Here is a 55066-nt window from a genome sequence, read left to right as displayed (position 1 = left end):
TTGCGGGCGCACATCACCATTGTCGAGGCGCAATTGTCCAGCCGGCAAAAACAAAATCGGCGCGTCACACGATGGTGGCGCGCCGATCAAGTCATTCACGTCGGCTCGGGCAGCGTGGCCCCCGCCCTTGCCGCAATGGGATCAGTTGAAGCGGTAACGCACCGAGGTGCGCAGTTCGTGGACCCAGTTATTGGCAATGCTGTAGGGGGCCGACGCGGCGTTGTTGTCGATCGAATTGATATAGAGCGCCCGGTAGCCGATATCGGCCACAACCGCACCGAAGTCATAGCCGACGCCGACCATGCCGGCAGCGGCGAAGCTCAGATTGGTATCGCGCGTATCGGCAGGACCGGGGCCCGTGGTGATGAAGTCGTTGAGCGCAACGCCGGCACCGGCGCCGACATAGCCGAAGGCACCGCCGCTGGCGCCATAACCGCCATTGCCGAAGCCGAAATCGTAATAGACGTTGGCGAGAGCCACGGTGGAGCGCAGCGACAGCTTGTGCACGCCGGGTTCAACCCCGATGGTTCCGGCCGGAACGGTGGCCTGCAGGTCCTCGTTACCGAGATAGTCGATGGTCGCGTCAACGCGCAATCCGGTGCCAGTCTCATAGCCAAAGCCGGCGCCGACCGAGTAGCCGTAGCCATTGCCATCGATGGCAAAGACATTGGGTGTCGCGGTGGGATGCTGGACTTCCTTGGCCCATAGCGCATTGCCTGCCGCGCTGCCGCGCAGGTAGAACGAGCCCTGCACGCCGTAGTCGACATCGGGAACATCGATGATCGGGGGATATTCGGGGAAGTCGGCGGCAATTGCCGGCCCGCCCACCAGAGTGGCTCCTGCCACCAGAATCGCAGCGGAAAGCTTGCGCATGGAAATTCGTCCTTTGGGTTGCCACGACACCAGTCGATTGGCCCCAATATCGGGCAATTTCCTTAAAGCTCACTTAACCTAAAGCTTTAACCCTAATGGGATGCTAAATAGGTGCGTGCACATATACTTAGCGGCCCGCGACGTTGCTGGAAGCCGTTAAAACAACCTTAATAGATGAGGCTCAGGCGACGTCCCGGATCGCCGCTTCGATCTGGCCGACGACGGTCAGCACCAGGGCCGCATCATCGGCCTCGCCCATGACGCGGATCACCGGCTCGGTGCCGCTTTCGCGGATCACCAGCCGCCCGCCAAGGCCCAGCATGGCCTGACCATCCGCAATGGCCTGGATCACCTGCTTGTGCTGCAGCGGCTTGCCGGACTTGAACTTCACGCTGCGCAAGAGTTGCGGCACCTTGTCGAAGCGCGCGCAGATCTCGGAAATCTCGCGGTCCTGCTGCTTGAGCACTGCCAGCAATTGCAGCGCCGCCACGAGGCCATCGCCTGTCGTGGTGAAATCGGAGAGGATGATGTGGCCGGACTGCTCGCCGCCCACATTGAAGCCCTTGGAGCGCATGGCTTCGAGCACATAGCGATCACCCACCTGGGTGCGCTCCAGCGTCAGCCCGATCGAGCCGAGATAACGCTCGAGGCCCAGATTGGACATGACGGTAGCGACGATCCCGCCGCCCATCAGCATTTCGCGCTCCAGCCAGCTCTGGGCGATTACCGCCATGAACTGGTCGCCATCCACCACATTGCCCTTTTCGTCGATGATGATCACGCGGTCGGCGTCGCCATCCAGCGCAATACCGATATCGGCGCGCACTTCCTTGACCTTGGCGGCCACGGCCTCGGGGGCGGTCGAGCCGACCTTTTCATTGATGTTGAAGCCATCGGGCTTGTCGCCGATGGTGAAGACCTCGGCGCCCAATTCCCATAGCGCCACCGGGGCCACCTTGTAGGCCGCGCCATGGGCGCAATCGAGCACCACGCGCAGGCCCGCCAGATCGATATTGCGTGGCAGCGTGCGCTTGGCATATTCGATATAGCGGGTGCTGGCATCCTCGTCGCGATGGGCGCGGCCGATGTCGCGGCCATGAGCGAGGAACTGGGTCATGTCGCTATCGATCATGGCCTCGATTTCTTCTTCCAGCTCATCGCTGAGCTTGTAGCCATCCGGCCGGAACAGCTTGATGCCGTTGTCGTCATAGGGATTGTGCGAGGCCGAGATCATCACGCCCAGATCGGCGCGCAGCGAACGCGTCAGCATGGCGACGGCGGGCGTGGGCATCGGGCCGAGCTGGTAGACATCCATGCCCACGGCGGTAAAGCCGGCGGTCAGGGCGGTTTCGAGCATATAGCCGGAGCGGCGCGTATCCTTGCCGATCACCACGCGGTTGCGGTGATCGCCGCGCACGAAAGTCTGGCCCGCCGCCATGCCGATCTTGAGCGCCAGTTCGGGAGTGAGCTTGGAGCCGTTGGCCAGCCCGCGAATCCCGTCCGTGCCGAAATACTTCCTGGCCATGTACTGTCTCTTCCCTGCCGTGCGCGCAATATTAAGCGCGTCTGTCCACGCGTCCGATAATACCACTTTTGGGCGGAATAGCGGAGTTTTCCAAAAAGGAAAAGGGCCGCCCGGAGGCGGCCCCTAAAACTAGACCAGACTGATTAGCTGCCCGGCTGCGGCTCAAGACCGCCTTCCGGCGGCGCATCGGGGCGCTTCTTGCCCGATTTGCCGGCCGAGGGCACGCCCGTGGCCTTGGTGGTCGGGCCACTATCATCCGGACGGATCGGCTGGTGGCCCTCCATCAGGGCGCGCAATTCGTCGCCGGTCAGTGTCTCGTATTCGAGCAGGGCCTGCGCAATGGCCTCCCACTGGTCGTGGTAGGTGGTGAGGATTTCCTTGGCCGAAGCCTCGCCATCCTCGATCAGCTTGCGCACTTCCTGGTCGATGAGCTTTGCGGTGTCGTCCGACATATTGTTGGACTGGGTCATCGAGTGACCGATGAACACTTCCTGCTCGCTCGACTTGTAACGGACGCGACCGAGCTTTTCGCTCATGCCCCATTCCATCACCATCGAGCGGGCGAGAGAGGTCGCCATCTGGATATCGCCCGAAGCCCCGCTCGTCACCTTTTCAGGGCCGAACTTGATCATCTCGGCTTCGCGCCCACCGAACAGCATGGTGAGACGGGCAAGCGCCTTCTCACGGCTGAACGAATAGCTGTCGCTTTCGGGCAGGGTCATCACCATGCCGAGGGCACGGCCACGCGGAATGATGGTCGCCTTGTGGATCGGATCGATACCGGCAACCTTGAGCGCGATGATGGCATGGCCAGCTTCGTGATAGGCGGTCAGCTTCTTTTCGTCCTGCGACATGGCCATGGTGCGGCGCTCGGCGCCCATCATGATCTTGTCCTTGGCGTCTTCGAACTCGGCATGAGTGACGAAGCGCTTGTTGCGCCGCGCCGCGAGCAATGCCGCTTCGTTGACGAGGTTCATCAGGTCGGCGCCCGAGAAACCCGGAGTACCACGAGCCAGGGTCTTGAGATCCACATCGGGAGCCAGCGGCACCTTGCGGACGTGAACCTTGAGCACCTTTTCGCGGCCCGATACGTCGGGGTTTGGCACCACGACCTGACGGTCGAAGCGACCCGGACGCAGCAAAGCCGGATCGAGAACGTCGGGACGGTTGGTCGCGGCGATCAGGATGATGCCTTCATTGGCCTCGAACCCGTCCATCTCCACGAGGAGCTGGTTGAGGGTCTGTTCACGCTCGTCGTTACCGCCACCGAGACCGGCGCCACGCTGGCGACCGACGGCGTCGATTTCGTCGATGAAGATAATGCAGGGCGCATTCTTCTTGGCTTGCTCGAACATGTCGCGGACGCGGGACGCGCCGACACCGACGAACATTTCAACGAAGTCCGAACCCGAAATAGTGAAGAACGGCACATTGGCTTCGCCGGCAACCGACCGGGCCAGCAGCGTCTTACCGGTACCCGGAGGGCCGACAAGCAGCACGCCGCGCGGAATACGGCCACCCAGGCGCTGGAACTTGCCCGGATCGCGCAGGAATTCGACGATTTCCTCAAGGTCCTGCTTGGCCTCGTCCACGCCGGCAACGTCCTCGAACGTCACCTTGCCATGGGTTTCGGTGAGCAGCTTGGCGCGCGACTTGCCAAAGCCCATCGCGCCGCCACGGCCACCGCCCTGCATCTGGCGTATGAAGAAGAACCAAACGCCGATGATGACGATGAAGGGCAGCCAGGACGACAGCAGGATCGACCAGAACGGGCTCGATTCCGGCTCGCGCGCGGTGATCGAGACGCCCTTGTCTTCGAGGCGCGTGATGATATCGGCGCCGGCCGGGAGCGTGGTTTCGAAGCGCGAACTGTCGGTCATCGTGCCGGTGACGACGTCATTGGTGATGACGACGCTGGTGACCTTGCCCGCATTCACGTCGGTGACGAACTGGCTATAGCTCTTGTCGGAGACGGAAGCAGTGTGGGTCGAAGACTGGAAGACCTGGAACAGGCCCATCAGCATAAAAAGTATCACCAGCCAGATGGCGAAGTTGCGGAAATTTCCGTTCATCAATCCTGTCCCGGGAGGGTCGGCGCAAATCGCCGGTTTTGGTGTGCCGAATGTATGTCCCCCATTGGGGCGTTACAAGGGCAAGCCCTGCGGCCCTTTGGGCGTGGCGTCCAGTCATTTTGTCGCGAATGGGTTAATACGCATTGGGGAGGGGATGGTTCCCCATAGGGAGAGGGTGGAGGGGGAACGAGAGCGGGGTCTTGGCAGAGGGGGGTAAGCATGGGGTTTACCCACGCTCCTCACACACTCAGCGCACACTCTCACCTCTCACCACACACTCCACCGCCATACAATACAGGCCCTCACCACCCACTCTCACCAAGCACTCGATCTTCCCGCGGGCTTGACCCGCGGGCCTCTCGTCGCAGGCACTGAATGCGGTGGGGTGGAGAGTGGCCCGCGGGTCAAGCCCGCGGGAAGGCCAGTGGGTGGGGTGGGGTGAGCTGGATGGGATGGGCGCTATCCCTGCTTCGATCCGCCAGACCGTGATCAGCGATCCGTCAGACCTTGATCAGCGCGGAGGCTCTCCCCTTGAGGGTTGGGGTGGGTCGTTCAAATAGCCACAAAGCGACCCCCTCCCTCGGTCCTCCCCCCAAGGAGGAGGAAAGGACCGGAGCCGATGGATTGGAGCAACGACGCCCCTCAATCGATCAGCAGCGTCACCTTGATCCGCTCATCAAACGACCAGCCGCCCAGCGACAAGACTCCGCCGGCCTCATCGCGCACGATGGGCGCCGTGCGGATGGCCTCGGCGGGCGCCGTAACCTTGAAGCCCAAAAATTCCTCCAGCCGGTGGCGCGGCAGGTAATCGGCGACGCTGGCGGTCAGCCCCGCCTCGCCCGAGCCGTTGACGATGAGGAAGCGCTGGTCCCACACCAGTTCGGAATGCGGCAATAGCATCGCGTCGGGCGGCAGCGCCCTGCCCGGCTCGCGAGCTACCAGGATCGCCCCGCCGCTGGTGCGCACCACGCAGCCGTGCGCCGTCGCGGCCTTGGCGAGGTCGCCAGTCGCCAGCGTGTTTTGCAGCCGTTCGACCAGACCCAGCGCCCGCGGCTTCTGTCGGCCACCGACGATGTTCAGCACCCGGGCCAACAGGCGCACCCCGATGGCCGGGCTCAGGGCGGCATAATCGGCATGGCCGATCCGCGCGGCGCCAAAGCCGTCGAGCGTCACCAGAGCCTCGAAATAGCCATCGGCCATCTGGGCGATCGCCGCATCGGCTTCGCCCATGCGCTGGGCGAAGCGCGCCAGCGTCGGCGCGTCCAGCCCCAGCTCGGCCAGGGCCGGCATGGCATTGCGCCAGCGCACTCGCTCATAATGCGGATCGGTATTGGAGGGGTCTTGGGCCGGCGTCAGCCCGGCTTCGGCGACTACCGTTTGCAACGCCACGGGGTCGAGATCGAGCAAAGGCCGGTGCACACGCACGCCCTCGACCGTGGTCATGCTTGCCATGCCCCGGAGCCCCTCGACGCCGCTGCCATGAGCCAGCCGCATCAGCACGGTCTCAGCCTGATCCTGGCGGTGATGAGCCGTCAGCAGCACCGGCACATCGTCGGCCACCATCGCGGCGCCCATCAACCGGTAGCGCGCAATACGCGCCGCCTCCTGAACACCTGTCCGGGGCTTCGCATCACTCCAACGCAGGCCCGTTGCCGGGATGCCAAGGCTTTGGGCCACGGACAACACCATGGCAACTTCCTCGGCCGCCTCCGGCCTCAGGCCATGGTCAACCGAATAGACCTGCAGGCGCGGCGACCGTGCGCGGCCACTGGCCCAGCGCTGGGTCAAAACCATCAGCGCCAGGCTGTCGGCACCGCCCGACACCGCCAGCCCGATGGCGGGCAGGTCGGCGACGGAAGCGAAGATCGCCTCCAGCGCCGTTGCGTCATCGAGCCTTACGCCGGCGGACATTCGGCCTTGGTCTTTTCCGCGGTGAGGCGCGTCAGGAAGGCAGGCGTCAGGTTGGTGTAGCGCTTGTCGATTTCGGCGAAGGTGCGACACGCCGTTTCGCGCTCCTTGGCGCCCGACAGCGACACGCCCAGCTTGAGCAGCAGGTCCGGGGCGCGCGGATTGTCCGGCGCCTTCTGGAAGGCATTGAGCAGCACTTCGGCCGCCTGGTCATAGGCGGCGCGCTGGATCAGTGCTTCGCCCAGCCAGTTGGATGCGTCGGTGGCCTTGGCATTGTCGGGATAAAGATCGAGGAACTGCGTGAACTGCGTTTCGGCGAAGGCGTAGTCGCCGCGCGTCATCGCCTCGTAGCCGGCATTGAACTGCGCGTCGGCATCGGCATCGCCCGTATTGGCGGCGGGTGCCTTGGGATCAAAGCTCAGATCGAGCGGCGGAGCCTCGCCCACCGGCACGGCGGCGCCGGTGCCCAGCGGAATGGCCTGATCGCCATTGCCGGTGCCCACCAGCGGATCGCCGGAATTGCCCAGCGTGTCCGCCGGCGTGCTGCCATCGGTGAAGCTCGGATCGATTTCTTCTTCGCCCGGCAGCGGCTTGATGCCCTGCTGGGGAATGTCAGTCATCGGCACGGCATTGGGGTCCTGCGGCAACGCCTCGGACGGCTTGGCGCCATCAGTTTGGGTTGCCGCCTGGGGTTTTCCCGGCGCGCCGCCTTCCAGCGCGGTCAGGCGCTGCTCATTGTCCTGGCTCATGCGTTCAACCAGGGTCTGCATCTGGGTGAGCTGGAACGTCAGCCCGTCGATCTGCCCGTTGAGCACCCGCATTTGCTCTTCGAGCTGCTGGATGCGCACCGACAACTGGGCCGCCTCCTGGCTCTGCGCTACATGAATGCGCGCCGGCTGAGCATCGCTCATCACCACGCCGCCGATATCAGCGGGGGGCAAGGGCGAAACGCCGAACGCCAGCGAGGGGGCGGCGGCGCCGAGCATCAGCACTGACGCAAGCGCCAGCGTTCGTCCTCGGGATCGAAAGGGGTGAGCGGTCAACGGAAGGCCTCCAAAGGGTCGCCAGGGGGGAGGCGACAGCATGGTCTGTAGCGGCCACGCAATAAAGTCGAAATTTGGTCAAAAGAAAGCGCCGGGGCCAATTAAGGGCACCCGGCGCTCTTGCCTCCAGTTTGCACTGGATGGGTTGGGCTTTCCCCTTGCGGGGAAAGCCGGATTTTTATTGCACGACAGTGACCGCGCGGCGGTTCTGGCTCCAGCACGAGATGTCGTTGCAGATCGCCACCGGACGTTCCTTGCCGAACGACTTGGACGTGATGCGCTGGGCATTGACGCCACGCGACACCAGGTAGTTCACGACGATCGAGGCGCGGCGAGCGCCCAGCGCGATATTGTATTCACGGGTGCCGCGTTCGTCGGCATGGCCTTCGATCATGATGCGGTAGTTGGCATACTGGTTGAGCCAGCTAGCCTGCTTGTCGAGGGTCGCGGTAGCGGTCGAGGTCAGCGAGGACGAGTCGGTCTCAAAGAACACGCGATCGCCGACCGACACCAGGAATTCCTGCTGGCTGCCCGGAGCGCCGCCACCGGGCCCGAGATTGCCGACACCGGTCAGGCCAGCATTGCTATTGGGCGAACGCGAACAGGCCGCGATCGCGACGACGAAAAGCAGCATGGCGGCAGCGCGCAATGCGGTCTTGATGGGTGCGTTGATGTGCACGGGGAAGCTCCTGAAAGGCGATAATCTTAAGGACGCCATTTACCGCGCTTAATCTTAAGACCGGGTTTGCCAGTATAGTTAATTGTTGCCCTTCACGGCTGGAATGTGGCGGGAATCCGGGCTTTTTCGAGATGGTGCAGATTAGCCACAGGTGCTGGTGTGGTCACGTTAAGGTTAAGTGGGGCGCAGCTTTGCGCCACCGCGGGCTCAGAATCTACCGGGGTGCGGACGCACGGCCGCACCCCGGGGAGACTAGCGGTGGATTGGTTCCTTGCGGTGCCAGTTGTCCAGTTTGCGCGCGCCCGTATGCGGGCGCATGGCCCATTCAATGCCGTTGCCGATGACTTTTTGCACCAGCGGATTGTGGTAGATCGGGAAGGTTTCGTGTCCGGGCGAGAAGTAGAAGATACGCCCGAGCCCGCGATAGAAGGTCAGGCCGCTGCGAAACACTTCGCCGCCTTTGTACCAGCTCATGAAGACGATCTCGTCGGCGGCCGGAACATCGAAGGGCTCGCCATACATTTCCGACTGCGGAATCTCGAAGAATGGCGGAATGCCATCGGCGATCGGATGGGCCGGATTGGTCACCCACACGCGCTCCAGATCGCCCTCGGGCAGTTCGCGCCAGCTCAGGTTGCAATTGGTGCCCATCATGCGGCGGAACATCTTGGAGTGGTGGCCGGAGTGGAGAACCACCAAGCCCATGCCGGCCAGCACCCGCTGCTGCACGCGGTCGATATATTTGTCCTCGACCTCGTCATGGGCGACATGGCCCCACCAGGTCAGAACGTCGGTGCGGTCGAGTAATTCCTGGGTCAGGCCCTGCTCGGCGTCATCAATGGTGCGGCGCTCGATGGTGAAGTCGCGATCGGTCAGGCCCGCGGCCAGAGCGCCATCCATCCCGTCAGGATAAATCTTGGCAACCGGCGCATCGTTCTTTTCGTGGCGGCCTTCGTTCCACATGGTCAGGCGAATAGTCACGTTTAGTCTCCGTAAATAGCGGGTGGATCAGGCCACGATAGCGTTGTTGGACTGATCGAACAGGTGAAAGGCTGTGTGGTTCATGGCGAGCTGCACCGACTCGCCTGACTTCATGGCGAGATCGCCCTGGGCGCGCACCAGCAAGGTGTCGTCGCCATTGCGAACATTGAGGTAGGTCTCGGCGCCAAGGCGCTCGACAATGGCGATGCTGGCCTCGAAATCGGCCTCGCCGGCGCTGGTGACCGGGCGGATGTCTTCCGGCCGCACCCCGAGCGTCACTTGTTGCCCCACGACGCCGCCCAGTGAGCGACCATCCATGCTGACCGTCCAGCCGGCATTAGCCTTGAAGCTCTGCGTTGCGCCATTGGCGACAATGGTGCCGGCGACGAGGTTCATCCGTGGCGAGCCGATGAAGCCGGCGACGAAGGTGTTGACCGGGTGGTTATAGAGCTCGATCGGCGTATCCCACTGCTCGACCTTGCCCTTGTTCAGCACCACGATCCGCGTCGCCATGGTCATGGCCTCGACCTGATCGTGGGTCACATAGACGATGGTGGGGCGCAATTCCTGATGCAGCTTCTGCAACTCCGCGCGCATCTGCACGCGCAGCGCCGCGTCGAGATTGGACAGCGGCTCATCGAACAGGATGACGCGCGGCCGCTTGATGATGGCGCGACCGATAGCGACGCGCTGGCGCTGACCGCCCGATAGTTCTGCCGGGCGGCGACCGAGCAGATCCGAAAGCTGCAGCAATTCCGAAACCCGGCCGACCTCCTTGGCGATTTCGGCCTTGGGTACTTTCTTGAGATCCAGCGAGAAGCCGATATTCTGCGCCACCGTCATATGCGGATACAGCGCGTAGGACTGGAACACCATGGCAATGCCACGCTGGTCGGGCGGCACGTCGTTGATGCGCTGGCCGTTGAGGATCAGATCGCCGCCATCGATGGATTCGAGCCCTGCGATCATGCGCAGCAAGGTCGACTTGCCGCAGCCGCTGGGGCCAACGAAGACGGAAAACTCACCGTCTTCGACCTCGATATCGACGCCTTGGATAACCCCGACTGCGCCGAAACTTTTACGCACGCCGGAGAGCTGAATCATGGGAGTGGTCATGGCTTAACCTTTGACGCCGCCGGAAAAAGTCTGGACCAGGAACCGCCGCGCGAAACTGAAGGCGATGACGGCCGGGATGAGATAAATGGTGGCAATGGCCGCGAGCAGGCCATAGTCGATTTCGTTGACGCGCAGGAACGCCCGGAACAGCCCGATCGGCAGCGTCTGCAATTCGGGCGACGACAGCAGGATCAGCGGCAGCAGGAAATCGCCCCAGGCCGACATGAAGGCGAACAGCCCCGCCGCCGCCAACCCCGGCAGCGCCAGCGGGATCAGCACGCGGCGAATACGCTGCACCAGCGTCGCACCATCGAGGATCGCGGCCTCCTCGTAGTCCTTCGGCACGCCGTCGAAAAACACCTTCATGATCCACAGCGCCAGCGGCAACTGCCCGGTGGCCAGCACGATGATCAGCCCCAGATAGCCGTCGATGAAGCCGAAGATCTGCATCACCGAGCGGTAGTGCTCGCCGGCCAGCGGACGGACCAGCGCGCCCATGCCGTTATTTGCGGTCAGCAGGATCTTGTAGAGCGGCACCAGCAGCGCCGTGGACGGCAAGACCCGGATCAGGAGGATGCCGTAAAGAAAGGGCTGCTTCCACCAGGCCTTGGATCGCGACAGCGCATAGCCGCCGAGCCCCGAAATGATCACCACGATGATCGTGGCAGTTAGCACGGTGAACAGCGAATTGGCGAACCAGCGGAAGCCGTTTTCATCGGCAAACACCCGGATGTAATTGTCGAAGGTCCAGCTATCGGGCCATTTGAGAAACAGCTGCGCGTTGCTGTCCACCGAAGCCAGCGCCATCCACACGAACGGCAGCAGGCAAAAGATCGAGATGACGATCAGCGTGACGTAGGCCAGGGCCGTATAGGCGCCTTGGCGCGGGGAATTGACGCCGGCCATCAGACTTCCACCTTCAAGGATCGGACATAGGCGATGCCCAGGGCCAGCGACACGACCAGCGCCACCACCGCCCCGGCCGCGCCATAGCCGAGCTGGAAGTTGGTGAAGGACTGGTTGTAGATGTAGACGCTGATCACCTCGGTTTTGCCGCCGGGACCGCCGCGGGTCAGCGCATAGACCAGCCCGAACACCGAAATGGTCGAAACCGTCGAAATCAGCATGTAGAGAAAAATCGTCGGCGCCATCAGCGGCAGGGTGATGCGCATGAACATCTGGCGCGGATTGGCACCGTCCATGCGCGCTGCCTCATAGACTTCGCTGGGCACGGCGCTCAACCCGGCCGTCAGCAGGATCATGGAGGTGCCGATGCCACGCCAGGTATTGACCATGGTGACCATGAACAGCGGGAAGGTCTGCAGCCAGTCAGCCCAGGGCAGGCCCAGCGAAATCAGGATCTTGCTCAGCGTGGCGTGATCGCCGCCCGCCAGCATGGAAATCCACATGAAGCCGGCCACCACTTCGGGCGCGGCATTGGGCAACAGGATAGCGGCGCCGAACACCGAGCCGCCGACGATCTTGCGCCGCAGTGCCAGCGCCGAAATGAAGCCGATGACGAACTGGCCGATAATGGCCGAGCCGACGACGAACACGAAGGTGACGAACAGCGAGTTCCAGAACCGCGCGTCGGAGAACAGGCGGAAGTAATTGGCGGCGCCGACAAAGCGGGGTTTTGCGGCAGCAAGGCCGGTCAGCGCCTCATTGGTCATGCTCAAATAGACCGAATAGAGCGCCGGATAGATGATCAGGAGAGCGAGGGGGATCAGCGCGGGCAATAGCAGCTTTAGGAGCTGCCGCTCTCTACGCTTCTGAAACGCGTCAAAGGCCATCTCTTGCCGCCTGTCGCTATGTCGGGGTTGAGGGATAGCGACGCCACAAGGCGCCACGCTTTTGAGGAGAGACGCGGCCAGTGGCCGCGTCTCGGGGCATCGGGGGGAGGAGAGCCGATGCCTATTTCACCGCGTCGTCGCCGAGCGTCTGCTTGACGTAATCGACCAGGATCGCCTGGGCGCCGGCGGCATCGGTTTCCTTGCGCAGCAGCGCTTCGGTGGCGCGAGCCACGCCTTCGGACACGGCGGACATGCCCGTCGCCTGCTTGAGATAGGTGCCGTGGTTCGCCGCAGCCTGGATCGGAACCAGTTCCGTCAACGCCTGGAAGCGCGGATCGGCCTGCACCGCATTGCTCGACGGAATATTGCCGATACGAGCAGCCGTTTCGATCTGGTTGTCGACCGAGCCCGTCTCGAGCAGCGCTTTCTTGGCCATATCGAGATTGGCGGTCTTGGCATTGACGGCCCAGGCGGCGCCGAGGCCGGCCAGAACGAATTCACCGCTCTCCTGGCCAGGATCGGCCCAGGTGCCGACGACGGTGGTCACGTCGGGGATCGGGTTCTTGCTCTCGCGGCCCCAATCGAAAATGTAGCACCAGGAGCCGCAGGTGGTCGCAGCCAGTTCGCCCTTGGGGAACATTTCATACTTCGGGATCACCCAGGGCTCAGGCCCCAGCAGCGGATCGACCGGCATCAGATCGTTGTCGATCAGGTCCTTGTAGAACTGGAAGACGTCTTTGACGCCCTGGCTGGTCAGGTCGAACTTGCCGTCGTCGGTGACCAATTGAGGCGTCGAGGAGCCGATAATCAGGTGGGAAAAGCCTTCGTCGAAGGCGCCGCCGCCCCAGCTCGTGCCAGCCGGAAACAGCAGGCCATACGCGCCGGTCTTGGCCTTGATTTCCTTGGCGCGGTCGAGCAGGTCCGCCCAGTTCTTGGGCTGCTCGGTGGAAATACCGGCCTTTTCAAGCAGGTCGCGACGGAAGTAAATCTGCTGGATACCCAGGATATAGGGCATCACATAGGTCTCGCCATCCGGGCTGACAGCAAGCTGCTTGGCCACGTCGACAAAGTCCTTATACCCCGGCCAGGCCGCGAGTTCCGCGCCGACCGGCGCCAGATAGCCGGCAGCCACCATGTCGGCGACATCGGCTGCGCTCGGGATCGAGAACAGGTCCGGCGCGTTGCCGGCGGCCAGCTCGGTCAGGAGCTTGGTCATGTAATCCTTGTCGGGCGCTGGATACTCGACGATCTCGACGGTGACGCCGAGTTCCTTTTCGATCCGCGCGGCCGTGGGGGTAAAGGCATCGATACCAGCCTGGCCATGCAGCGCGACGCGCAGGGTTTCGGCGTTGGCCGTGCCGGCAAGCAAGCTCATGGCGATGGCCGCAAGGCCACCTGCGATCAATCTATTCATGTTTCCTCCCTGTGCAGCCCGTTTTGCTGCTGGCGTCTGTCTGACACTCCAACAATGTACACGCTTACATTTCGACGGCAAGAGAAAATCGAACGTCTCTTCCATTTTGTGGCTCGTTCGCATTTTTCGGTCATTTTGTCGTTTACGAGGCTTTGTCGGGTGATGTACACGTGTCCGCAAATGGGAGGATTGGCAACATGGTTTTGCGTTTGGGTGTCATCGGGGCCGGCCTCAAGGCGGCCGATTATGCGCGCGGCTGGGCGGCGATGAGCGATGTCGAGATCGTCGCCACGGCGGAGGTGAGCATCCTGTCGCGTCAACGCTTTGGCGATGTCGTGGAGGCGGCTGGCGGGCCCCGCCCGCTCGAATATCCCGATGCCGAGGCCATGCTCAAAGCCCAAGCCGGCAAGATGGACGCCGTCTATGTGTCCACCCCCCACGTCTTCCACGGCGCCAATGCGCTGGCGGTGATCGAAGCCGGCTATGACCTGCTGCTGGAAAAGCCGATGGTCACCACCGTCGATGAAGCCCTGGCGCTGGTCGAGGCCGAAAAGCGCACCGGCAAGACCGTGGTCATCGCCTTTCAGGGCGGCCTCTCCCCCCTCGTCCATGACACCAAGGACCGTGCCCGCCGCGGCGATTTCGGCGACCTCGTGAGCGTCAATGCCTCGATCTGGGAAGGCTGGGCCAAGAACTATGCCGGCCAGTGGAAGCAGAACCCGGCCATTTCCGGCGGCGGCTTCATGTTCGATACCGGCGCCCACATGATGAACACCGTCTGCGTGCTGGCTGACAGTGAGTTCGCGCGCCTCTCCGCCTTCACCAACAATCGCGGCCTCAAGGTCGATCTGGTCTGCGCCGTCGCCGCTCGCCTCAGCAATGGCGCGCTCGTCACCTTCAATGCTGCCGGCGATGGCCCTCCGGGCTGCGAGTCCGCCATAACCTTCTTTTATACCAAGGCCATTATCCGCATCGATGCCTGGGGCAAGTGGCGCGAAGTCAGCGTCGAGGGCGTCGCCGAACCGCGCGAGGAAAGCGAAATTCGCGATACCCCGATGCACACGTTCCAGGCGGTGCGCGATGGCAAGATGGCCAACCCATCCACGGTTGCCAATGGCCTGCGGTTCGCGCGGCTATGGGACGCCATCAAGGCATCCGCCGCTCGCGACGGCGAGGCAATTGCGATAGAAACTGGCGCGGCCTGATCCAGGGGCCGTCAGGGAACGCTTATGATTCGCCGCAAGGGCCTCACATCGGTAGAACTGGCCAAGCTTGCCGGCGTGTCCTCCGCGACGATTTCCCGCGCTTTCTCCAACGATCCGGCCATCAAGCCTGAAACCCGCGAGCGCGTGCTGGCGCTCGCCGCCGAACACGGCTTCCGCCCCAACGCCATGGCCCGCTCGCTCAACAACAGCCGCTCGCGACTGGTGGCGCTGGTGGTCAACACCGTCGCCAATCCGGCCGAGGCCGAAGGGCTGGACCTGCTGATCCACCGCCTGCAGGAGCGCGAGCTGATGCCGCTGCTGCTGTGCTGCGCCAATCACGAGGATCGCGGCCATTTGATGCGCATCGCCTCGACCTATCAGGTCGATCACGTCGTGCTCTATTCCGACGCGGTTTCGGTCGATGACGCACTCGATATTTTCCGCTCGGCCACGCTGATCGTCGCCTCGTCCGAACCGTTGGAGGGCCGCGACCTGTTCGACGTCCGGCTCGACGCGTCCGCAGCCACGGCGCAAATCGTCGACCATCTGGTCGGTCAGGGCCGCCGGCATTTCGTCTATCTGTCGGGCCGCGCCTCCAGCCATATCGACAAGCAGCGCATGCGCTGGTTCGCCGACGCCTTGGAACGGCACGGCATGGCCTTCGAAATCGTCGAGCACGGCGATTATTCCTACGAGTCCGGCTATAAGGAAGCCGTGCTGCTGCTGCGCCGGCTACGCCCCGACGTGCTGGTATGCGCCAACGACCTGATGGCCATCGGTGCCCAGGATGCCGCCACCCTGCTCGGTCTCAAGATTGGCGACGACCTGGCAATCGTGGGCCATGACGGCGTGTCGCTCTCCAACTGGGATTGCCACTCGATCACCACCGTCATGCCGCCCCATGGGGTGATCAGCGACGCCTTGATCGAGCTTATCGAGCGCCCACCGACCGCACCGCCCGAACAGCATGTCGTCAATTGCATGGTTCGTTGGCGTCAAAGTACCGGACCGGCGCCCAGGTAAGCCGCTCCTGTGGCGTGTGGACGGCCCAATCGGCACCGGCGGCTTTCCCGTCCGGCCAAGTGGCCATTCAGGTCTTTCGAAGCCCGGCGACAACGAAGCCCGCCAAGGCCTCGACATAGTGCCGGTCAGCCCGTTCGCGAGTGATGATCATGCGCCAATACAGCATGCCGCCTGCGGCATCGTTGAACAGGTCGGCATCCGCATCCGCCGGGAGTTCGCCCCGCGCGATGGCCCGCTCCAGGATCGATGCTGCCCGCTGGCGGCGCTCGATCTGCACCCGGCTCCTGACGCCTCCCGCCAATGCCGGATTGCGCTGCATTTCGGCATGCAAATCCGGCAGGATACGGCGCACCAGCCGATGCCGCAGGACGCGGCGGAGCTGATAGAGCATCGCCGCGACGTCGCCTTCGAGCGTGCCGGTATCGACAATGGGCGCCAGTTCGATCCCGACGTCTTCCAGCCGCTCGGCGACCATGGCGAGCTTGGAAGGCCAGCGTCGATAGAGGGCGGCTTTACCCACTCCCGCCCGCTGCGCAACGCGCTCAAGGCTGATCCCCACGTAGCCGTAGTCAGCCCATTCCTCGAACAGCGCCCGCGTCAGGGCATCGGTGACAGCGGGCTGCATGATCGCAGCCCCGCTGGGTGCCCGTCGCGGTCGCTGGCCAATTATTTCGTCGGAACGCTTGCGTATCATCCAAACGGCTCTATATGAGGACGGAACACAATCGTTCCATCCAAAAGGGTTATCCGATGAACACCACCACAAGTCCAGACACCATGGCGAACTTCGCCGGTCTGCTCCGGACCGCTCTGGGCGACAGTCTCGCCCGCGACGCGACGACATTCCTCTCGATGATGGCCGAGGACGGCGTTATGGAATTTCCATACCTCACGGCCGGCCCCGCCCCACGGCTCGAGGGACGCGTTGCCCTCGGCGCGCATCTGGCGAGCCTTGAAGGCATGATCGAGATCGACGGGTTCCACGATCTGGTGGTGCACAAAAGCCTCGAGCCCGGTGTCTTCATCCTCGAATTCACCTGTATCGGCCGCAGCGCCAAGACGCGCCTGCCCTACAATCAGCGCTATATTTCGGTCATCACCGTCAAGGATGGCCATATCGTGCGCTACCTCGATTACTGGAATCCATTGATCCTGCAGCAGGCGACGGGTGAAGCGGCTCACGCGACCCGGGAAGCTCAGCAATCATGAGCTTGATCCTCGTTACCGGCGGTAGCGGCAAGACAGGGCGCCGGATTGCCGCACGGTTGGCCGAACGCGGCATTGCGTACCGCGTCGCCTCGCGCTCGGCGACCGGCCCGTCCACGGTCCACTTCGACTGGTCACTGCCCCAAACCCACGATGCCGCTCTTGAAGGCGTGAGCGCCATCTATCTCGTGGCGCCGACCGGCGTGATGGAGCCGTTGCCCGTCATGCAGCCCTTTCTCGAACGTGCCCTGGACAAGGGCGTCACTCGCTTTGTGCTGCTCAGTGCCTCTTCGCTGGAGGAAAACGGTCCGGTAATGGGCGCGGTGCATGGCTGGCTTCGCCAGAACGTACCGTCATGGGTGGTGCTGCGCCCCACCTGGTTCATGCAGAATTTCTCCGAGCAGCAGCACCGTCCGACCATCCTGGCCGAGGACGCGATTTATTCGGCCACCCAGAATGGCCGCGTTGGCTTTATCGATGCCGAGGACATTGCCGCCGTCGCCGTCGAAGCGCTGGCCAATCCCGAGTTTGCCAATGGCGATTTGATCCTGACCGGTCCCGCCACTTTATCCTATGACGAGGTCGCCCGGCTCATCGCCAGGGCCGTGGGCCGCGATATCCACCATCGTCGCCTGACGGCAAGCGAGATGACGGACTGGTTTGTCGCGGGCGGCGTGCCGGCAGCCTTCGCCCCCACCCTGGCCGCGATGGATACCGCGATTTCCCTCGGCGCCGAGGACAGGACGACCCAGCACGTCTTTGAAAGCACCGGCCGCGTTCCAGGCTCGTTCGAAGACTTCGTGATCCGGAATGCCGCGGCATGGAAGCCAGCCTAGCCAGTGCCTCAAGTCCCGTTGCGGCTCCCCGCCATGGCCCGTTCCCAGTAGGGCGGCGTGCCGAACGTCTTGCGCAAGTGGGACACGAACAGCTTGACCTTGGCGGTATGGGATCGGCCCGGCATGTGGATCGCATGCACCGATGCGGTCAGCCGGGCCGGCTGGATTGCGTGGGGCAACACCTCCACCAGCCGGCCGGCAACGATATCCTCGCTCACCAGCCAGGAAGCCAGATGCACGATGCCCAGCCCCGCTATCGCGGCCTGCATCAGCGCACCGGTATCGTCCGAACGGAAGGGCCCCCGCACAGCCATTGCCTGCTCGCGATTGACCCCCGCAAAGGTCCACCATCCTGTGGGATTGCGCAGCGAAGCCACGGTCAGGCATGGATGATCGAGCAGGTCCGCGACCTGTTCCAGGCGCCCTGCCCGCGCCAGATAATCCGGGCTGGCGCACAGCAGGCGACGCACTGGCGCGATCGCGGTAGCCACCAGATCGCTATCAGGCAACACGCCGAGCCGGATCGCCACGTCGACCCGGCGCTCGGACAGGTCGATGATCTCGTCGCCAGTGTGCAACTCCACCTCTAGCGACGGATAGTGCGCCAGAAAGCTGATGACCGCCGGCGTCAGGTGTTGCCGTCCGAACATGGCCGGCGCGGTCACGGTCAAGACCCCGCGCGGCTCGCCTTCGAGCGCAGCCAGCCCATCTCGAGCCTCTGCCATTTCCGCCAGAATGTGCTGCGCACGCGGCAAGAACTGCTGTCCCGCATCGGTCAGGGTCAGACGCCGGGAACTGCGATTGAAGAGCCTGGCCTGCAGCTCCGCCTCCAGCAACTCGACGCGGCGCGTGATCGACGAGACGGCGACGCCCTGCGCTTTGGCAACACTGGAAAAGCTGCCCGCTTCGGCCACAGCCACAAACGCCACCAGAGTTTCCAGCACAGACTTTCCTTTGCGTTTCTCGCAAAATACTTTTGCCTTTTAGATGATTGTTCAAAAGCACGCAAATAACGAGATTGCCGGGCACGCCGAGCCGCCCCATTGGCGGCTCCAGGAGACCTGAACATGACCATCCAAACGACCCGCCTTTCTCTCGCTGCACTGCTCGCCGGCCTCACCCTTACCGCGATCCCGAGCTTTGCCGCCGCCCCGCTACAGACAACATCCGCGCCCGGCTACTATCGCATCATGGTCGGCGCCTACGAGGTGACCGCGCTTTCCGATGGCACGGTCGATCTCCCCGTCGATCAACTGCTGACCAATATCACCCCCGAAGCGGTCAAAGCCGATCTGGCCGCATCCTTCGAGACCGCCCCGCTCGAAACCTCCGACAATGCATTCCTGATCAATACCGGCGACAAGTTGATCCTGGTCGATAGCGGCGCCGGCGCCCTGTTTGGGCCGACGCTGGGGAAGCTGCTGGCCAATCTGGAGGCGTCCGGCTATCGGCCCGACCAGATCGATGAGGTGCTGGTCACTCATATGCATCCCGATCACATCGGCGGCCTCGTGGCGGACGGCAAAGCCGCCTTCCCCAATGCAATCGTCCACGCCGCCAAGGCCGATGCCGATTACTGGCTGAGCCAGGCCAATCTGGATGCCGCTCCCGATGCGCAGAAAGGCTTTTTCCAGGGCGCCATCGCTTCGTTCCAGCCCTATGTGGACGCCAGGCGGTTGGAAACTTTCGATGCCCCCACCGAATTCGCGCCGGGCGTGCATTCGCTCGCCCTGCCCGGCCACACCGCCGGCCACAGCGGCTTTCTGGTCGAGAGCGAAGGACAGAGCCTCCTGATCTGGGGCGATGTGGTTCACGTCGAAGCCATCCAGTTTGCCCATCCCGAGGTCACCATCGCCTTCGATAGCGACGCCAGCCAAGCGGCGTCCGAGCGAGGCAGGGAATTCGCCGATGTCGCCGCGCACGGCTCCCTGATCGCCGGCGCCCACCTGCCCTTCCCCGGCCTCGGTCACGTCCGCAAGCAGGGCGACGCATACGAGTGGGTCCCGGCCAACTATGCGGTCATGCGCTGACCGCCGCCTATGGGGTTGGGCCAATTCGGCCGGCTTCATCCTCGGTGACAAAGGACTGACCGACTATCCCAGCCTCAAGGGTTTCGTCGATCGCATCGCCGCGCGCCCGGCCATGGCGGGGGTCATCGCCCTGCGCATCAAACATCAGTTCAAAGCCGACCTCGACGCGGAATCGCGCAAGGCCATGTTCCCGCAGAACGAGGTCACTGTGGCTTGAGCGGAGCGGGGCAGACCGGGTGTTTCGGCACCCGGTCCGGACGAGCCGCCAGGTTCAGCTGGGGACCGCCGAGGCCCTTCCCTGCAAAAGCTCGCGGCTTCAAGAGCCCGGTTGCGAGGCGATCAGGGCGTCGCACAGTTCGCGCACGGCGCCTTGCCCGCCTGGTGTTGCGGTAACGAAGATGCACACCGCTTTGACGGCAGCGACGCCGGCCGGCACCGTTACGGGCACGCCGACGGCCTTGAGCAAGGTCAGGTCGTTGATGTCGTCAGCAATGTGGCAGACTTGGTGCATGCCGATGCCCAGCTCGGCGGCGATTGCCTGCACAGGCGTCAACTTGTCTTCGACGCCGACCCGGCAGTAATCGATGCCAAGCACACGGGCGCGCTCGATAATGATGGGCGTACGGCTCTGGCTGATGAAGCAGGTCTTGATGCCATGGTGCATGGCCAGCTTCAATCCAGTCCCGTCCAGAACGTGGAAGCGCACCAGCGCATGACCGCTGGCATCATAATAGAGGCTGCCATCGGTGAGCACGCCATCGATGTCGCAGCAGAGCAGCTTGATGCCGGCAAGTTCAGGGCCGGCAACCAAGGTCCGAAGGCTCACAGCAGAATCCGCGCGAGCAATTGAGCCTGCTCCGGGTCATCGCGAATATGCTCCAGCACGATATCGGCCTCGTGCGGTTCATTGACCGACGGCAGGCTTTCCTCGACCGGCACGGAGAGCAGCGAATAGCCGGCTTCCACGATGCGCATCTGCTCGATCGACTCGTAGCGCTCGACCAGCGACTGCGGGGCGGCGGCGATCTCGAGCAGGAAATCGCGACGATAGGCGATGATACCCAGCACCTTGCGGATATAGCGCTGCTGGTCCTCAAACGCGGCAGTCGAGGGCGAGCGGCGGAACCCGTAGATCACCCTGCCTTGGGCATTGATCGCGTATTTGACGAAGGAGTGGCGGTCCAGTTCTTCGGGCTCGCTGATCGGCGCAGTGGCGTTCCAGGCGTCGTTGTCGGGATTGGCATTGATGGCGGCAATCATCGCCTCGACATGGCGCGGCAGGAGCAAAGGCTCATCGCCCTGCAACAGCAGCACATGGGTGCAATCGAGCGAAGCCACGGCTTCCGCCACGCGCGTCGTGCCGTTGCTATGGGTATCGGCGGTCATGATCACATCGCCGCCGCCGGCGCGCACGGCATCGGCAATCTCGATATCGCAGGTGGCCACCGCAACACTGTGCAGGCCCTTCGCCAACAGCGCCCGGCGCCGCACATGTTCGATCATCGGCATGCCGGCGAACGGGAACAGGATTTTGTTCGGGAAACGAACCGAGGCGAGGTGCGAAGGAATAACGGCAACGATCTTGGTCACTTGGGTCACCCTGGCAGCACGCCGCAGTCGACATTAATGCACTGGCCACTGATGGCACGGGCCTGTTCGGACGCGAGGAACACGGCCATGGCCGCCACGTCCTCGCCTTCGGGCAGAAAGCCCAGTGCCGCATCGCGCGCGGCAAAACCGGTCAGGAACGCTTCGGGATCGCCCTTGGCTGGCGAGCCTTCGACGGCCAGCGCGTCCATCAGGCCGGGCGTCCGCACCAGCACCGGGCATAGCGCGTTGACCCGAATGCCACGCGGGCCCAGTTCCTTGGCCAGCGCCTGGGTCATGCCGTTCATGCCGAACTTGGTGGCGACATACATCGAATTGTTGGCCGTGCCGCGCTTGCCGGCAAGGCTGGAGATATTGATGATGACGCCGCCCTTACGCAGCCCTTTGGACGCAATCTTGCAGCCGAAGAACGCCCCCTTCAGGTTGACCGCCATCATGTCATCGAAGAACTCGCCGTCGATGTCGCCGATCGGCCGCCAGGCGGAAAAGCCGGCATTGTTGATGTAGACATCGAGCTGGCCGGTCCATGCCATCGCTGCGTCGAGCAGCCGGCGATGATCAGCCTCGTTCTGCACATCGCAGGGCACGAAGCGGATGTTTTCCGGATCGACTTGTGAAATGCCGCTATCGTTGCGCGCGCCGACCACGACCTTGTAGCCGGCCGCGACGAAGCCTTCGGTCAACGAGCGGCCAATGCCCTTGCTGCCGCCGGTGATGATGACTGTTCTGGACATGGGCGGCCTAGATGGTCATGGCGGAGTAGCCGCCGTCGACGGCAATCTCGGCCCCGGTCACGAAGCCCGACGCATCCGAAGCGAGCCAGATCAGCGCGCCGATCAGTTCGGCGACTTCGCCATAACGCTTCATCGGGGTGTGTCCCAGGATCGCGGCCTCGCGCTCGGGGGTGATGAAGTTCTTGCGGTTCCAGTCGGTGGGGAAGAACCCCGGGCGGATGGCATTGACGCGCACGCCCTGCAGCGCCCATTCGCGGCCCAGGTTCTGCGTCAGGTTCTTGATGCCGGCCTTGGCGACCGAATAGGGAAAGGCCTTGGACAGCGGCGGGCCGGCCGAAGCCGACGAGATATTGATGATCGAGCCACGGCCCTTGCCGACCATGTGCTCGCCAATGACCTGACAGCCCAGGAACGTGCTGGTGATCTGGGAATCCATCACCGCATTCCACTCGGACAGTTCCATCTGGAAAAACGGCGTGGAGCTGTTGATCCCGGCCCCATTGACGAAAATGTCGAGCGGGCCGAACGCCGCGACGGCCTGATCGAGCGCCGCCTTGAAGCTGTCCTTCTTGGTCGCGTCGAGCTCGACGCCGACGGCCTGTCCGCCCGCGTCCTTTATCTGCTGGGCGACGGCCTCGGCCTTTTCCAGCCGCAAATCCATGACCACGACCTTGGCCCCAGCCTTGCCCAGGCCACGGGCCATCTCACCGCACAAATGCCCGCCACCGCCGGTGACCCCGGCAACCCGGCCCTCGACGCTGAACAGCTCGGAAGTAAACGCGTTCATGGGTCAGGCCTTCCGGAACTGATTGACGACTGCGCCGGTCTGGCGCGCCCAATTGGTCAGCACGAACAGGTCCGAACCCAGGATGACGTAGGTGTAGCCCTGGGCGAAGGCGTCTTCGACTGCCTCGGGCGTGACATTGGCGATCTGCGTGCACACACTCTTGCCGGCGCGGGCACAGGCCTCGACCACCTTGCGCGCGGCCTCGCGGACCAGCGGGTGATTGGTCTGGCCGGGAACGCCGAGCGAGCCGGAAATATCGTAGGGCCCGACCATGACGCCGTCGACTTCGTCGAAGGCCAGCAGCGAGTCGATATTCTCGACGCCCTTGATCGACTCCACCTGCAGGATCAGCGACGAGCTGTCGTTCCAGTCGGTGATGTAAGCATCGAAATCGAAGCCATAGCCATGGGCCCGATTGACGCCATAGCTGCGCTTGCCGTTCGGGGGGAACTTGGTGATGTCGATGAGGCGGCGGACCTCCTCGGCCGTTTCGACCATCTGGATGATCATGCCATCGGCGCCGGCTTCGAGGAGCGGCTTGACGATATCGTTATTGTGCGACACCGGGCGCGGCAGGCAGGTGACGCCCTCAGCATGGCACGAGGTTATGATCTGTCGGGCTTCGGCCAGCGAGATGGTGGTGTGCTCCATGTCGATGGCGATGAAATCAAAACCCGCCTTCGCAAACGTCTCGGTAATCCCCGGATCGGGATAGGACACCCAGCCGCCGAACACGCGCTCGCGATTGCGCAGCTTGCTCTTGAGAGCTTTGCGCCGCTCCAAGGCCAATTGATACGACATGGAAATATCCTGTGACCGAGATGGTTAAGATGGGTGTGCCTAGCAATTTGACCTGAGGCGTACAAGTCGCAATTGGTCGCGCGGGAGCGTCAGGGCGACGCCCGGTTCAATCTTGCTGGCTGACCAGCAGCTTCACAATGGGATGAAGATGCAGCAGGCCAACCAGCTTGCCGTCGGCATCGACGACCGGCAAATCCCAGACCTGTTTTTCTTCCATCAGGTTGACTGCATCGAGCAGCGGCATGTCTGGCCCGACTGTCGTGGGGTGCGGGATGGCATGCTCGATGACGTCATCGCCGAAAAAGGCCGAAAACGGCTTCTGCATCTTGAGCAACTGGCGGCGAATATCCCCATCGGTGACAATGCCGCGCAGCATGCCATCTGCGTCCACCACGCAGACGATGCCGAGCCGGCTGCGACCCATGGCTTCGAGCGCGGTCTTGAAGAAGGCATTGGGCGCCAGAACCGGACAGCGATCCAGTGGCAGTGCGACGTCCTTGACTCGAAGATTGCGCGGGCTGTCCTGCATCGTCTGCTCCTGCCTTGGGTCCGTGTGCGAAGTTTCAGCCGTTCGGGTGGATATTGTCCTCGCCGAATTCGGCGAGAATATCCAGGCGCGCCTGATGCATGATCTTGGCCTGCCGCAAGACGTTTTCGAGATACTTGATGTCGAGAACGGTATTGGCGTCCGACAGGGCATTGTCGGGATCGTCATGGGTTTCCATGAACAGCGCATTGATGCCGCAGGCCACCGCAGCGCGAACCAGGTAGGGAATGAACTCGCGCTGGCCGCCCGAAATGTCGCCCATGGAGGTCGGCATCTGGATGGAATGGGTCGCATCGAAGCACACCGGGTAGCCGGTGCGTGCCATGATGGGGAAGCTGGTCATGTCATTGACCAGCATGTTGTAGCCCAGGAACGTGCCGCGATCGGCCAGCATGATATCGTGGCAGCCGAAGGATTCCAGCTTGCGCACTGAATTCTTCATGTTCCACGGGCTCATGAACTGGCCCTTCTTGATATGCACCGGGCGACCGGTCAGCGCGGCGGCGCGCAGGATCGAGGTCTGGCGGCATAGATAGGCCGGGATTTGCACCAGATCACACACTTCGCCGGTGGCAGGGCCCCATGACGGATCGGAGAAATCGGACACGACCGGGACGCCGAATTCCTTGCGGACGTCGGCGAGAATTTGCAGGCCTTCGTCCATGCCCAGGCCATGAAAGCTATCGGGGGACGAGCGGCAATCCTTATCGTAACAGGACTTGTAGATCCACGGCACGCCGACGCGCTGGGTAATTTCGGCGATGGCCTCCGCCATCTTGAACGCATGGTCGCGGCTTTCGATGGCACAGGGCCCGCCGAGAAAAGCGAGCGGAAGGCCAGGGCCAATCTGCACCTTGGTCACATCTCCGTAGCCCACGGTGATGGTTTTCATGTCCAAAACGGCTCTCCTATATGCCGCGGTCCTCCACGGCAGGCGAAAAAATCCAGATATCTTGAGAGGAGTCGGCATCGACCCGCAGGATTGGGCTTATCGCCCATCAAGCCGAGTTCTTCAACATTTCCTTGCGCCCTCTTTATTGCGCGATAGGCGCATGTGGCGACCTAGATGGCGCGATTGGCTTCGCCTTCAAAATTGTCGAGCATCCTTTTCAACAGGCCGATGGCGGTTTCGATCTCGGCGTCGGTCATGCCGGCGACCGCCACGTCGTTCCCTTCCTGCATGTGGCGATTGATCTGCGGCAGCGCGTCGATCGCTTTGGGGGTGAGACCGACGAGGCTGCTCCGCCCGTCATCGGGATCCTTGCGGCGAACCACGAAGCCGTCTCGCTCCAGTCGGCCAAGCAGCTGCGCCATGCTGGACTGCTCGACCTTCAGGCGCTCAGTCAGTTGCTTCTGGGTCATCTCGCCAGCCGCGCTCAGCAGGTTCAGCACCGGGTAGCCGGCGATACCGGTACCCAGCGGCTGGATTCGCGCCTCGGCGTATCGCCCCATCACGCGAGCCAGCCGCATGACCAGATGCCCCGGGCGACTGTTCAGTGTCCACTTGCGCGAATGCGTCACTTGCATCATATCCTATATATCTGTATAGGACCCTATGTAACATGGCGCTGGTTGAAAGTCACCCGGCCCGCAAAGGATTATTTTGCATGATCACGATCATAGGCGCCGGCGTCGCCGGTCCGCTCCTCGCCTACATCCTGGGCAAGAACGGCGTAACAGTCACGGTCCTTGAGGCCGACATTTCGCTCGATGAACGCCACCAAGGTGGCATGCTCAATCTCAACGAAGGAACCGGCAAGCCTGCCCTGGAGGCCGCAGGGCTCTACGAGCAGGCCATGCGGCTTGTCCTGCAGGGCGGCGACGCCATGCTGCTGCGCGACAGGACCGGCAAGGTACTTTTCCAGGACGCCGGCAATGGCCTGCGACCGGAAATCGACCGGGGCGCTCTGCGTCGTCTGGTCGTCGAGGCGCTGCCAGAGGGCGTCATCCGCTGGAACAGCAAGGTCAAGTCCATCGACCGCACCGATAATGGCTTCGAAATCGTCCTGACAGATGGCGCCGTCTTGACGTCCGATGCTGTCATTGGTGCCGACGGCGCCTGGTCGCGGGTGCGGCCGCTGCTGACCGCACAGAAGCCGCTCTACACCGGCATGACCTTTGTCGAGCTGCGCTATCTCGATGCCGACAGCAATTATCCCGAGGCCAAGAGGATCGTCGGCGATGGCCTGATGTTCGCGCTCTCCCATGGTCGAGGCCTGCTCGCCCACCGCGAACCCGACAATGAGCTGTGTTTCTACGCTGCCCTGAACCTGCCCGAAGACATGGTCCGCCGACAGTTTACCAATGCCGAGCTGGTGGAATTCTTCCCCGATTGGGCCGGCGACTATCGAACCGTACTGTCCAGGAGTGACGGCGCTCCGATTACGCGCCCGATTTATGCACTGCCCACGGGCGAGTTCTGGCCCCACGCTCATGGCGCTACCCTGATCGGTGACGCGGCGCATGTGATGTCGCCGTTTGCCGGGGAAGGCGTGAACCTTGCCATGGCCGATGCGGCGGACCTCGCCGCAGCCATTCTCGCCCATCCGCACGATATTGACCTGGCCTTCTCGCGCTACGAGGCGACGATGGCCGCGCGCACCATCTCCTTCCAGGAAGAATCTGCGGCCAACCTGACCCTGGCCTTTGCCGAGGATGCGCCTGCCGGCTTCCTCGCATTCTTTGAGAGCCTCGGCGGACCCGAGGGAGAAGCTCAGCGATAATCAAGATCGCGCTTTGCCTTGGACGCAGGCCGCCATCGCGAACCACGTCGTGATTATCCGGCGATCTCATTGACCTCGAGCCCCACCGCCCCCAAGACTTGACGGGCACCGGCTAGCGGGTGTCTCCATTTCCGATCGTAAGCAGTAGTACGGCTACCCGCCGAAAAATGCACACTTGACGATCACGGCTTGTTAAGCCTGCTTTCATGATGCTGTGGGGCTTAACGAGTTATGAAAGCACCAGGTCCAGAATGGACGTAAAAGGAGACCTCCCATGCCCGCTTTGCGTTCTCTCACCACCATCGTGTTTGCCATCCTCGCCGCCTTTGCCACCCCTGTCCTGGCACAGGATGTGCCGGCCGTGACCATTACGGGCGCGTCCGGCTCCGTTACGTTCGATCGCACCCAGCTTGAAGCCATGGGCCTGGTCTCGATCAAGACCAAGACGCCCTGGAACGAAGGCGTAGTGGATTTCGAGGGCGTTCCCCTGGCGCTGCTGCTCGAGAAGGCCAATGCCAAGGGCGACACCACCACCGTCACCGCCCTCAACGATTACAGCGTCGATATCCCCACCGCCGATTTCGCCGAATTCGGCGCCATCCTCGCGGTCAAGCGCAATGGCGCCTATATGCCGGTCGACGACCAGGGTCCGTTTTTCGTGATCTATCCGTTCGACAGCAATCCGACCTTGCAGGGCCAGCCCTATTACGGTCGCGCCGTCTGGCAGGTCAAGGAACTCACCGTCCAGTAGGCCCCGATCGGCGGCGGCCCCAACCACGGAATGAACTCTTCAACCTTGCGCTTCCTACGCATAGCACTGACCGTCGTGATCCTGGGCTTCATCGCCTCGGCCATCTATATCTCGGCCCTGGTTTTCCAGCGCCAGGCCGCACTCGAAGGGGTGGGCCTGGGCAATGTCACCTGGATCGTGGCTCAGGCGCCCAGCGAGTTTGCCCGCCTCGAACAGCGCGTCAGCGCCTTCGGCCTGGAGGGCGGCCATTCCAACGCCGCCGAGGTCAAGCTGCGCTTCGATATCGTTGGCAACCGGCTCAAGACGCTGCGAACCAGGGATGTCGAGGCTTTTTCGCTCTCCGATCCGCGCATGGGCCAGATCCTGAACGACCTCGAACAGGCCCTTACTGACACAAGGCCCCTGCTCGACGATCTTGCCGAGCCCGGTACGCCTGCGCGCATCCTGAACATCCTCGAGCCGATCTATCCCAAGCTGGCGCGCCTTTCCACCGATGCCAATGTATGGAACGTGGCGCGCATCGCAGCGGACCGGGAAGCCCTATTCGGCCTGCAATGGGCTTTTACCTGGGTCGCCATCGGCATGATCGCCTGCGGCTTTGCGCTGGCAGTCCTGCTGCTGCTGCACAATAACCTTCTGGGTCGCGCCCAGGAGGTGCTGCAGCAGAAGGAGCAAAGCCTGGCGCTGCAGAATGCCCGGTTCGACACCGCCCTCGATGCCATGTCGCTGGGTCTCGTCCTGCTCGACACGCAATACCGCATCATTGTCTGCAATCCCCGCTTCCTCGCCATTTTCGGGCTGGACGAAGTCCAAGCCGCGCCCGGCACCCCCATCGTCGACCTGATCGCGCCGGAACTGCTGTCCGACGCCACCCATGAGTTTACCCGCGCCGACGACGACAATGACGATATCGCCGTGCTCAATGAGCGCGCCCACCACCTGCCCAATGGCATGGTGCTGCTGATCACGCGCGATTCCATGGCCGAAGGCGGCTGGGTTTGCACGTTCGAGGACGTTACCGAACGCCACCGCGCGCAAAACCGCGTCGTCCACATGGCCCACCATGACGCCCTCACCGGCATGCCCAACCGGCTATTGTTCTGGGAAAGCATCACCCAGGCGGTGCGCGGCCTGGGTGAACGGGCACAGCCCTTTGCGGTCCTCTTTCTCGATCTTGACCGGTTCAAGGAGGTCAACGATACGCTGGGCCATCCGGTGGGCGATGCCCTGTTGCGCCAGGTCGCCGAGCGCCTGCGGTACACCTTGCCGCCCCGCGATATCGTCGCGCGGCTGGGTGGCGATGAATTTGCCGTGCTGCACTATTGTGGCGACACGTCCCTCGACAGCACCCTCGAGCTGTCCGAGCGCCTGATCGATACGGTCGGGCGGCCCTATCACATTGAGGACCACGAGATTGTCGTCAGCACCAGCATTGGCATCGCGGTAGCCCCGGCCGACGGCAGCGATTCCGATCAGTTGATGAAGAACGCCGACCTGGCGCTCTATTCCGCCAAGGCCGATGGCACGGGCACCTGTAGCTTCTTCACCACGCGCATGGAACAGGTGCTGCGCAGCCGGCACCTGCTCGAGGCCGACCTGCGCAGCGGCATCAGGCTGGGCCAGTTCGAGCTTTTCTACCAACCCCTGATCAGCCTCAAGACCCGGCGGATCGTATCAGGCGAGGCGCTGATGCGCTGGCGCCATCCCGAGCACGGCCTCATCTCGCCCGCGGACTTCATCCCGCTTGCCGAGGAGACCGGGGTTATCGACCTGCTGGGCGAATGGGCCCTGCTTCAGGCCTGCCGCGACGCCTTGGCCTGGCCCGAACATATCCGGGTCTCGGTCAACCTGTCGCCAGTCCAGTTCCGCAAGGCTGGACTCTTCGACATGGTCCAGGCCGCACTGGCCGACAGCGGGATCGCTCCGCAACGGCTCGAGCTGGAAATCACCGAATCCGTGCTGCTGCGCAACAATGCCGCCAATCTTGAAGCGCTGCGCCGCTTGCGTGCCCTGGGCCTGACCATCGCGCTCGATGACTTCGGCACCGGCTATTCGTCGCTGAGCTATCTGCAGCGCTTCCCGTTCGACAAGCTCAAGATCGACCAGAGCTTCGTGCGTGACCTCGAAAACCGGCCCGACAGCCTGGCCATCGTGCAGTCCATCGCCACGCTTGGCCGCAATCTGAAAATGCAGACCACGGCCGAAGGCGTCGAGACCCAGGCCCAGCTCGACATCATCACCGAGGCTGGCTGCTCGGAAGCCCAGGGCTACTATTTCAGCCGGCCCACCCCTGAAGGCGAGTTCCGTGCCCTGCTGACCCAGCAGGACCTTGAGAGCGGACCGCTCCGCTCTCACAAGTGGTGACCTGACGCCGGGCTCTAGCGATCGAAGAAGCCCGCATCCTCTTCCTTAAGGTATTTCTTGGCGCCTTCCGCATCGATATCGAGGCCCAGTCCGGGCGCCTCAAGCAGATCCACCATCGAGTTCTTGACCACCTGCTTGGGCAGGCCGATGACGATGTCGTTCCACCACGGGTCGGAGGCGCTGGGATATTCGAAGGCGATATAGTTGGCCGGCAGCGTGGCGCACACATTGATCAGCGCGCCCAAGCCCAATAGCCCATTGGCGGTGCCGTGCGGCGCCATCATGATCGAGTGCATATAGGCGTGCTCGGCCACCCATTTCAGCTCGGCAATGCCGCCGATATCCGCGGGATCGGGTCCGATGACGCGCACCGCCTGCGTTTCGATCAGTTCCTTGAAGTTGTGGCGCAGGTAGATCTGCTCGCCTGTGTGGATCGGTGTCGTGGTCGACAGCGTCAACTCGCGATAAGCCTGCGGATTGACCCAGGGCACATAGTCGCCGGTCAGCATGTCCTCGAGCCACATCAGGTTGTGTTTTTCCACCGCATTGGCGAAGCGGATGGCGTCGGGCAGGAACCAGCCCGGGCCACAATCGAGCGCCAGCGAAACCTTGTCGCCCAGCACTTCCTTCATGGCCTGGACGCAATCGAGCATGTGGTTGAAGCCATGCTCGGAAATCTGCCCCTGGTCCATGGCGCCATGATAGCCGGCCTTGGTCTGGCGCGGGCCATAATGGAAATCGTCGATGCTGTCCTTCATGTTGGAATGGAAGCTGATGCCCTGCTTGACCATGAAGAAGTTCTGCGGCTGCTCCATCATCCATTTGACGTCGGCCGCATAGTCCTCCGGCCGGTCGCCGGTGCGCTTCTGGCGGATCGAGCCATTATAGACCCGCACCTGATCGCGCACCTTGCCGCCCAGCAGCTTGTAAACCGGCACGTTCGCCGCCTTGCCGGCAATGTCCCACAGCGCGTGTTCGATGGCGCTGACCGCCGCCCCATAGGGCTTGAAGCTGCCGCGCTGCCGGATCTTGAGCATCACCCGCTCCACATCGGTCGGGTCCTCGCCGATCAGCGCGTCACGGAAGTGCAGCACCCACGGCTTGAGATAGGACTTGGTGTATTCGACCTCCCCCAGGCCATAAATTCCCTCGTCGGTGACGATGCGCACGATGGGATGCCGGCCGATAACGGCACAGCGCAGATCGGTAATCTTCATGGTGTCCTCTTATTTCACCGACGAGAAGGCGGTCGGCGCCAGCAGTTGATTGGTGACATTGGCGACGATCTGGCCGTCGCGCTCCGACTCGTCGCGGGCCTTGAGCCACGCCGGATCGGTGATGAAAGCCGTCCATTTCTTCTCGCGCTCGGCCAGCGATTCCCAAGCGAGAAAGTAGGTGAGGCGCTGGTTGCTTTCGCCCACCACGGTGGTGAAGAACCCGGCCTGGCGAATGCCATGCCGCTCCCAAATGGCCAGCGTGTGGTCGTTGAAGCGCTGGAGCAGCGCCGGCAACCGGCCGGGCAGGCACTCGTAGACGCGTAATTCGTAAATCATGACTTTCTTTCTTTCACCTCTCCGTTGGGGGGAGAGGTCGGCGCGCCGCGCCGGGCGAGGTGGCCTTTACTGGGTGCGATGCGCGGGGAAGGCCCCCTCACCCGCCCCTTCGGGTCGACCTCTCCCCCAAAGGGAGAGGTGAAGGACGCCCTCAGCTCCAAGTACGGTCCCACGAATATTCGTCATCCCACTGGTCGGTCGGCAGCCAGATGCCTTTGACGCCGTCCTGCAGATGTTGGCTGATGACCTCGTCGACCACATCGTCGATGCCGAGACCCGGCTTGTCCGTCACCTCGATGAAGCCGTTCTTGACCAGCGGCTTGGGCAGGCCGGTGACGATATCATCCCACCAGTCCACGTCGGCGGAGTGATATTCCAGCGCCATGAAATTCTCGGTCGCGACCGCCACATGGGCCGCCGCCATCGCGGCAATCGGGCTCTCGGCCATGTGGATGGCCATGGCGATGCCATGCTCCTGCGCCGCGTCGCCGATTTTCTTGGTCTCGAGGATGCCGCCCGAGGTCAGCAAATCCGGATGGATGACCGAAATGCCCGACTTGAGCAGCGGCTCGAAACCCTCCTTGAGGTAGATGTCCTCGCCGGTGCAGATCGGCACGGTGGTGGCTTCCTGCAGCTGGCGGTACTGGTCGGTGTACTGCCACGGGATCACGTCCTCGAGCCAGGCCGGCACATACTTTTCGATCCGCTTGGCCAGCCGAATGCCGTTCTGCAGCGAGATATGGCCGACATGGTCGATGGCGAGCGGAATATCCATGCCGATCACGTCGCGGACCTCGGCAATGTACTGCTCCAGAAGGTCGAGACCCTTGTCGGTGAAATGCAGGCCGCTGAACGGATGGCGCACGTTGTGGGTGTCATAAACGGCATTGCGGGCGCGCCGGTCGTCTGCAGTCTTGGCCGAGCCGCGGCTGGGATGGATCTTGTAGCCTTCCAGCGTGCCGGCCGGCGCCACCACGGCGCCAGGAACATCGGCGATCTGCATCAGGCCCAGGTCCATCTTGAGGAAGGTGAAGCCGCGGTCCATGCGCTCCTTGAGGCGCTTGCCGGTCTCGGTGCCGCTCGGCTTTTCGGCGTCGGTATCGCAATAGATGCGCACCTTGTCGCGGAATTTGCCGCCCAGCATCTGGTAGATCGGCACCCCATAAGCCTTGCCGACGAGGTCCCACAGCGCAATCTCGATGGCCGAGACACCACCGCCCTGCCGGCCATGGCCGCCGAACTGCTTGATGCGACGGAACAGGCGATCGACATCGCAGGGATTTTCGCCCAATAGCCGGCTCTTGAGCATCAGCGCATAAGTGGCGCTGGCGCCGTCGCGCACTTCGCCCAGGCCCACAATGCCCTGGTTGGTATAGATCTTGATGAGCGCGGAGGTGAATGGCGCGCCGACAATCTCGGCGACCCTAAGGTCGGTGATCCGCAGTTCGCTCGGGCTCGAGCTCATGCGGATATTGTTCTGGATCGTCTCGGCGTGTCCCAATGTGGCGGTCATCAAATTCCTCCTCAGAAAAATGCTATGCCGGGCGCTTGCGAGGCCCGTTTCTTTTGGCGACGCCCATCTGTTCGATGATGTGACGCCCCGATCCTTCGACATGGCGCGCCACGATCGCGGCGGCCCCTTCGGCATCCTGCCGCCTGATGCAGGCGATCAGTTCGCGATGCTCGCCCAACACCGCCACGCGGCGGCTTAGCGAGGTGGGAAAGCGCCTGCTGATGGCGCGCAAAATCTCGCGATGCTTCCACCACAGGTCGGCGGCATGGCGGTTGTAATGGCGATCGTAGATCAACTGGTGGAAGCGCGTATCGAGCTGGCCGTGACGCTGCGGATCGGAAAAATTGAGTGCCTCGATCTCCGCCTGCGCGGCTTCGAGTTCGGCAATATCGGCGTCGGTGACGATGGACACGAACCACCGGGTCAGCGCCGGCTCGATCAGCACCTCGATCTCGATGATATCGCGTACGAAGGCCTCGTCGATGGCCACCACCCGCGCGCCCCGATTGGCTTCCATCACCACGAATCCCTCGCCGCGCAACTGCTGCAGCGCCTCGCGAACGGGGTTGGTGGACGTGCCATAGGACGCCGCAAGGTCCGCCACCTTAAGCCGGGCACTGGGTTCCAGCCGGCCCGAAATGATGTCCTCGCGGATCGCCTCATAGACCTTGCCCGGCTGGTCGAGGGCCGGTTCGGGCGCTGTGAGGATGACATCGTTCTCGCTCATAATTCCTGTTTAGGCGGCTTTTTGCGGCAAGCCAAGCCAGTTTGCACGTAAAATGCCACAAATAATGTACGATCCGTTCGAACTTGACACATAGTTTGCAGTCTGCAACGGTCTTGTATGGGAAACATGGGTAGCAAGCCCGGCCCCGCGCAAGGCATCGAAACGATCTTGCGACTGAGGAGGCGCAGCGCATGCTGCGGGGAAGGCCCGGTGCGACCGAGGGGGTCGGACGGTCTTCCGAATGTGAGGAGGACTATCGATGACGAATTCGGAAGGCCGCGTGCAGCGGTCTGGCTCGCCGGCCCGTCGGCACATCGCCAAGTTTGCGCTGGCCGCAATGGCAACCACATCCCTGATCTCGACCAGCGTTTACGCCCAGGCCGTCGATCTGAGCAAATGGTCGCCGGAATATGTGAAGTCGATCGCCGGCACCAAGGACTTCGACGCCGCCAAGGATTGCGGCGCGGTCGTGCCCAACGATTATGCCGGCAATGTGAGTTACTGGTATACCGGCCCGTTCGAGGCCGATCCGCAGATCGCGCACGACCAGGACAAGGCGTTCTGGGACGCGTTCCACGCCGCCTATCCCAACATCAAGACCGACGTGCAGTCGATCACCTATAACGAACTGCTCGACAAGTTCCGCACCGCGCTGCTCGGCAACTCGGCCCCGATGGTCATCCGCCTGCAGATTCTCGGGGGCGTCGAATTCGCCGCCAAGGGCTATTTGAACCCGGTCAAGCCGGAAGACTATGGCTTCACCGCCGCCGACTTCTGGCCCGGCGCGCTCAAGTCGGTGACCTACGACAATACGCTCTATGGCCTGCCGACCAATAACGAGACCATGGCCTTCATCTGGAATGCCAAGGTGTTCAAGGATGCCGGGCTCGACCCCGAAGTGGCGCCCAAGACCTGGGATGACGTGGTCGCCTATTCCAAGCAGATCCACGACAAGCTGGGCATTTCCGGTTATGGCCTCGTGGCCAAGCAGAACGCCGGCAACACCCCGTTCCGCTTCATGCCGCAGCTTTGGGCCTATGGTGGCGGCTCGCTCGACGAAGCCACCGCAGACCCGACCTACAAGACGGTCGAGATCAACAATGCCGGCTCCAAGGCCGCCCTGCAGGCCGCGTACCAGATGTACGCCGTCGACAAGTCGGTGCCGGTTTCGGCCCTCACCAATACCCAGGCCGAAAACCAGGCGCCGTTCATCGCCGGCCAGCTCGGCATGATGATCGCCCACCCCGCCGAATACGCCAAGATGCTGGACCTCGCCAGCAAGGCGACTGGCGCCGACAAGGCAACGGCGGACGCCGTGGTCGAAAACATGCGCTATGGCCTGATGCCGACGGGTCCCGACGGCAAGCGTGCTGTCGTGTTCGGCGGCTCCAACATCCACGTGGTGAAGCCGGAATTCGTCGATGGCGGCAAGGTGGATGAGCAGGCCGTCAGGGCGCTGATCTGCATGTGGGATAGCCCGGAATGGTCGACCAGGCTCGCCTGGGTCGGCTCCAACCCCGGCAATATCAATGGCTTCCTGACCACCTCGATGAAGCAGCGCCTGGATACTATCAAGTTCCTCGACGTAACCACCTCGATGCTGCCCAACGGCATCCCGTTCCCGGTCCTGCCGGAATCGCCGGAAATCATGAACATCGTCATTCCGGACATGCTGCAGAACGCGTTGACCGGCAACATGACGGTCGACCAGGCGACGGAAGACGCAGCCAAGAAGATTGAAACCATCATCGCTGGCGGCGGCGGCGGCATCTGATCTGCCCCTCGGTAACCTCGGGCCGGCGGCCACCCGTCGCCGGCCTGTCTATTCATAGCCAAAGGTGGTGCCACTGTGAGCAGCGTACAGGGACAAGCGATCTTCCGGGATGTTCCTGGCCCCGCGCCCAGGAAGCCCAGCCTCGGCCAGCGCATGTACACCAGCCGCTTCGACTATCTCTATGTTGCGCCAGCACTGCTGGTCATGCTGATCGTGATCGCTTATCCGGTCTATTACACGATCGAGCTGAGCTTCTACAAAACCCCCGCGAGCCTGTCGCTGGCCGACAAGACCTTCACCGGGCTGGACAATTACAGCACCGTGCTGACCAGCGCGATCTTCTGGAAGGTCACCTGGCAGACGATCATCTGGACCGTGCTGTCGACGCTGTTCTCATTCCTCCTGGGCCTTGGCGCCGCGCTGGCGCTGCACCGGGCATTCATCGGCCGGGCACTGTTGCGCGGCCTCCTGCTGATCCCGTGGGTGGTGAGCGCAGTGGCCGCCTCCTATGTGTGGAAATGGCTATACCACTCCGATTTCGGCGCCATCGGTGCACTGCTCAACGCGATGGGGCTGACCAAGGGACCAGTCAATTTCATCGATAACTCCACCACCTCGCTCTACGCGCTGATCGTCGTCAATGTGTGGAAGGAGTTCTCCTTCGCCATGATCATGCTGATGGCGGGCCTGCAGACCGTGCCCGAATCGCTGTTGCGGGCGGCGCAGGTGGATGGTGCGTCGGCCTGGCAGCGATTCTGGCACGTGACCATGCCGCAATTGCAAGGCGTCTCGACAGTGACGGTGCTGCTGCTGGTGGTGCAGAATTTCAACTCGTTCATCATCCCCTTCATCATGACGGGCGGCGGGCCGGTGGGCTCGACGCAGATCTGGATCACCCACATCTATGAGCTGGCGTTCCTCCGCCAGAACTGGGGGGTCGGCGCTGCATATGCGGTGCTGCTGTTCCTGATCATGATGGTGCTGGGCTATTTCTATGTCCGCGCCCTCACCCGCGGCGACGACAAGAGGGCCGGCGCATGACCGCAATCACCGAAAGCGCCGTGCGGCGGCGCAGCGTTGACTGGTGGCGCTGGTCTGGGCGGCTGTTCCTCGTGCTACTGCTGGGCTTCACCGTGATGCCGATGGTCTGGATGATCATCACTTCGCTCAAGACCGGTTTTGCAGCGATGCAGTATCCGCCCCAGTGGTGGCCGGCCGAGCCGACACTGGACAACTATACGCGGCTGCTCGATCCGTCGGGCCGCATCGGGCAGGACTTCCTGCACTATTTCTGGAACTCGCTCTGGGTTTCCACCATCACGACGATCCTGGCGGTCGTCGTGGCGGTGCCGGCGGCATACGCGTTCTCGCGCTTCCGCTTCCCCGGGCGCAATTTCCTGTTCTTCGCGGTGTTGCTGCGCAACATGTTCCCGGCCGTGGTGTTCCTCGTGCCGCTCTTCATCCTGATGAAGGCGCTGGGCCTCGTGAACACCCACGGCTCCCTTATCCTGACCTACCTCACCTTTGGGCTGCCGCTGGCGATCTGGCTGCTCAAGGGCTTTTACGACAACATCCCGATCCAGCTCGAACAGGCGGCTCGCATTGACGGGGCCACGCGGTTCCAGGCGTTCATCTTTGTCGTCATGCCGCTGTCGACGCCGGGCATCATCGCCACCTCGATTTACAGCTTCATCGGGGCGTGGAACGAATATATCTACGCCTACACCTTCCTCACCAAGCAGTCGCAGATGACCCTGCCGGTCGGCATCCAGCGCTTCTTTTCGGAGAATGCGACGGACTGGCCGGGTCTGATGGCGGCCACCTTCATCATGAGCGTGCCGGTCGTGGTGCTGTTCCTGGTCCTGCAAAAATACTTCGTGCGTGCCCTCACCGAAGGCGCCGTCAAACATTAGGAGCGAAGATGGCTGGGGTTATTCTCGAGCACGTCATGAAGAATTACGGCAGCATGTATGCCGTCAACGACGTCAGCTTCACCGTCAACGATGGCGAATTCGTCGCGCTCGTCGGCCCGTCGGGTTGCGGCAAGACTACGACGCTCAACCTGATCGCGGGCCTCCTGCCCATGAGTGGTGGCGACATTTCCATCGGCAACCGCGTGGTCAACGATCTCGATCCCAAGGATCGCGACATTGCCATGGTGTTCCAGAACTACGCGCTCTACCCCAACAAGTCCGTCTATAAAAACCTCGCCTTCCCCCTGCAGATGCGCAAGCTGCCCAAGGCGGAGATCGACCGCAAGGTGCAGGACGCGGCGAAGCTGCTCGACATCACCCACCTGCTCGAGCGCAAGCCGCGCGAACTCTCGGGCGGCCAGCAGCAGCGCGTCGCCCTCGGTCGCGCGCTAGTGCGCGATCCTGCGGTGTTCCTGATGGACGAGCCGCTGTCCAACCTCGATGCCAAGCTGCGCGTGCAGATGCGAAGCGAGATCAAGCGCTTCCACCAGGATCTCAATGCCACCATCGTCTATGTTACCCACGACCAGCTCGAAGCCGTCACCATGGCCGACAAGATGGCGGTGATGAATGGCGGGTTCCTCCAGCAATACGACACCCCCGCCAATGTCTTCGCCCACCCGGTCAACACCTTCGTCGCCAGCTTCGTGGGCAGTCCGGCCATGAGCCTGATCCCGCTCGAAGTGTCGGGCAATGCGCTTCACAGCCCCGAGGGCTGGGAGCTGCCGCTATCGCCCGCCAATGTGCGCAAGGCCGCCGGCTCGACCACCAAGGACATCGTCCTCGGCGCGCGCCACTCAACGCTCAAGCTGCACAAGTCTGCGGTGCCCGGCTCGGTGCCCGGCAAGGTCTATACCGTCGAGCCCACCGGCGACGTGACCTTCGCGCAGGTCTTCATCAACGGCGCCGTCGTTAATATCAGCCTCGACCCCAGCGTCATGATCGCACCCGACGAGATGGTGTGGATCGAATTCGACCAGGACCGCATGCATCTGTTCGATGGCGCCACCACCATGGCATTGCAGGCGGCCTAGGAGATCGTGGTTATCGACCAAAGGCCCCCTCACCCGCCGCTTCGCGGCGACCTCTCCCCCGAAGGGAGAGGTGTAGAAAGCACCGCGCCCACTTCACATCTCCCTGGGGGGAGAGGTCGACCCGCAGGGTCGGGTGAGGGGGCCTTTCCCACGCACGAGACCACTCTATGAAAATCACTGCCATCATCCCCTACCCCACCTGGGTGGGCACCCGGAACCAGCTCATCGTCAAGGTCGAGACCGACGAAGGCATTTTTGGCTGGGGCGAAAGCGGCCTTTCCGGCCGCGAAAAGGCCGTGGTCGGCGCCATTGAGCATTATCGCGAATTCCTGATTGGCCGCGATCCCATGGCCATCGGCGCCATCTGGCAGGAAATGTATCGCAGCCAGTATTTCGAAGGCGGGCGCGTGCTGACCGCCGCGATTTCCGCCATCGACATCGCCCTGCACGACATCAAGGGCAAGGCGCTCGGCGTGCCGGTCTATCAATTGCTGGGCGGCAAGCAGCGCAACGTCATCCCGACCTTCGCCACTACGCGCGGCCCTTGCGGTCCCGAGATGATCGAACAGGCCAAGGAGCTGATCGCCATGGGCTGGGACGCCATGCGCCTCAACCCGGCCGCCCATGAAAGCCGTGGCGTCTACGAGCCGCGCCAATCCATCGGCGAAACCGCCAAATGGTGCGTCAAGGCGCGCGAGGAACTGGGCGACACCGTGGTCCTCGGCATCGATTATCACCATCGCCTCTCTGTGGCCGAGGCAGCCAGCTTCTGCCAGAAAATGCCCTCGGGCACGCTGGATTTCCTCGAAGAACCCATCCGCGACGAAACGCCCGAGGCCTACGAAGCCCTGCGTCGCATGACCGACATTCCCTTCGCCATCGGCGAGGAATTCGCCTCAAAATGGCAGTTCCTGCCCTACATCGAGCGCGACATTCACCAGTTCAATCGCATCGATGTCTGCAATGCCGGCGGCCTGACCGAGGCAATGAAAATCGCCGGCTGGAGCGAGGCGCATTATGTCGATGTGATGCCGCACAATCCGTTGGGGCCGATCTGCACCGCCGCGACCGTGCATTTCGGCGCCGCGGTTGCCAACTTCTCCTGGCTCGAAACCCGCGCCTCGCCCGGCGAAAAATATCACGGCTTCGACAATGCCGACATTTTCACCACCCAGCCCGTCCTCAACGGCGCCGTCTACGAGGTCAGCGAATTGCCCGGCCTCGGCGTCGAGGTCAACGAGGAGCTGGTGAAAAAACAAAGCTTCAAATTCTGGGAAGCCCCCCATCTGCGCCGCACCGACGGCTCGGTGACCAATTGGTAGAGACGACTATTAGGAACCCAAAATGACCGAAATTGCCAAGATTACCCGCCCTTCTGCCGATCTTATTGCCCGGGTCCAGGCCGTTGGCGCCGCCAGCGCCAGCGCCACGCTCGCCCATATGGGCATCCGCAATTGCCACATCACCGGCCCGGTGAGCTTCAACAAGGGCAAGTCCATCGCCGGCCCGGCCCTGACGCTGCAATTCATGCCTAAGCGCGAAGACCTCTACGGCGAAGGCGAATATGCCAGCGTCGAAAAGCAGTTGCACCGACACGTGCTGTACCAGGTGGAAAAGGGCGACGTGGTGGTCGTCGATGCGCGTGGCGACATCACCGCCGGCGTCTTCGGCGACATGATGATGACCTATTTCCAGGGACGCGGCGGCGCCGGCATGGTTGTCGATGGGGCCATCCGCGACTTCGTCAATGTGCAAAAGCTCGACGTGCCGCTGTGGCTGACCGGCGTCACCCCGAACTTCCACACCCAGACCGGTCTTATGCCCTTCGCCGTCAACGTGCCGATCGCCTGCGGCGGCGTCACGGTGATCCCCGGTGACATCATCGTCGCTGATGACGACGGCGCCGTCTGCGTGCCGGTGGCGCTGGCCGAGAAGATGATCGAGCAGGCCACCCAGCATCATGACTGGGAAGATTTCTCCCGCATGAAACTGATGCAGGGCGCGCCCTTGCAAATGTATTATCCCCTCCACGATGACGCCCGCGCCGAATACGAGGAATGGCGCAAGTCCAACCCCATCAAGCATAGCTGAACGACTGCCGCACCCGGCCTCATCGTGAAGCCGGGTGCCTTCCAGCCGCTTGACTCATCATACGCACAAACATTATAAGCACGCTTACTAATTGCTAGAGAGCGACGACCGCTCGCTGGCCGGGCGGCCTTCAAGTGTCCCGGCGCAAAGCGAGCCTGGCCTGCCGCCTGTCAGGTGTGCCATGGCCCAGACTCCCGCCTATTCAGCCCCCGCAGTGGTGGTCAAGCACAAGGGCCTGCTGACTGTCGCGCTCATGCTCGGCACCATCATGCAGGTGCTCGATACCACCATTGCCAATGTGGCCCTGCCCCACATGGCGGCGTCACTCGGCGCGGCCCAGGACGAAATCAACTGGGTGCTGACCTCCTATATCGTGGCCGCGGCGATCGCGACGCCGCTGACCGGCTGGATGGGCGACCGGCTTGGTCAACGCCGGTTGTTCCTGTTTGCCGTGATCGGCTTCACCGTGGCCTCAGCGCTGTGCGGCATTTCTACCAGCCTGCCCGAAATGGTGATTTTCCGCGTGCTGCAAGGGCTGTGCGGCGCCATGATCGCGCCTTTGGCACAGACGGTCCTGCTCAACATCAACCCGCGCGAGCGGATCGGGCAGGCCATGGCGATCTACGGCATGGGCATCATGGTGGCGCCGATCGTCGGCCCAACACTGGGCGGCTACCTGACCGAAAGCTTCGATTGGCGCTGGGTGTTCTTGGTCAACGTGCCGGTGGGCGTGCTGTGTGTGATCATGTTGACGCTCTACATGCCCACGACCGAAATCAAGATCCGCCGCTTCGACTTCTTCGGCTTCTTCATGCTGGCCCTCGGCGTCGGCGCGCTACAACTGATGCTCGACCGCGGCTCGGGCAATGACTGGTTCTCCTCGCCTGAAACCTGGATCGAGCTTGGCCTCGTAATCTCGGGCATCTGGGTGTTCGTGGTGCATTCGGTCACGGCGGAATCGCCCTTTGTCGACCTGCGCATCTTCAAGGATTTCAACTTCACGCTGGCGACGCTGTTCATGCTGATGGTGGGCATCACGCTGTTCTCTGGCCTGGCGCTGCTGCCGCCGCTGCTGCAAAACCTGATGGGCTATCCGGTGATTTTCACCGGCATCCTGATGGCCCCACGCGGCGTTGCCACCATGCTGTCCATGGTCATTGTCGGCCGGCTCAGCGGCAAGGTCGATGCGCGCATCATGATGGTGTTCGGCGCCGTGCTGATGACCTATTCGCTCTATGCCATGACCGGCTTCAACCTGCAGATGGATGCCAGCCCCATCGTCATCACCGGCGCGATCCAGGGTTTTGGCATGGGCTTCATCTTCGTGCCTCTCTCCACCATGGCCTTCGCCACCATCGCGCCGGCCTTCCGCGCCGATGCCACGGCGATGTTCAGCCTGGTCCGCAATATGGGCCAGGGCATCGGCATTTCGCTGGTGACGGCCGTGCTGGCCAATATGCTCCAGGTCAACCACGCCGAACTGGCGGGGCGCATCACCGCGACCTCCCCCGCCGTGCGCGACCAGTTCCCGCAATTGCTCGGCGGCAACACGCAATTCACCGCCATGATCGATGGGCTGGTGCAGCAGCAATCGGCGATCCTGGCCTATCTCGACGATTTCTGGCTGATGGCCGTGCTCAGCGGCGCGTCCATCCCGCTGATCCTGTTGCTACGCGGGGCCAAAAAGCAGGCCGGGCCCGCCAAAAGCAAGGAACAGGAAGCCATCGAGCGCGCCCACGCCATGGGTGAGTAACCTGCCCTCCCACCAAGGGAGGGCGAACACTAATACCGCTTACGCGCGTAGCGGCGACCAGGCCGGGTCCGACGCATAGCTGTCGGTGGGGATGGTCTGCACATTGCGGCCCCAGATATCGACGCTCATCAGCTTGGGGCCGTCATTGCCGCCCGGGTCCTGGAAGAACATGATGACGCGCCCGTTCGGCGCCCAGGTCGGGCCCTCGGCGTGGAAGCTGGTATAGAGCATGCGCTCGCCCGACCCGTCGGGCGCCATGATGCCGATATTGAACTGCCCGCCCGACTGGCGGGTAAAGGCGATCAGATCGCCCTTGGGCGAATAGACCGGCGTCGAATAACTGCCCTGGCCATAGCTGATGCGCTGCGCATTGCCACCGCCCGCACCCATCATGTAAATCTGCGGCGAGCCGCCACGATCGCTCTCGAAAATGATGTTGCTGCCATTGGGCGAATAAGATGGGCCGGTATCGATCGCTTGCCCGCTCGTGAGTTGGGTGGGCTGCCCGCCGCCCACGGCCACCGAATAGATATTGGTCGCTCCGGCATTCTCCACCGAGAAGGCGATGCGTCCGCCATCGGGCGAAAAGCGCGGCGCAAACGTCATCGCCCCGAACGAGCCCAGGCGCTGCTGCTTGCCGGTCGAGAGTTGCAGGATATAGACCTGCGGATTGCCGTCCTCGAAATTCATATAGGTGACGAGGTCGTTATTGGGTGAAAAGCGCGGCGTCAGCGCCAGCGTATTGCCCTCGGTCAGGAACTGATTGTTGGCGCCATCCTGGTCCATGATGGCCAGCCGCTTGACGCGATTGGCCTTGGGGCCGCTTTCGGCGACATAGACCACGCGGGTATCGAAATAGCCGGTGCCACCGGCCAGCGACTCATAGATCGCGTCCGAGATGATGTGGGCGACGCGGCGGCTGGAATTGGGATCGGTATTGTAGCTCTTGCCCACCACCTGGGCGGCCTGCTGGGTATCCCAGACGCGCACCGACGATGAAATCTGTCCGCCACGCTCGACCGCGCCCATCACCAGCGCATCCACATTGGCGGTGCGCCAGGTGTTGAAATCGGGCGTATTGTTGACATCCCCGACCTGCACCGGCAGCGAGGCCGGATCGAGCGGCAGGAACAGGCCCGACCGGCGCAGGTTGTTGCGCACGATATCGGCGATCTCGGCGCCAAAGCTGGGGTCTGCCGAAGCGAAATTGGGAATGGCGATCGGCAGCGGCTGGAAATTGGCGCCCTCCACCACGATCTGCAGCGCCGCCATTGCCGATGGGCTGGCAGCCAGCGCCACCCCGCCCGCGAGGCCAAGCTTGAGCGCATTGCGCCGGGTCAGAAGGGTCATAATCGTCTTCTCCATCTCAACGACCCGGACTTCTGTCCAGATCGTGTGTCAAAATCAGGGACGCAGCGTGATTTCGATCTCGCGCCACTCGTTATAGGAATCGGCCGACAAACTGAAGGGCGCCGCCTGCAACACCGCCCGCTGCGCCGCCCGCCCCATCGACGCCCCGGTGGGCGACGGATCGGCAGCGATCACCTGCGGTGTACCCGCAACGCTGCCGTCCTGGTTAAGGTTCACCCGCAGGGTGACGGTCAGCCCGCTTTCGGTCTCGCTCGGCAGCAAATTCCAGAACTGCTTGATCTTGGCCTGCAGGCCCGCGATTTCCGATTGGCTCAGGGTCGCCGATGTACCGCTCGCATCGCCCAGGGTGGGCGAGCCGCCCTGCCCGGTCGTCGCGCCGGTTGAAGTATCCTTGTTGATGATGGCCGAAATGTCATCGGCCAGCGAAGCGTCCAGCGTCGCGGTCGCGGCCTGTTCGCGCTTGGCCTGTTCGGCGGTAGCGACACGCGCTGCCTCCTTGGCGGCGGCCTCTTTCTTCTTGCGCTCTTCTTCCTTCTTGGCGTCGGCGACGGCCTGGGCCGCTGCCGCCTGCTTGGCGGCGAATTCGGCCCGCTTCTGCGCCAGATTGGCCGGGCGCGCCTGCGGGGCCGGCGCCGCCGGCTTGGGCGGCGTCGGATCGGGCACTGGCGTCGGCTCTGGGGTCGGCTCCGGCGTCGGGGTAGGCTCTGGAACTGGCGCCGGAGTTGGTTCGGGAACCGGTGCGGGTTCGGGAGCCGGAGCAGGCTCGGGAGCTGGCTCCGGGACTGGGGCCGGTTCAGGAACGGGAGCAGGCTCAGGCACCGGTGCGGGCTCTGGAACCGGCTCAGGCTCTGGCGCGGGTTCGGGCACCGGGTCCGGCTCGGGGGTTGGTTCAGGCGTCGGCTCTGGCCGTGTAGCCGGCGTCGGCGCGGTATTGACCACCGGGGCCGGGGTCGGAATATCGGCCGGCTTGGGCTGTTCCTGGTTCTGCTCGGTATTGCCCGTGGGTTGCGCCAGCTCGGCCGGCTTGTTGGTTTCGACCGCCGAAGGGGTCGGGGTATCGACCACCTGGCTATCCAGCGAACCGACGCGAATATTGGAAAAGTCCGAAATCGGCACGAGGTCGACCGCGATGGATTCCGTCACCGGCTCCAACGGCTCCGCCTGCCCCAGATTGACCAGGCCAATGGTCAACAGGACGATGTGAGCTACAGCCGATACGACGATCCCGGTGCGCATCTATGGCGTCCCTGGGGCTTTCTCGGTGATCAGGCCAATCTTGGTGAACCCGGCGGCCGACAACAGGCCCATGACCTTCATCACCGAACCGTAGTTGGCCGAGGTATCACCGCGCAGGAATATCCGGTCCTCGGTACCATTGGTCGCCTTGGCCGTGACCGTGGCGATCAGGTCAGCCTCCGACACCGGATCTTCCCCGACGAAAATCGCGCCTTCGGGCGTCACCGCTACCGTGACCGGCTGCGTCTGGCTGTTGAGCTCGGCTGCCGCGGACTTGGGCAGGTCGATCGGCACGCCGGCCGTCATCATCGGCGCCGCCACCATGAACACGATCAGCAACACCAGCATGACGTCGACCAGCGGCGTCACGTTGATCTCGCTCATCACCCCGCCGCTGCCTTTGCGACGGCTGCGCCGGCTCCCGCGCCGTCCGCCTCCGCCACCACCGCCTGCTCCACCCATTCCCATGGCTACTTGCCCCGGGCTTCGAGTTGGCGGCTGAGGATGGTCGAGAACTCGTCGGCAAAGCCTTCGAGCCGCCCGATCATCTTGCCGGCATCGGACGACAATTTGTTATAGGCGATAACCGCCGGAATGGCTGCAACGAGACCGATGGCCGTGGCGAACAGCGCCTCGGCAATCGGCGCAGCAACCACCGCCAGATTGGTGGAGGACGATGCCGCAATAGCCGTAAAGGCATTCATGATGCCCCACACCGTGCCGAACAGCCCGATGAACGGGCCAGCCGAACCCACGGTGGCCAGAAAGCCCAGGCGTTTTTCCAGCGTCTCGCTTTCGCGGGCAATCGCCACGTCCAGCACCTTGTCGAGGCGCTGCTGCATGCCTACGAACGAGGACGCATTCTGCTCGTGGCTGCGCTTCCATTCCTTCATCGCGGCCACGAAGACCGCGCCCAGCCCGCCGGTCGCCTTCTCGGATTGCTGCTGATAGAGCTCTTCCAGCGACTGCCCCGACCAGAACACGCGCTCGAAGCGGTTCATCTCGCCGGCGGCGCGGCGATAATAGAGGGATTTGTCGATGATGATGGCCCAGCACCAGATCGATGCGCCAAGCAGGCCCAGCATCACCAGTTTGACGATCCAGTCGGCGGCCCAAAATAGCCCCCAGATCGAAAAATCGATGTGCGGAGCTGCCGCTCCCACCGCTGTCGCTGCGTCCATGGAGTGATCCTTTCGGCCGGCTTACAGAGCCCGACCTTCAGGCACAGCCCATGGGGTCGGAATTTGTCAAATTTAAGAGAAATGCCATGGCTTCCCGGCCTTTGCGGAGCCCGGCACCATAGGACAGTCCCTTTGCCGCAATTATGGTCAAGGATTGGTTAACAAAGCCTGTCCCCTGACGGCAACGTGAGCGCCGGCATGTGCGCCATGCAAGCGGAACACAGCTGGGGCCCGGAACGCATCAATTCGTGACGGAACCGCGCCTCGGCCGCTCCGTTCGGTATCGTGCAACACAGATTGCGCGCAACGAGGAGGATTTCATGACCATCCGTATCGCATCCATGGCCGCGCTGCTGGCCGCCGGCACGCTCTTTGCCGCCGCCCCGGCCTATGCCGAAGTCATCAACATGACGGCCGAACTGAACGGCCCGTCCGAAGTGCCGCCCACCGACTCTGCCGGCACCGGCATGGTCGAAGCGACATTCGACACCGACAGCAAGGCATTTGCCTGGACTGCCACCTATGAGGGGCTGACCGGGGACGCCACCGCTGCCCACTTCCATGGCCCGGCCGAAGTCGGGGCGACGGCCAAACCGTCGGTTCCCATTCAGGGCTCGCTGGCCAGTCCGATCAAGGGCACGGCGACGCTGACCGATGAGCAGGCCAAGCAATTGCAGGCCGGCATGTGGTATTTCAACGTCCACACCGCCAAGTTCCCCGATGGAGAAATCCGTGGCCAGGTGATGCCCGCTGGCGCCATGTAGCCAATCAGGGGTCGCACGCGGCCCCTTTTTGCTTCTGCCCCGCCGCCAGCCCGCATCTTCCGGCACTTGCTCCCGCGAAAGCTAGGCCGCCAGCCCACCTGCGGCGGCCCACGCTTCTATCGTATCCACCACCCCCGCCAGCCGCTCATCAATGACATGCAGATAGGCCGTCCAGTCGCCAATATGGCTGAGGTCGCTCGCCCCATCCGAAATCCCGCGGACCGCCACCAGCGGCACGACGAAGCGCTGGCAGGCCCGCAACACGGCAAAAGTTTCCATATCCACCATGTCGGCGTCGATAGCCTCGTAGGCCGCCCCCGATACAATATCGGCGCCGGTGGAGAGGCTGGCTTGCCGCAGGCCGGGTACAAGCGGCCCAACGGGCAGGATTATGGGCAGGTCGAGAAACGGCGTCTCGCCTTTGGCAAAACCGATCGGCGACGCATCCATGTCGCGATAGCTCACGGTCGTCGCCTGGAAGATCTCGCCTTGTTCAAGCCTGCGCGATCCGGCCGATCCCAGGGACACCACGAGGTCGGGCAGGTTACCGGCGGCCTCGGCGACAGCCAGGGCATGCGTCACCGCAACCGCCGCTTCCACCGGCCCGACGCCGCAGAGCAGCGGCTTGATCCGGTCACTCAAATAGGGGCCATATTCGGCCGTCGCGGCCATGACGTAGAGAATGTTCATTTGCGATCCTGACCAACGGTCAACGTCTGGTCACGATGCAGTGGTTCGGCCGTCTGCCGCAAGCCGGTCCAGCAGCGCCCTGGGCAGCCGCGCCACCCCGCCAGTGGTCTTGATGGCAACGACCACCACCTTGGCCCGCGTGAGGATCACCCCGTCGCGCTCGATGCTCTGCATCAGCGTCAGCCGCGCACCCGTCATGGCTTCGACGCGCGTGATAACGCTCAACAGATCATCGATATGGGCCGCGCCATCGAAATCGATCGCCATCGAGCGGACCGCGAAGGCGATGCCGTCCTTGGCCAGTTCGAAATGATGGATGCCCAGATCGCGCAGAAATTCCGTGCGCCCACGCTCGAAAAACTTGAGATAGGCGGCGTGATAGACATTGCCCGAAAAATCGGTGTCTTCATAATAGATGCGGACCGGGAAGCGATGGGTCACGATTGCCGCTCCACGATATGCCGGAAGCCGGGGCTGGGATCCAGAAGCTGGCTCGGGAGCATGGGCGGCAGAAGCGGATAGACGCCGAAGCTCTCGACATCGCACTTCACCCAACGGAATTCGAGGCAGAACGCCCCGTCCGTGGCACGATGGCAGATATCGTCGGTAACGAACGGGAAAGCGCTACTCAGTTCGGCTTCGTAATACCAACCGATCTCGTGACAGGCCTCGCCGTTATAGGTGAAGAAGTTCTCGACGAGATAACGCAGCGCGCTGATCTTTGAGGTACAGCCGAGTTCCTCCACAATCTCGCGTTCCAGCGTTTCGGCAGCGGTCTCGCCGAATTCGAGGCGACCGCCAGGCAGCGACCAGAACGTCTCATGCGTGCCGCGATGGATCAGCAAATAACCGTCGCGCCGGATGATCGCCACGGCGCGCATCTGGAACCGGCGGTCCGGCCGCAGGCTGAAGGCCAGCATGGTGCGATCGGGCTCAGTCACCCCTGGCGCTCGTCGTGCAGAACATGGCGCAGGCCCTGACCCAGGTCGCGCAGCGCCTCGGGCAGCCAGCGCGGCAACAGGTTCATCGGCTCAAGCCCCGGTCCATCGAGTGCGATCCAGTGGAACCTGTGCTCGTGGCCTTCGTCATGCGTGATCAGCCAGGGGCTCGTGCCGTCGGGCCGCGCCATATCTGGCAGCTTGGCGGAATAAAAAAATCCCAGTTCGTGGAAATCCTCGCCTTCACGCCGGTAGAAACTCTCCGAGGTCATCAGCAAGGGACCGACTTCTCCGATCAGCCCCGTTTCCTCGGCGATCTCGCGCTTGAGCGACAGGGCGCTTGGCTCGCCCAACTCAACCCGCCCGCCCGGCAGCATGGCATAGCCATCATCGTCCTCGTCGCAGATCAGCACGTGACCATCGATGATGATCACCGCGGCGACGCGATAGTTGAACCGCTGCCCATCGATGGGGAAACTGATCATATGCCGGCTCATTCCGCCTCTGGCTCCTCGAACAGGCTGGCCTGGATGCCCACAAAACCTGGCGGCACGCCCATGCCCAGATGCTGGAACGCCGCCCCCGTCAGCATGCGACCGCGCGAGGTGCGCTGGATGAAACCCTGTTGCAGCAGATACGGCTCGACGATTTCCTCGATCGCATCACGCGGCTCGCTCAGCGCCGCCGCGATGGTTTCGATGCCTACCGGGCCGCCATTGTAGAACTCGGCAATGGTGGCCAGATAGCGCCGGTCGAGCTGGTCGAGCCCCCGCGCATCCACATCCAACCGCAACAGCGCCTTGTCGGCGATGGCGCGGGTGATCTCACCCGAACCGTCAACCAACGCAAAATCCGTCACCCGCCGCAGCAACCGCCCCGCAATTCGCGGCGTACCGCGCGAACGCCGCGCGATCTCCATCGCCCCATCGGGCGCCATCGGCATGCCCAACAGCCGCGCCCCGCGCTGCACGATCAGCACTAGTTCTTCGGGCGTATAGAAATTGAGCCGCACCGGAATGCCGAAGCGATCCCGGAGCGGCGTGGTCAGCAGCCCGGCGCGAGTCGTTGCCCCCACCAGGGTGAATTTTGCCAGATCGATCCGCACCGAGCGCGCGGCCGGGCCCTCGCCGATGATCAGGTCGAGCTGATAGTCCTCCATTGCCGGATAGAGAATTTCCTCGATCGCCGGACTGAGCCGGTGTATTTCGTCGATAAACAGCACATCGCGGTCTTCCAGATTGGTCAGCAGCGCCGCCAAATCCCCCGCCTTGGCGATCACCGGGCCCGAAGTCGCCCGAAACCCCACGCCCAATTCGCGCGAAATGATCTGCGCCAAGGTGGTCTTGCCCAGGCCCGGCGGCCCAACGAACAGCACATGGTCCAACGCCGTCCCGCGCCGTTTGGCCGCCTCGATGAACACTTCCAGATTAGCCCGCGCCGCCGCCTGCCCGACGAACTCGGAAAACCCTGTCGGGCGCAGGGACACATCCAGCAGATCATCGCGACCGGCAGCGGGGGAGGTCAGGCTCATTCCTGGAGCATCCGCGCAGCAATTAGCGCCAAGGCAAAAAGCAACTTTGCTTCCCGCTCGTGATTAGTGAACCCGCCGAAGCCGTCAACCGACCCATTGTAGAGGTCTTCGCCACCGGCATCGGGATAGTTCACCGACATTCCACCATGGCGAGCCCTGATATAACCGGAGGGAGCGCCGAGCCTACGAACCTCGTATTGCTCTGGGACCGACGGACAGGTCAGCGTCAACGTCAGCCCGAGACGCCCCGCTGCTTCCACAACAAGCGCAGGAATTGTCGGCGGCTGTACCTTTGGAAGGTTTAGCGTCTTAAGGTGTTCGACTATGTTTGTCATAAAAAGAGCATCCTGTTCATAGTGAAGATTTGATCCTTCGCCTATCAACGTACGTGGCCAGAACAGGCGCAAAAGCACCGCTTACGCAAACTAAATACGCAATCCCATACGCCACGTAGGTAACGCCCCCGCCTGCCGAAAATCGCTCGGTGCCAACCAGCCCATCAGCGTACCATTCCCACAAATACCCCATAACGGGCACGTAAAGCCACGACGTGAGAAACAGCGCCGGATATTGCTCGGTGAGGCCGAGGTACATCGTGACCCCGCCCATCAACCCGAGTAAAAACGCAACCACATATCGCGGACCGACGCGATCGGTTCCGCATAATACACAGCATACCGCATCCACTATTGCCCAGATTATAGGAATAATTATCGCCGCTAATAACATTGCTAGAAAATAAGAAGAATAAATAACAATAGAAGCATCGATATTGATCGTGCCACTGAACGCCAGATTGAGGGCGATAACGTCTACGATGGATATAAAGAGCGCCAAAGCTGCCAAGCAGACCCAACACAGCAAAATTCGATAGAGTACCGCCAAAAAATACTCTTTTACCATCGCTAGCTACTCAACTCCCGCAGCCCTAACCGGATCAACTTCTCGGTTGGCGTATCATCGCCCTCGCGCGCCACAATCCGCGCCAAGGCCGCCGAGGCCTGGGCGCTGGAGTAGCCGAGATTGGTGAGGGCGGAGACGGCGTCGGTGATGGCACTCGATGCCAGGCCTTCGCCCAATGCGGATTGCAGGCCGAGTACACCAGCATCGATCACGCCCGTGGAGGGCACCTTGCCCTTGAGTTCGGTCACCAGCCGGATGGCCAGCTTGGGCCCGACGCCGCTGGCGCGGCCCATCATCGCCTTGTCCTGCAAGGCAATGGCACTGGAGATTTCCGAGGGCGACAGCGCCGAAAGGATCGCCAGCGCCACGCGCGCGCCTACCCCCTGCACGGTCATCAGCAGGTTGAACCAGGCTTTTTCCGCCTCGCTGGAAAATCCGTAGAGCCGGATCATGTCCTCGCGCACGATGGTTTCAATGAACACCACCGCAGCCTCGCCGACACGCGGCAGGGCCTGCAGCGTGCGCGACGAGCAGAAGGTTTCATAGCAGACCCCGCCGCAATCGATCAGCACGCTGTCATCGGCGAAACTGTCGACCATGCCCTTGAGCTTGCCGATCATGCGATTGCCTTCAAGCGTTGCGCCGCCACCCGGTGATGGGCGTGGCAAATGGCGATCGCCAGCGCATCCGCCGCGTCCTCACCCTTGAAATCGGCCGCCGGCATCAAGGTCTTGACCATCAGCCCGACCTGTCCCTTTTGCGCGTGGCCGGTGCCGACCACGGATTTCTTGACCAGGTTCGCCGCATATTCGGCCACCGGCACGCCGCGCGCCGCCGGCGTCATCAACACCACGCCCCGCGCCTGCCCCAGGATCAGCGCCGAGCGCGGCCCCGCATTGACGAAGGTTTCCTCGACCGCCGCCTCGTCGGGAGCGAACCGGTCAAGCAGCTCGTTGACGCCCGCGAACAGCACGGCAAGCCGGTCGGCCAGTGCGCCGTCCGTCGGTGGGGTCAGCGTCCCGCAGGCCACGAACACGAGCCTGTTACCTTCCGATTCGATGACGCCCCAGCCGCATCGGCGCAGGCCGGGATCGATACCGATGATTCGCACAGCTTTGCTCATGACCCACCTTTAAAGAGGCGCGATCACTCTACCAACCCCAAAGTGAACAAAACGGCAACAGGCGCGGTGGAAAACCGGTGATCGATAAAATTGCAGCCGTCTTGCCAATACCTTCTTCAAGACCCGTCCATAGTGTTCGGCACGGGAATGCATGAAAGTAAACCGATGAGCGCAAGCGCCACACTGCCGCCGCGGGCCTGGAACCGCATCTGGCGGAACGCCGGATTAACCCTGGCCGCCTCCATCGCGGTTTCGATCATACTGACCAATATTTTCATGGAAGTGTTTTCCGCCGGCCTCAACGTGCCGGGCCTGATGGTCGCCGTGCTCATGCCGCTGGTTCTGGGCGGGCCGATGCTGTTTTACCTGACGCTGCGGCACGAACAATTGCGCCACGCCAACCGGCAGCTCGAACTGCTCGCTAGCACCGACTGGCTGACCGCCTGCCTCAACCGCGGCGCCTTCACGACGCGGGTGCTGGCCGATCTGACGCGGCGCGCGGTCGCCTCGACCCGCGATGGCGGGGCCCTGCTGATCATCGATGCCGACGCTTTCAAGCAGGTCAATGACCGGTTCGGCCATCAACAGGGCGATATTGCGCTCAAGCTGATGGCCAACGCGATCCGCGACAGCGTGGGCGTCGCCGATCTGGTGGGGCGCATGGGTGGCGAAGAGTTCGGCGTCTACCTCACTGGCGCCGATCCGCAAACCGCCGACCAGGTGGCCGAACGCATTCGCCATGCGGTCGCCACCGCGCAGTTTTCGCCGCATGGCACGCCCTGGCCCCTGTCGGTCAGCATCGGCGGCGCCACTTTTGCCCGACGTGCCGATTTCAACGACCTTTACCGCCTTGCCGATCAGCGCCTCTACCAGGCCAAGAGCCACCGCCGTGATTGCGTCGACCTGATGCAGGCCGCCTGATTGCAGCGCCCGTTTGGAAACGGCAAGCGGCCTGAACCGACGAACACCATACCATTTTTGATCCGGGCGCTCTCCTCAGCGCCCGGACATTGGATCATTGCTTATGCAGAGAGATTTTCCATGGCCCCTTCCAGATCCCGCAAAGGCTTGCATGGCTGGTCGAGCGTCGCCCGGTGGACCCTGTTCGGAACCCTGGGCTGCGTACTGGTCTCGGTCGCCTTCAATACCGTGATGTTCGACGACCTCGGCGCGCGGGCCCAGTGGCGCTCGATCCTGAGCGCGACGGTCCTGCCGGTGCTGCTGGGCGTGCCATTGTTCTTCTATATGAGCATGCGGCTGCGGGGGCTCGCCATGAGCAATCTGCGCCTGGGACTGGTCGCCCGCACCGATAGCCTGACGTCCTGCCTCAACCGGGGCGCCTTCACCGCCAAGGTCACGACGCTGCTCGGTCGCACCGATCCGCCGCCCAGCGGCACCCTGCTGATGATCGACGCCGACAATTTCAAGGCCATCAACGACCTGTTCGGCCACGATGCCGGCGACGAGGCCCTGACCATCATCGCCCGCGCCATCCGCTCGACCTTGCAGGCCGGCGAACTGGTGGGGCGCATGGGCGGGGAGGAATTCGGCGTCTACCTGCCTGGCGTCGACCACCATGGCGCCGAGATCAGCGCCGAACGCATAAGGCGCTCGGTCAATCTGGCGATATTTTCACCCGATGGCCGGGCGCGGCAGCTGTCGGTGAGCATTGGGGGGGCGGTCTTTGAGGGCGGCGCCAGCTTCTCGGATCTGTTCCGGATCGCCGATCAGCGCCTCTACAACGCCAAGGAAGCCGGCCGCAACCGCGTCACCATCGTGCACGCCACCGACTATCCCGATATCGCGCTCAGCAAGGCCAGCTAAGGCGCGATCCGCGTCCCATCGGCGGCGAAGGACTGCAGATACGCCACCAGATCGCTCAACTGCACCGGATCGCGTTGTCCACCAAAAGTCATGCTGGTGCCGGGGAACTGCTTTTTGGGCAGGAACATGTAGCGACGCAAATCCGTCACCGTCCAGATCCTGCCCGCCTCATTGGCCCTGATCAACGTGGGCGAATAGGAATAGCCCGGCAGGCGGGCGACCGGTGCGCCCACGATGCCGTTGAGCTGCGGCCCCAGCTTGTTGGTCGCGCCCTCGCCGATAAGGTGACACACTTGGCAGCGCTGCCCGAACAGCGCTTCGCCGGCCGCCACATCACCCTGCGCAAAAGCCGTCGTCGTCCCAACCAGCAGCAGGCCAATCGTCATTCCAAGCTTGAGCATGTCCGCCCTCCTGTTTGACGCCAGGATGATACGGACTTTTCAGAGGCTCGCAAAGGCGGCCGAGAACGGCGATCAGGCTTCGAGCTTGGCCATGTCCTCGTCGCTCATCTCGAAGTTGGAATAGACGTTCTGCACGTCGTCATCTTCTTCAAGCAGGTTGATCAGCTTCATCAGGACGGCACCCTTTTCCGCATCGATCGGCGTATTGGTCTGCGGCTTCCAGATTGCCTTGATCGATTCGGCTTCCCCCAGCACCTTTTCGAGCGCCGCCGACACTTCGATCATCGCCTCGAAGGAGGTGTAGATCCAGTGGCCGTCCTCATCGCTCTCGACGTCATCGGCACCAGCCTCGATGGCGGCTTCCATGATCTTGTCGGCCGAGCCGGCCTTGATCGGGTATTCGATCTCCCCGATCTTGTCGAACATGAAGCCGACCGAATTGGTTTCGCCCATGGCGCCACCATTCTTGGAGAAGGTTGAGCGCACGTTGGACGCGGTGCGGTTGCGGTTGTCGGTCAGCGTTTCGACGATGATGGCGACGCCGCCCGGCCCATAGCCCTCGTAGCGGATTTCTTCGTAGTTATCGCCGTCATTGCCGATGGCCTTCTTGATGGCGCGTTCGATATTGTCACGCGGCATCGACAGGGCACGGGCATTGTTGACCGCC

Annotated in this window: 59 protein-coding genes (1 of these 59 only partly in view); 19 read left to right on the top strand and 40 right to left on the bottom strand. The window is 62.9% G+C overall.

The genetic code is table 11. The annotated features are described in order from the left end of the window. Positions 1-141: 141 nt before the first annotated feature. From ABIB57_RS20530 to ABIB57_RS20480, 11 genes are all read right to left on the bottom strand, one after another. The gene (locus ABIB57_RS20530) at positions 142-873 is read right to left on the bottom strand and encodes an outer membrane protein (protein ID WP_354043105.1); all 732 of its coding nucleotides are present in this window, start codon (positions 871-873) and stop codon (positions 142-144) included. 181 nt (positions 874-1054) lie between these two features. Beyond that, positions 1055-2398 (bottom strand): phosphoglucosamine mutase, encoded by a 1344-nt coding sequence (glmM, locus tag ABIB57_RS20525; protein WP_354043104.1) that lies wholly within the window; start codon positions 2396-2398, stop codon positions 1055-1057. A gap of 143 nt (positions 2399-2541) precedes the next feature. Continuing rightward, positions 2542-4470: an ATP-dependent zinc metalloprotease FtsH gene (gene ftsH, locus ABIB57_RS20520; protein WP_354043103.1), complete on the bottom strand. Its 1929-nt coding sequence runs from the start codon at positions 4468-4470 to the stop codon at positions 2542-2544. A gap of 642 nt (positions 4471-5112) precedes the next feature. Next, the gene (gene tilS, locus ABIB57_RS20515) at positions 5113-6381 is read right to left on the bottom strand and encodes a tRNA lysidine(34) synthetase TilS (protein WP_354043102.1); all 1269 of its coding nucleotides are present in this window, start codon (positions 6379-6381) and stop codon (positions 5113-5115) included. Continuing rightward, complete coding sequence (gene ybgF / locus ABIB57_RS20510; RefSeq protein ID WP_354043101.1) at positions 6366-7421, bottom strand: tol-pal system protein YbgF; 1056 nt, start codon at positions 7419-7421, stop codon at positions 6366-6368. The genes tilS and ybgF overlap by 16 nt, the downstream gene beginning before the upstream one ends. 178 nt (positions 7422-7599) lie before the next feature. After that, positions 7600-8055, bottom strand: a complete 456-nt coding sequence (gene pal / locus ABIB57_RS20505) for a peptidoglycan-associated lipoprotein Pal (RefSeq protein ID WP_354043162.1) — start codon at positions 8053-8055, stop codon at positions 7600-7602. A gap of 297 nt (positions 8056-8352) precedes the next feature. Next, on the bottom strand, positions 8353-9081 hold the full coding sequence (locus ABIB57_RS20500; RefSeq protein WP_354043100.1) for a ThuA domain-containing protein: 729 nt from the start codon (positions 9079-9081) through the stop codon (positions 8353-8355). Between the two features lie 27 nt (positions 9082-9108). Beyond that, positions 9109-10185 (bottom strand): ABC transporter ATP-binding protein, encoded by a 1077-nt coding sequence (locus ABIB57_RS20495; protein WP_354043161.1) that lies wholly within the window; start codon positions 10183-10185, stop codon positions 9109-9111. 15 nt (positions 10186-10200) lie between these two features. Further along, positions 10201-11103 (bottom strand): carbohydrate ABC transporter permease, encoded by a 903-nt coding sequence (locus ABIB57_RS20490; RefSeq protein ID WP_354043099.1) that lies wholly within the window; start codon positions 11101-11103, stop codon positions 10201-10203. After that, positions 11103-11990 (bottom strand): carbohydrate ABC transporter permease, encoded by an 888-nt coding sequence (locus ABIB57_RS20485; protein ID WP_354043098.1) that lies wholly within the window; start codon positions 11988-11990, stop codon positions 11103-11105. Before ABIB57_RS20485 ends, ABIB57_RS20490 begins: the two co-directional genes overlap by 1 nt. A 121-nt stretch (positions 11991-12111) precedes the next feature. Then, positions 12112-13404: an ABC transporter substrate-binding protein gene (locus ABIB57_RS20480; RefSeq protein ID WP_354043097.1), complete on the bottom strand. Its 1293-nt coding sequence runs from the start codon at positions 13402-13404 to the stop codon at positions 12112-12114. Positions 13405-13601: 197 nt separating this feature from the next. Here ABIB57_RS20480 and ABIB57_RS20475 point away from each other — a divergent pair, with 197 nt between their 5' ends. Both ABIB57_RS20475 and ABIB57_RS20470 read left to right on the top strand, forming a co-directional pair. Further along, positions 13602-14609 carry a Gfo/Idh/MocA family protein gene (locus ABIB57_RS20475; protein WP_354043096.1) on the top strand — a complete coding sequence of 336 codons (1008 nt, stop codon included), beginning with the start codon at positions 13602-13604 and terminating at the stop codon, positions 14607-14609. Between the two features lie 24 nt (positions 14610-14633). Then, positions 14634-15632, top strand: a complete 999-nt coding sequence (locus ABIB57_RS20470) for a LacI family DNA-binding transcriptional regulator (protein WP_354043095.1) — start codon at positions 14634-14636, stop codon at positions 15630-15632. 67 nt (positions 15633-15699) lie between these two features. On the opposite strand, the gene ABIB57_RS20465 is transcribed toward ABIB57_RS20470, so the two are convergent. After that, positions 15700-16257 carry a TetR/AcrR family transcriptional regulator gene (locus ABIB57_RS20465; protein ID WP_299726591.1) on the bottom strand — a complete coding sequence of 186 codons (558 nt, stop codon included), beginning with the start codon at positions 16255-16257 and terminating at the stop codon, positions 15700-15702. A 125-nt stretch (positions 16258-16382) separates the two neighbouring features. Here ABIB57_RS20465 and ABIB57_RS20460 point away from each other — a divergent pair, with 125 nt between their 5' ends. Both ABIB57_RS20460 and ABIB57_RS20455 read left to right on the top strand, forming a co-directional pair. Then, entirely contained in the window at positions 16383-16841 is a 459-nt protein-coding gene (locus tag ABIB57_RS20460; RefSeq protein ID WP_354043094.1) for a nuclear transport factor 2 family protein, read from the top strand. After that, complete coding sequence (locus ABIB57_RS20455) at positions 16838-17674, top strand: ergot alkaloid biosynthesis protein (RefSeq protein ID WP_354043093.1); 837 nt, start codon at positions 16838-16840, stop codon at positions 17672-17674. The genes ABIB57_RS20460 and ABIB57_RS20455 overlap by 4 nt, the downstream gene beginning before the upstream one ends. Positions 17675-17682: 8 nt before the next feature. Here the strand turns inward: ABIB57_RS20455 and ABIB57_RS20450 are convergent, their stop codons facing one another. Beyond that, a complete protein-coding gene (locus ABIB57_RS20450; protein ID WP_354043092.1) occupies positions 17683-18618 on the bottom strand; it encodes a LysR family transcriptional regulator in 936 nt (311 codons plus the stop codon). Positions 18619-18741: 123 nt separating this feature from the next. On the opposite strand from ABIB57_RS20450, the gene ABIB57_RS20445 reads away from it, so the two are divergent. Together ABIB57_RS20445 and ABIB57_RS20440 are read left to right on the top strand one after the other, a co-directional pair. Continuing rightward, positions 18742-19704: an MBL fold metallo-hydrolase gene (locus ABIB57_RS20445; protein ID WP_354043091.1), complete on the top strand. Its 963-nt coding sequence runs from the start codon at positions 18742-18744 to the stop codon at positions 19702-19704. Beyond that, a complete protein-coding gene (locus tag ABIB57_RS20440; RefSeq protein WP_354043090.1) occupies positions 19688-19921 on the top strand; it encodes a glutathione S-transferase family protein in 234 nt (77 codons plus the stop codon). Before ABIB57_RS20445 ends, ABIB57_RS20440 begins: the two co-directional genes overlap by 17 nt. A 99-nt stretch (positions 19922-20020) precedes the next feature. On the opposite strand, the gene ABIB57_RS20435 is transcribed toward ABIB57_RS20440, so the two are convergent. From ABIB57_RS20435 to ABIB57_RS20400, 8 genes are all read right to left on the bottom strand, one after another. Then, positions 20021-20530 (bottom strand): KdsC family phosphatase, encoded by a 510-nt coding sequence (locus ABIB57_RS20435; protein WP_354043089.1) that lies wholly within the window; start codon positions 20528-20530, stop codon positions 20021-20023. Further along, positions 20527-21294: a cytidylyltransferase domain-containing protein gene (locus tag ABIB57_RS20430; RefSeq protein ID WP_354043088.1), complete on the bottom strand. Its 768-nt coding sequence runs from the start codon at positions 21292-21294 to the stop codon at positions 20527-20529. The genes ABIB57_RS20435 and ABIB57_RS20430 overlap by 4 nt, the downstream gene beginning before the upstream one ends. A 5-nt stretch (positions 21295-21299) precedes the next feature. Continuing rightward, the gene (locus ABIB57_RS20425; protein ID WP_354043087.1) at positions 21300-22046 is read right to left on the bottom strand and encodes an SDR family NAD(P)-dependent oxidoreductase; all 747 of its coding nucleotides are present in this window, start codon (positions 22044-22046) and stop codon (positions 21300-21302) included. Between the two features lie 7 nt (positions 22047-22053). Beyond that, positions 22054-22833 (bottom strand): SDR family oxidoreductase, encoded by a 780-nt coding sequence (locus ABIB57_RS20420; RefSeq protein WP_354043086.1) that lies wholly within the window; start codon positions 22831-22833, stop codon positions 22054-22056. 3 nt (positions 22834-22836) lie between these two features. Beyond that, on the bottom strand, positions 22837-23634 hold the full coding sequence (locus ABIB57_RS20415) for an HpcH/HpaI aldolase family protein (RefSeq protein WP_354043085.1): 798 nt from the start codon (positions 23632-23634) through the stop codon (positions 22837-22839). Between the two features lie 106 nt (positions 23635-23740). Beyond that, on the bottom strand, positions 23741-24163 hold the full coding sequence (locus tag ABIB57_RS20410) for a CBS domain-containing protein (protein ID WP_354043084.1): 423 nt from the start codon (positions 24161-24163) through the stop codon (positions 23741-23743). 34 nt (positions 24164-24197) lie between these two features. Continuing rightward, a complete protein-coding gene (gene kdsA, locus ABIB57_RS20405; RefSeq protein ID WP_354043083.1) occupies positions 24198-25073 on the bottom strand; it encodes a 3-deoxy-8-phosphooctulonate synthase in 876 nt (291 codons plus the stop codon). Positions 25074-25243: 170 nt separating this feature from the next. Beyond that, entirely contained in the window at positions 25244-25711 is a 468-nt protein-coding gene (locus ABIB57_RS20400) for a MarR family winged helix-turn-helix transcriptional regulator (RefSeq protein WP_354043082.1), read from the bottom strand. 77 nt (positions 25712-25788) lie between these two features. On the opposite strand from ABIB57_RS20400, the gene ABIB57_RS20395 reads away from it, so the two are divergent. The 3 genes from ABIB57_RS20395 (at position 25789) to ABIB57_RS20385 (ending at position 30019) form a co-directional block, all read left to right on the top strand. After that, on the top strand, positions 25789-26904 hold the full coding sequence (locus ABIB57_RS20395) for an FAD-dependent oxidoreductase (protein WP_354043081.1): 1116 nt from the start codon (positions 25789-25791) through the stop codon (positions 26902-26904). A gap of 274 nt (positions 26905-27178) precedes the next feature. Next, a complete protein-coding gene (locus ABIB57_RS20390; RefSeq protein ID WP_299726636.1) occupies positions 27179-27655 on the top strand; it encodes a putative pterin-binding protein in 477 nt (158 codons plus the stop codon). Positions 27656-27685: 30 nt separating this feature from the next. Then, positions 27686-30019: a putative bifunctional diguanylate cyclase/phosphodiesterase gene (locus ABIB57_RS20385; RefSeq protein WP_354043080.1), complete on the top strand. Its 2334-nt coding sequence runs from the start codon at positions 27686-27688 to the stop codon at positions 30017-30019. Between the two features lie 14 nt (positions 30020-30033). Here the strand turns inward: ABIB57_RS20385 and ABIB57_RS20380 are convergent, their stop codons facing one another. The 4 genes from ABIB57_RS20380 to ABIB57_RS20365 all read right to left on the bottom strand — a co-directional run bounded on the left by ABIB57_RS20380 (position 30034) and on the right by ABIB57_RS20365 (position 33812). Beyond that, positions 30034-31236: a mandelate racemase/muconate lactonizing enzyme family protein gene (locus tag ABIB57_RS20380; protein WP_354043079.1), complete on the bottom strand. Its 1203-nt coding sequence runs from the start codon at positions 31234-31236 to the stop codon at positions 30034-30036. 9 nt (positions 31237-31245) lie between these two features. After that, a complete protein-coding gene (locus ABIB57_RS20375) occupies positions 31246-31572 on the bottom strand; it encodes an NIPSNAP family protein (protein WP_354043078.1) in 327 nt (108 codons plus the stop codon). Between the two features lie 151 nt (positions 31573-31723). Next, the gene (locus ABIB57_RS20370; protein WP_354043077.1) at positions 31724-33085 is read right to left on the bottom strand and encodes a mandelate racemase/muconate lactonizing enzyme family protein; all 1362 of its coding nucleotides are present in this window, start codon (positions 33083-33085) and stop codon (positions 31724-31726) included. A 22-nt stretch (positions 33086-33107) separates the two neighbouring features. After that, positions 33108-33812 carry a GntR family transcriptional regulator gene (locus ABIB57_RS20365; protein WP_354043076.1) on the bottom strand — a complete coding sequence of 235 codons (705 nt, stop codon included), beginning with the start codon at positions 33810-33812 and terminating at the stop codon, positions 33108-33110. Between the two features lie 337 nt (positions 33813-34149). Here ABIB57_RS20365 and ABIB57_RS20360 point away from each other — a divergent pair, with 337 nt between their 5' ends. The 7 genes from ABIB57_RS20360 (at position 34150) to ABIB57_RS20330 (ending at position 42437) form a co-directional block, all read left to right on the top strand. After that, positions 34150-35586, top strand: coding sequence for an extracellular solute-binding protein (locus tag ABIB57_RS20360; RefSeq protein ID WP_354043160.1), 1437 nt, complete (start codon positions 34150-34152; stop codon positions 35584-35586). Positions 35587-35739: 153 nt separating this feature from the next. Then, positions 35740-36627: a carbohydrate ABC transporter permease gene (locus tag ABIB57_RS20355; RefSeq protein WP_354043159.1), complete on the top strand. Its 888-nt coding sequence runs from the start codon at positions 35740-35742 to the stop codon at positions 36625-36627. Further along, complete coding sequence (locus tag ABIB57_RS20350) at positions 36624-37499, top strand: carbohydrate ABC transporter permease (protein ID WP_354043075.1); 876 nt, start codon at positions 36624-36626, stop codon at positions 37497-37499. Before ABIB57_RS20355 ends, ABIB57_RS20350 begins: the two co-directional genes overlap by 4 nt. 8 nt (positions 37500-37507) lie before the next feature. Further along, the gene (locus ABIB57_RS20345; protein WP_354043074.1) at positions 37508-38593 is read left to right on the top strand and encodes an ABC transporter ATP-binding protein; all 1086 of its coding nucleotides are present in this window, start codon (positions 37508-37510) and stop codon (positions 38591-38593) included. 167 nt (positions 38594-38760) lie between these two features. Beyond that, positions 38761-39915 carry a mandelate racemase/muconate lactonizing enzyme family protein gene (locus ABIB57_RS20340; protein ID WP_354043073.1) on the top strand — a complete coding sequence of 385 codons (1155 nt, stop codon included), beginning with the start codon at positions 38761-38763 and terminating at the stop codon, positions 39913-39915. 22 nt (positions 39916-39937) lie between these two features. Then, entirely contained in the window at positions 39938-40684 is a 747-nt protein-coding gene (locus ABIB57_RS20335; RefSeq protein WP_354043072.1) for a ribonuclease activity regulator RraA, read from the top strand. Positions 40685-40865: 181 nt separating this feature from the next. Further along, positions 40866-42437, top strand: coding sequence for a DHA2 family efflux MFS transporter permease subunit (locus ABIB57_RS20330; RefSeq protein WP_354043071.1), 1572 nt, complete (start codon positions 40866-40868; stop codon positions 42435-42437). A 39-nt stretch (positions 42438-42476) separates the two neighbouring features. Here ABIB57_RS20330 and tolB read toward each other — a convergent pair whose 3' ends face one another. The 4 genes from tolB to tolQ are packed head-to-tail and all read right to left on the bottom strand — an operon-like array spanning position 42477 to position 46225. Further along, positions 42477-43787, bottom strand: coding sequence for a Tol-Pal system beta propeller repeat protein TolB (gene tolB / locus ABIB57_RS20325; RefSeq protein ID WP_354043070.1), 1311 nt, complete (start codon positions 43785-43787; stop codon positions 42477-42479). A gap of 54 nt (positions 43788-43841) precedes the next feature. Next, complete coding sequence (gene tolA, locus ABIB57_RS20320; protein ID WP_354043069.1) at positions 43842-45044, bottom strand: cell envelope integrity protein TolA; 1203 nt, start codon at positions 45042-45044, stop codon at positions 43842-43844. Then, on the bottom strand, positions 45045-45512 hold the full coding sequence (gene tolR / locus ABIB57_RS20315; protein WP_354043068.1) for a protein TolR: 468 nt from the start codon (positions 45510-45512) through the stop codon (positions 45045-45047). It abuts the gene before it with no gap. 2 nt (positions 45513-45514) lie between these two features. After that, positions 45515-46225: a protein TolQ gene (tolQ, locus tag ABIB57_RS20310; protein WP_354043067.1), complete on the bottom strand. Its 711-nt coding sequence runs from the start codon at positions 46223-46225 to the stop codon at positions 45515-45517. 320 nt (positions 46226-46545) lie between these two features. Here tolQ and ABIB57_RS20305 point away from each other — a divergent pair, with 320 nt between their 5' ends. Beyond that, complete coding sequence (locus tag ABIB57_RS20305) at positions 46546-46989, top strand: CHRD domain-containing protein (RefSeq protein ID WP_354043066.1); 444 nt, start codon at positions 46546-46548, stop codon at positions 46987-46989. 81 nt (positions 46990-47070) lie between these two features. On the opposite strand, the gene ABIB57_RS20300 is transcribed toward ABIB57_RS20305, so the two are convergent. Genes ABIB57_RS20300 through ruvC form a run of 9 tightly spaced genes read right to left on the bottom strand, consistent with a single transcriptional unit; the run spans position 47071 to position 52174 of the window. Further along, on the bottom strand, positions 47071-47679 hold the full coding sequence (locus tag ABIB57_RS20300; protein ID WP_354043065.1) for a 5'-methylthioadenosine/S-adenosylhomocysteine nucleosidase: 609 nt from the start codon (positions 47677-47679) through the stop codon (positions 47071-47073). 30 nt (positions 47680-47709) lie between these two features. Further along, positions 47710-48120 carry a YbgC/FadM family acyl-CoA thioesterase gene (locus ABIB57_RS20295; protein WP_354043064.1) on the bottom strand — a complete coding sequence of 137 codons (411 nt, stop codon included), beginning with the start codon at positions 48118-48120 and terminating at the stop codon, positions 47710-47712. Further along, positions 48117-48620, bottom strand: coding sequence for an NUDIX hydrolase (locus ABIB57_RS20290; RefSeq protein ID WP_354043063.1), 504 nt, complete (start codon positions 48618-48620; stop codon positions 48117-48119). The genes ABIB57_RS20295 and ABIB57_RS20290 overlap by 4 nt, the downstream gene beginning before the upstream one ends. Further along, the gene (locus tag ABIB57_RS20285) at positions 48617-49102 is read right to left on the bottom strand and encodes an NUDIX hydrolase (protein ID WP_354043062.1); all 486 of its coding nucleotides are present in this window, start codon (positions 49100-49102) and stop codon (positions 48617-48619) included. The genes ABIB57_RS20290 and ABIB57_RS20285 overlap by 4 nt, the downstream gene beginning before the upstream one ends. Before the next feature lie 8 nt (positions 49103-49110). Then, the gene (gene ruvB / locus ABIB57_RS20280) at positions 49111-50148 is read right to left on the bottom strand and encodes a Holliday junction branch migration DNA helicase RuvB (protein WP_354043061.1); all 1038 of its coding nucleotides are present in this window, start codon (positions 50146-50148) and stop codon (positions 49111-49113) included. Beyond that, the gene (locus tag ABIB57_RS20275) at positions 50145-50483 is read right to left on the bottom strand and encodes a hypothetical protein (RefSeq protein ID WP_354043060.1); all 339 of its coding nucleotides are present in this window, start codon (positions 50481-50483) and stop codon (positions 50145-50147) included. The genes ruvB and ABIB57_RS20275 overlap by 4 nt, the downstream gene beginning before the upstream one ends. A gap of 16 nt (positions 50484-50499) precedes the next feature. Next, the gene (locus ABIB57_RS20270; protein ID WP_354043059.1) at positions 50500-51051 is read right to left on the bottom strand and encodes a hypothetical protein; all 552 of its coding nucleotides are present in this window, start codon (positions 51049-51051) and stop codon (positions 50500-50502) included. Between the two features lie 2 nt (positions 51052-51053). Continuing rightward, complete coding sequence (gene ruvA / locus ABIB57_RS20265) at positions 51054-51671, bottom strand: Holliday junction branch migration protein RuvA (protein WP_354043058.1); 618 nt, start codon at positions 51669-51671, stop codon at positions 51054-51056. Further along, the gene (ruvC, locus tag ABIB57_RS20260) at positions 51668-52174 is read right to left on the bottom strand and encodes a crossover junction endodeoxyribonuclease RuvC (RefSeq protein ID WP_354043057.1); all 507 of its coding nucleotides are present in this window, start codon (positions 52172-52174) and stop codon (positions 51668-51670) included. The genes ruvA and ruvC overlap by 4 nt, the downstream gene beginning before the upstream one ends. A gap of 165 nt (positions 52175-52339) precedes the next feature. On the opposite strand from ruvC, the gene ABIB57_RS20255 reads away from it, so the two are divergent. Both ABIB57_RS20255 and ABIB57_RS20250 read left to right on the top strand, forming a co-directional pair. Beyond that, positions 52340-53095 carry a GGDEF domain-containing protein gene (locus ABIB57_RS20255; protein WP_354043056.1) on the top strand — a complete coding sequence of 252 codons (756 nt, stop codon included), beginning with the start codon at positions 52340-52342 and terminating at the stop codon, positions 53093-53095. A gap of 120 nt (positions 53096-53215) precedes the next feature. Beyond that, positions 53216-53998: a GGDEF domain-containing protein gene (locus ABIB57_RS20250; RefSeq protein ID WP_354043055.1), complete on the top strand. Its 783-nt coding sequence runs from the start codon at positions 53216-53218 to the stop codon at positions 53996-53998. On the opposite strand, the gene ABIB57_RS20245 is transcribed toward ABIB57_RS20250, so the two are convergent. Together ABIB57_RS20245 and ABIB57_RS20240 are read right to left on the bottom strand one after the other, a co-directional pair. After that, positions 53995-54399 (bottom strand): c-type cytochrome, encoded by a 405-nt coding sequence (locus ABIB57_RS20245; RefSeq protein ID WP_354043054.1) that lies wholly within the window; start codon positions 54397-54399, stop codon positions 53995-53997. The two genes, ABIB57_RS20250 and ABIB57_RS20245, sit on opposite strands and share 4 nt — an antisense overlap. Before the next feature lie 72 nt (positions 54400-54471). Further along, positions 54472-55066, bottom strand: partial view of a YebC/PmpR family DNA-binding transcriptional regulator gene (locus ABIB57_RS20240; protein ID WP_354043053.1) — the 3' portion only. Its footprint extends 152 nt past the window's final position; 595 of the gene's 747 nt are visible here — the last part of the coding sequence; its start codon lies beyond the right edge, outside the window; the stop codon is at positions 54472-54474.

It is taken from the genome of Devosia sp. UYZn731 (genome assembly GCF_040546795.1).
Lineage (GTDB): Bacteria > Pseudomonadota > Alphaproteobacteria > Rhizobiales > Devosiaceae > Devosia.
This window is presented reverse-complemented; position numbering and strand designations above follow the sequence as displayed.

What these genes read in the sequence shown, in the direction of transcription:
- ABIB57_RS20370 (WP_354043077.1), bottom strand. Translation starts at nt 33,085, where the DNA reads ATGACCGCCACATTGGGACACGCCGAGACGATCCAGAACAATATCCGC.
- tolR (WP_354043068.1), bottom strand. Translation starts at nt 45,512, where the DNA reads ATGGGAATGGGTGGAGCAGGCGGTGGTGGCGGAGGCGGACGGCGCGGG.
- ABIB57_RS20530 (WP_354043105.1), bottom strand. Translation starts at nt 873, where the DNA reads ATGCGCAAGCTTTCCGCTGCGATTCTGGTGGCAGGAGCCACTCTGGTG.
- ruvA (WP_354043058.1), bottom strand. Translation starts at nt 51,671, where the DNA reads ATGATCGGCAAGCTCAAGGGCATGGTCGACAGTTTCGCCGATGACAGC.
- ABIB57_RS20470 (WP_354043095.1), top strand. Translation starts at nt 14,634, where the DNA reads ATGATTCGCCGCAAGGGCCTCACATCGGTAGAACTGGCCAAGCTTGCC.
- ABIB57_RS20245 (WP_354043054.1), bottom strand. Translation starts at nt 54,399, where the DNA reads ATGCTCAAGCTTGGAATGACGATTGGCCTGCTGCTGGTTGGGACGACG.
- pal (WP_354043162.1), bottom strand. Translation starts at nt 8,055, where the DNA reads ATGCTGCTTTTCGTCGTCGCGATCGCGGCCTGTTCGCGTTCGCCCAAT.
- ABIB57_RS20305 (WP_354043066.1), top strand. Translation starts at nt 46,546, where the DNA reads ATGACCATCCGTATCGCATCCATGGCCGCGCTGCTGGCCGCCGGCACG.
- ABIB57_RS20385 (WP_354043080.1), top strand. Translation starts at nt 27,686, where the DNA reads ATGAACTCTTCAACCTTGCGCTTCCTACGCATAGCACTGACCGTCGTG.
- ftsH (WP_354043103.1), bottom strand. Translation starts at nt 4,470, where the DNA reads ATGAACGGAAATTTCCGCAACTTCGCCATCTGGCTGGTGATACTTTTT.
- ABIB57_RS20495 (WP_354043161.1), bottom strand. Translation starts at nt 10,185, where the DNA reads ATGATTCAGCTCTCCGGCGTGCGTAAAAGTTTCGGCGCAGTCGGGGTT.
- ABIB57_RS20415 (WP_354043085.1), bottom strand. Translation starts at nt 23,634, where the DNA reads ATGTCGTATCAATTGGCCTTGGAGCGGCGCAAAGCTCTCAAGAGCAAG.
- ABIB57_RS20465 (WP_299726591.1), bottom strand. Translation starts at nt 16,257, where the DNA reads ATGCAGCCCGCTGTCACCGATGCCCTGACGCGGGCGCTGTTCGAGGAA.
- ABIB57_RS20425 (WP_354043087.1), bottom strand. Translation starts at nt 22,046, where the DNA reads ATGTCCAGAACAGTCATCATCACCGGCGGCAGCAAGGGCATTGGCCGC.
- ABIB57_RS20360 (WP_354043160.1), top strand. Translation starts at nt 34,150, where the DNA reads ATGGCAACCACATCCCTGATCTCGACCAGCGTTTACGCCCAGGCCGTC.
- ABIB57_RS20380 (WP_354043079.1), bottom strand. Translation starts at nt 31,236, where the DNA reads ATGAAGATTACCGATCTGCGCTGTGCCGTTATCGGCCGGCATCCCATC.
- ABIB57_RS20275 (WP_354043060.1), bottom strand. Translation starts at nt 50,483, where the DNA reads ATGACAAACATAGTCGAACACCTTAAGACGCTAAACCTTCCAAAGGTA.
- tolA (WP_354043069.1), bottom strand. Translation starts at nt 45,044, where the DNA reads ATGCGCACCGGGATCGTCGTATCGGCTGTAGCTCACATCGTCCTGTTG.
- ABIB57_RS20340 (WP_354043073.1), top strand. Translation starts at nt 38,761, where the DNA reads ATGAAAATCACTGCCATCATCCCCTACCCCACCTGGGTGGGCACCCGG.
- ABIB57_RS20395 (WP_354043081.1), top strand. Translation starts at nt 25,789, where the DNA reads ATGATCACGATCATAGGCGCCGGCGTCGCCGGTCCGCTCCTCGCCTAC.
- kdsA (WP_354043083.1), bottom strand. Translation starts at nt 25,073, where the DNA reads ATGAAAACCATCACCGTGGGCTACGGAGATGTGACCAAGGTGCAGATT.
- ruvC (WP_354043057.1), bottom strand. Translation starts at nt 52,174, where the DNA reads ATGAGCAAAGCTGTGCGAATCATCGGTATCGATCCCGGCCTGCGCCGA.
- ABIB57_RS20485 (WP_354043098.1), bottom strand. Translation starts at nt 11,990, where the DNA reads ATGGCCTTTGACGCGTTTCAGAAGCGTAGAGAGCGGCAGCTCCTAAAG.
- ABIB57_RS20345 (WP_354043074.1), top strand. Translation starts at nt 37,508, where the DNA reads ATGGCTGGGGTTATTCTCGAGCACGTCATGAAGAATTACGGCAGCATG.
- tolB (WP_354043070.1), bottom strand. Translation starts at nt 43,787, where the DNA reads ATGACCCTTCTGACCCGGCGCAATGCGCTCAAGCTTGGCCTCGCGGGC.
- ABIB57_RS20270 (WP_354043059.1), bottom strand. Translation starts at nt 51,051, where the DNA reads ATGGTAAAAGAGTATTTTTTGGCGGTACTCTATCGAATTTTGCTGTGT.
- ABIB57_RS20330 (WP_354043071.1), top strand. Translation starts at nt 40,866, where the DNA reads ATGGCCCAGACTCCCGCCTATTCAGCCCCCGCAGTGGTGGTCAAGCAC.
- ABIB57_RS20490 (WP_354043099.1), bottom strand. Translation starts at nt 11,103, where the DNA reads ATGGCCGGCGTCAATTCCCCGCGCCAAGGCGCCTATACGGCCCTGGCC.
- tolQ (WP_354043067.1), bottom strand. Translation starts at nt 46,225, where the DNA reads ATGGACGCAGCGACAGCGGTGGGAGCGGCAGCTCCGCACATCGATTTT.
- ABIB57_RS20400 (WP_354043082.1), bottom strand. Translation starts at nt 25,711, where the DNA reads ATGATGCAAGTGACGCATTCGCGCAAGTGGACACTGAACAGTCGCCCG.
- ABIB57_RS20375 (WP_354043078.1), bottom strand. Translation starts at nt 31,572, where the DNA reads ATGATTTACGAATTACGCGTCTACGAGTGCCTGCCCGGCCGGTTGCCG.
- ABIB57_RS20285 (WP_354043062.1), bottom strand. Translation starts at nt 49,102, where the DNA reads ATGATCAGTTTCCCCATCGATGGGCAGCGGTTCAACTATCGCGTCGCC.
- ABIB57_RS20300 (WP_354043065.1), bottom strand. Translation starts at nt 47,679, where the DNA reads ATGAACATTCTCTACGTCATGGCCGCGACGGCCGAATATGGCCCCTAT.
- ABIB57_RS20350 (WP_354043075.1), top strand. Translation starts at nt 36,624, where the DNA reads ATGACCGCAATCACCGAAAGCGCCGTGCGGCGGCGCAGCGTTGACTGG.
- ABIB57_RS20410 (WP_354043084.1), bottom strand. Translation starts at nt 24,163, where the DNA reads ATGCAGGACAGCCCGCGCAATCTTCGAGTCAAGGACGTCGCACTGCCA.
- ABIB57_RS20335 (WP_354043072.1), top strand. Translation starts at nt 39,938, where the DNA reads ATGACCGAAATTGCCAAGATTACCCGCCCTTCTGCCGATCTTATTGCC.
- ABIB57_RS20475 (WP_354043096.1), top strand. Translation starts at nt 13,602, where the DNA reads ATGGTTTTGCGTTTGGGTGTCATCGGGGCCGGCCTCAAGGCGGCCGAT.
- ABIB57_RS20480 (WP_354043097.1), bottom strand. Translation starts at nt 13,404, where the DNA reads ATGAATAGATTGATCGCAGGTGGCCTTGCGGCCATCGCCATGAGCTTG.
- ABIB57_RS20440 (WP_354043090.1), top strand. Translation starts at nt 19,688, where the DNA reads ATGCGGTCATGCGCTGACCGCCGCCTATGGGGTTGGGCCAATTCGGCC.
- ABIB57_RS20420 (WP_354043086.1), bottom strand. Translation starts at nt 22,833, where the DNA reads ATGAACGCGTTTACTTCCGAGCTGTTCAGCGTCGAGGGCCGGGTTGCC.
- ABIB57_RS20365 (WP_354043076.1), bottom strand. Translation starts at nt 33,812, where the DNA reads ATGAGCGAGAACGATGTCATCCTCACAGCGCCCGAACCGGCCCTCGAC.
- ABIB57_RS20255 (WP_354043056.1), top strand. Translation starts at nt 52,340, where the DNA reads ATGAGCGCAAGCGCCACACTGCCGCCGCGGGCCTGGAACCGCATCTGG.
- ABIB57_RS20455 (WP_354043093.1), top strand. Translation starts at nt 16,838, where the DNA reads ATGAGCTTGATCCTCGTTACCGGCGGTAGCGGCAAGACAGGGCGCCGG.
- tilS (WP_354043102.1), bottom strand. Translation starts at nt 6,381, where the DNA reads ATGTCCGCCGGCGTAAGGCTCGATGACGCAACGGCGCTGGAGGCGATC.
- ABIB57_RS20355 (WP_354043159.1), top strand. Translation starts at nt 35,740, where the DNA reads ATGTACACCAGCCGCTTCGACTATCTCTATGTTGCGCCAGCACTGCTG.
- ABIB57_RS20390 (WP_299726636.1), top strand. Translation starts at nt 27,179, where the DNA reads ATGCCCGCTTTGCGTTCTCTCACCACCATCGTGTTTGCCATCCTCGCC.
- ABIB57_RS20250 (WP_354043055.1), top strand. Translation starts at nt 53,216, where the DNA reads ATGGCCCCTTCCAGATCCCGCAAAGGCTTGCATGGCTGGTCGAGCGTC.
- ruvB (WP_354043061.1), bottom strand. Translation starts at nt 50,148, where the DNA reads ATGAGCCTGACCTCCCCCGCTGCCGGTCGCGATGATCTGCTGGATGTG.
- glmM (WP_354043104.1), bottom strand. Translation starts at nt 2,398, where the DNA reads ATGGCCAGGAAGTATTTCGGCACGGACGGGATTCGCGGGCTGGCCAAC.
- ABIB57_RS20445 (WP_354043091.1), top strand. Translation starts at nt 18,742, where the DNA reads ATGACCATCCAAACGACCCGCCTTTCTCTCGCTGCACTGCTCGCCGGC.
- ABIB57_RS20460 (WP_354043094.1), top strand. Translation starts at nt 16,383, where the DNA reads ATGAACACCACCACAAGTCCAGACACCATGGCGAACTTCGCCGGTCTG.